Annotated in this window: 18 protein-coding genes; 2 read left to right on the top strand and 16 right to left on the bottom strand. The window is 70.6% G+C overall.

Going from position 1 to position 57,671, the window contains the following annotated elements; all coding sequences use genetic code 11:
* Positions 1–149 precede the first annotated feature (149 nt).
* The gene (locus tag VM681_03200) at positions 150–431 is read left to right on the top strand and encodes a UPF0058 family protein (GenBank protein ID HVL87004.1); all 282 of its coding nucleotides are present in this window, start codon (positions 150–152) and stop codon (positions 429–431) included.
* 9 nt (positions 432–440) lie between these two features.
* Here VM681_03200 and rimI read toward each other — a convergent pair whose 3' ends face one another.
* Entirely contained in the window at positions 441–881 is a 441-nt protein-coding gene (gene rimI, locus VM681_03195; protein ID HVL87003.1) for a ribosomal protein S18-alanine N-acetyltransferase, read from the bottom strand.
* Between the two features lie 40 nt (positions 882–921).
* Between rimI and VM681_03190 the strand changes: the two genes are divergently transcribed.
* A complete protein-coding gene (locus VM681_03190) occupies positions 922–1,323 on the top strand; it encodes a UPF0146 family protein (GenBank protein HVL87002.1) in 402 nt (133 codons plus the stop codon).
* Here VM681_03190 and serB read toward each other — a convergent pair.
* The 15 genes from serB to VM681_03115 form a co-directional block, all read right to left on the bottom strand.
* Entirely contained in the window at positions 1,299–2,549 is a 1,251-nt protein-coding gene (serB, locus tag VM681_03185; GenBank protein HVL87001.1) for a phosphoserine phosphatase SerB, read from the bottom strand. The two genes, VM681_03190 and serB, sit on opposite strands and share 25 nt — an antisense overlap.
* A 265-nt stretch (positions 2,550–2,814) precedes the next feature.
* Positions 2,815–3,819 (bottom strand): MoxR family ATPase, encoded by a 1,005-nt coding sequence (locus tag VM681_03180; GenBank protein ID HVL87000.1) that lies wholly within the window; start codon positions 3,817–3,819, stop codon positions 2,815–2,817.
* An 81-nt stretch (positions 3,820–3,900) separates the two neighbouring features.
* Positions 3,901–4,413 carry a hypothetical protein gene (locus VM681_03175; GenBank protein HVL86999.1) on the bottom strand — a complete coding sequence of 171 codons (513 nt, stop codon included), beginning with the start codon at positions 4,411–4,413 and terminating at the stop codon, positions 3,901–3,903.
* Positions 4,410–5,639, bottom strand: coding sequence for a DUF58 domain-containing protein (locus VM681_03170; protein ID HVL86998.1), 1,230 nt, complete (start codon positions 5,637–5,639; stop codon positions 4,410–4,412). The genes VM681_03175 and VM681_03170 overlap by 4 nt, the downstream gene beginning before the upstream one ends.
* Positions 5,636–6,868 (bottom strand): DUF4350 domain-containing protein, encoded by a 1,233-nt coding sequence (locus tag VM681_03165; GenBank protein ID HVL86997.1) that lies wholly within the window; start codon positions 6,866–6,868, stop codon positions 5,636–5,638. The genes VM681_03170 and VM681_03165 overlap by 4 nt, the downstream gene beginning before the upstream one ends.
* Positions 6,865–13,194 carry a DUF4129 domain-containing protein gene (locus VM681_03160; protein HVL86996.1) on the bottom strand — a complete coding sequence of 2,110 codons (6,330 nt, stop codon included), beginning with the start codon at positions 13,192–13,194 and terminating at the stop codon, positions 6,865–6,867. Before VM681_03160 ends, VM681_03165 begins: the two co-directional genes overlap by 4 nt.
* Positions 13,191–17,240, bottom strand: coding sequence for a hypothetical protein (locus tag VM681_03155; GenBank protein ID HVL86995.1), 4,050 nt, complete (start codon positions 17,238–17,240; stop codon positions 13,191–13,193). Before VM681_03155 ends, VM681_03160 begins: the two co-directional genes overlap by 4 nt.
* A gap of 39 nt (positions 17,241–17,279) precedes the next feature.
* Positions 17,280–30,824 carry a CARDB domain-containing protein gene (locus tag VM681_03150; protein HVL86994.1) on the bottom strand — a complete coding sequence of 4,515 codons (13,545 nt, stop codon included), beginning with the start codon at positions 30,822–30,824 and terminating at the stop codon, positions 17,280–17,282.
* The gene (locus VM681_03145) at positions 30,821–42,367 is read right to left on the bottom strand and encodes a fibronectin type III domain-containing protein (GenBank protein ID HVL86993.1); all 11,547 of its coding nucleotides are present in this window, start codon (positions 42,365–42,367) and stop codon (positions 30,821–30,823) included. The genes VM681_03150 and VM681_03145 overlap by 4 nt, the downstream gene beginning before the upstream one ends.
* Before the next feature lie 146 nt (positions 42,368–42,513).
* A complete protein-coding gene (locus tag VM681_03140; GenBank protein HVL86992.1) occupies positions 42,514–46,137 on the bottom strand; it encodes an Ig-like domain repeat protein in 3,624 nt (1,207 codons plus the stop codon).
* Positions 46,134–49,640 carry a cadherin repeat domain-containing protein gene (locus VM681_03135; GenBank protein ID HVL86991.1) on the bottom strand — a complete coding sequence of 1,169 codons (3,507 nt, stop codon included), beginning with the start codon at positions 49,638–49,640 and terminating at the stop codon, positions 46,134–46,136. Before VM681_03135 ends, VM681_03140 begins: the two co-directional genes overlap by 4 nt.
* 245 nt (positions 49,641–49,885) lie before the next feature.
* Entirely contained in the window at positions 49,886–52,354 is a 2,469-nt protein-coding gene (locus VM681_03130; GenBank protein ID HVL86990.1) for an Ig-like domain-containing protein, read from the bottom strand.
* A gap of 141 nt (positions 52,355–52,495) precedes the next feature.
* Entirely contained in the window at positions 52,496–53,911 is a 1,416-nt protein-coding gene (locus tag VM681_03125; protein HVL86989.1) for a hypothetical protein, read from the bottom strand.
* Positions 53,912–54,111: 200 nt separating this feature from the next.
* Positions 54,112–56,592 (bottom strand): Ig-like domain-containing protein, encoded by a 2,481-nt coding sequence (locus VM681_03120; protein HVL86988.1) that lies wholly within the window; start codon positions 56,590–56,592, stop codon positions 54,112–54,114.
* Positions 56,589–57,671, bottom strand: a 1,083-nt coding sequence (locus tag VM681_03115) for a hypothetical protein (protein HVL86987.1), incomplete at its 5' end; no start/stop codon positions are given. The genes VM681_03120 and VM681_03115, both read right to left, overlap by 4 nt.

Here is a 57,671-nt window from a genome sequence, read left to right as displayed (position 1 = left end):
AATGGAAAACCATGTGACGACTCGGGTTTCCGGTGGAGTTCGAAGACGCTTGGGATGAAAAAGCAGGACTTTCGCGGAAATCCTCCGAAACGGCGGAACCTTTATCCGCTCCACGCGCGCTTTAAAGGGCGGTGCTCTGGAGGGGATCCATGCACAAGGATGAGCTTATTCAAATGCACACGTTGCTGTGCCAAATCAAGAACTACATCGAAAGCAACGGGTCGATGAATGGGGCCTTCACGACCTACAAGGCGATGAACATCAGCCCGATTCACGTGCACCGCAGCAAGACCGAGCACAAGAAAGCCATCTTCACGCTCGGGAAGGAGATCGCCGACTGCCTGTCGGCAGGCGAGGAGAACGGCGCGGCCCGCATGTCGACCCGCATGACCGAAATGCTCATGAAGATGGAGCGGGCCAAGGCGAACTGAGCCCGTCCGTCAAGCGATCGTTTTCGACATGAGGTAGGCATCCTCCCCGTCCGCGTAGTAGGCGGGGAGGACTTTTTTCCGTTCGAATCCCAACCGCTCGTACAGCCCGATCGCCGGCGTGTTCGAGATGCGCACTTCGAGCTTCACCTTGCGCACTCCACCCTTGCGGAACCGCTCGACGAACAGCCGCACGAGCTGCGTCCCGATGCCGCGGTTGCGGAACTCCTCGTCCACGGCCAGGATGAGGATGCGCGCTTCGTACGCGCGCTCGACGACGCCCAGGATGAAGCCCACGATGCGGTTTCGCTCCTCGGCCAGGATGAAGCCGTCGGGATAGAGGTCGGCCAGGTGCAGGAAGAGGCCGCCCTCGTAGTTCTCGTTGAGCGTCTGGTTCGCCAGGCGGAGGACCGGAAACAGGTCGTCCGGCTCGAAGTTCCGCAGGCGAATCATCGTACGTTTATACCGGGCGGGCGACTATAAAGGCCTCGTCGTGGTGCCCCGCCGCCTCCTCTCCCGCTTCGGCTCCGCGCGCAAGGTGGTGGAGGTGGGCGTGGGAAACGACGCCTCCACGGCCTTGGAATGGATCGAGGCGGGCGTGGCCGAGGTCGTCGTCACGGACGTGCATCCGCGCGACGTACCTCCACGGCTTCTCTTTGCGCTCGACGACGTGACGGAGCCGCGCGCCTCCGTCTATAGCGGCGCGGCGCTCGTGTACGGCGTGCGGCTGCCGGAAGAACTGCAGGCTTCGGCCGCGCGCGCCGCGATCGCCGCTCGCGCGGCGTTTGCCGCGCGGGCGCTCAAGGACGAATGGGCCGATCTCTCGCACTTGTATGGAGGCTTCGAGACGATGGGCGGGGGCTGGCGCCTCTACCGCGACCCGCTGGGGCGCTGACGCTTCCCGGAGCCGGCGCCCTTGCGGCGCGATTTGCGCACGCCCTCCAGGTCGGAATCGGTGGCGCCCAGCGCATAGAGGAGGCCTTCGAGGTTCCGCCGCGTGAGGGACCCGTCGGCCACCTTCTTCAGCACCTCTTTCGCGTCGAAGGCGATGCCAAGGCCCGCGTTCTTGATCATGATCGTGTCGTTGGCCCCGTCGCCCACCGCCACGACCTCGTCGCGTCGCAGGCCCTCCTTGCGGAGGAGCCGCTTGAGGATGTTGCCCTTGCGCTCGCGGTCGATGATGGGCCCCTTCACGCGGCCCGTGAGCTTGCCGTTCTTGATCTCAAGCTCGTTGGCAAACGCGTAGTCGAAGCCAAGCTCCCGCTGCAGCCGATCGGTGAAGAACGTGAACCCGCCGCTGATGAGGCCCACCTTGAACCCCATGCGCTTCAAGGCGTACACGAGCTCCTCGGTCCCCGGCGTGAGCTTCATCGAGTCCGCGATGCGCTCGAGGTCGCCCACGGGAAGGCCCGCCAGCATGGACACGCGCTCCTCGAGCGCCTTTTTGAAGTCCACCTCACCGCGCATGGCGCGCTCCGTGATCGCGGCCACGCGGTCGCCCACGCCGGCCGCCTTCGCAAGCTCGTCGATGATCTCGCCCTCCACGATCGTGGAGTCGACGTCGAAGACGACGAGCCGCTTTCGTGTGCGGAACATGCTGTCGGGCTGCACGATGGCGTCGACGCCAAGCGCCTCGCAGGTCGCCCGCAAGTCGCGCTTGAGCTCGGCAAGGTCGCGCCCGGTGACGTCGACGAGGATCTCGAAGGCCATGAAGTCGCCGCTTGCCACGTGCCGCATGCGTTCGATGTTGGCGCCGTGGGCGGCGATCGTACGGGTGATGCCGTGCATGACCCCGCGCGTATCCTGGCCCATGATCGTGATGACCTTGAGGTCGCGCCGCTTCCGCGCGGAGAGCGCCCCCTCGTCGACGACCTCGAGGTTGATCTCAAGGTCGATCCCGCGCAGGGCCTCGAGCAGCCGGTCGCGCGCCTCGAAGAGGGGAAGCGCCTCGGCGACGCCGGGCACCTCGACGAGCATGAACATGCTGAACATGCCGCGAAGCGCCGACTCCTCGACGTGCACGATGTTGCCGCCGGTCTTCGTGACGGCGCCCGAGACGTCGGCGATGAGCCCCGGGCGATCGCGGCCCATGGCGGAGAGCGCAAGCAGACGGCGGGGCATGCCAGGCCGTGCTAGCCTGGGCCGGGCTTCTTCCTTTCGATTTGGGCGGGGAGTTGGAGCCCACGCAACCGGGGAAACAAGCGGGTGCTGGGGGGATGGGTTCCGTGGGCATCGCCGCAAACGCGGTGGCCCGAGAAGTACTTTGGCAAACCATATTTTGCAGGAAATAAAAATTCCCGATAGCGGCGTTTTCCAACGGACCCGTCTGCGATGAATGATCATCGCAACGTCGACGACGCGTCGCGCGCGACGTTGCGGGCCCGCCTCACGTCTTGGGCACGGGCACTTCGTCGATGATCTTCTTCAGCACGTCCTCGGTCTTCACGCCCTTGAGCTTGGGCTCGGGCTTGAGGATCATGCGGTGGGCCATGCTGGGCATGAGGATGCGCTTCACGTCGTCGGGCACGACGTAGTCGCGGCCCTGCACCGCGGCGTAGCTGCGAGACGCCTTGAACAGGGCAAGCGAACCGCGGGGCGACGAGCCGACCTCCATGCGGGGGTCCTCGCGCGTGCGCGAGACGATCTCGCCGATGTACTCCATGATGCCGTCGTCGGTGTGGATCTCCTCGACGATCTTCTGCATCTTCACGATCTCCTCGGGCGTCGTGACGGCTTTCACGTCGACGTCGTCCTTCTTGCGCACCATGCGTCGGCGGAGGATCTCGACCTCCTCCTTGCGCGACGGGTACCCCACGCTCATCTTCATCAGGAAGCGGTCCATCTGCGCCTCCGGGAGCGGGTAGGTTCCCTCCTGCTCGACGGGGTTCTGGGTGGCAAGCACGATGTAGGGCTTGGCAAGCGCGTGCGTGTTGCCTTCGACCGTCACCTGGCGCTCCTGCATGGTCTCGAGAAGGGCCGATTGGGTCTTGGGGGGCGCGCGGTTGATCTCGTCCGCGAGCAGGAAGTTCGTGAAGACCGGGCCGGGCCGGAACTCGAACTCGCCCGTGCGTTGGTTGTACATGTAGATGCCCGTGATGTCGGCGGGCAGAAGGTCCGGCGTGAACTGGATGCGCTTGAAGTCGGAGCCCGAGGCGCGCGAGAAGGTGCTCGCCATGAGCGACTTTGCAAGGCCGGGGAAGTCCTCGAAAAGGATGTTGCCGGCCGTGAGCACGTCGACCGTGACAAGCTCGAGGACGTGCGGCTTGCCGACGATGACCTTGGCGACCTCTTCGATGAGCCGCTTGCAGGTGGCGCTCACCCATTGGACGTCGTTGGCGATCGAGCGGGTGCCCTTCTGGGCGGCCTTCAAGACCTTGAAGTCGGTCTCCATCGGCGTCAGGTCGGAAGAGGGGCGTTCCGTATATAAGTCGTATGGCGGGGGAGGCTCGGATTCGCGCCCCGTCGGGCGCTCTTAGGCCGCAAGGAGCCGTTCCCGCCAGCGGGCCGCGATCAAGGCCACGCCAAGGACGAGAATGGCCCCGGCCGCGATGCCAAAGGAGCTTGCAAGCTCGAGGCTTTCGCCAAGCGCCGGGGGCAGCAGGAAGGCGAGGGCGCGATGGAAAAGCACGGCGGCAAGGGCAAGCGCAAACGCCATCGCAAGGGGGCCTACGAGCGCGCGCCGGTAGCGCGCGACGATGGCCTCGCCCCAGCGCGCCAGGCGCGCGCCGGAGGTCGAGAACTCGACGTAGAGGAAGAGCGACGCGGCCCACGCCAGGCCCGCCAGCGAGACCTGCGGCAGGAGGAAGACGCCCGTGGCGGCGGCGGCCACGATGGCCGGCAGGCGAAGGCTTGCGCGCGAGGCGGAGAGCGCGTGCAGGAGAAGGGCCGCCCCCGCCGCGGCGCCGGGCGCAAGGGGGCCCACGCGCGAGTCGAGGACCGCAAGCGCGGCCACGGCAAGAAGCGCCCCCCACGCGAGAACGGTCACAGGAGCGCCCCCTTGGCCATGGCGATCGAGAAGCTCGCCTGCGGGTCCCAGTCGAGCACGCGCGCGCCGGCGGCCCGGAGCGCCGCCACGACGGCCGCGCGCTCGGCGGCGGCAAGCTCGACCACGCTTGCGTCCGCGGTGGGGAAGTGCGCGCGCGGCGAGAGGACAAGGACGTTGAGCTCGCGCGCGCGAAGCCGCGAGACGGCCTCCACGACGCTTGCGTCCTCCTCGAGGTTGGAGACCACGATGACGGGGGTCTGCCGCGAGAGCGTGGGAAGCACGGCCTCGACCGCCTGGAGGAGGCGCGTGTCGCCCGCGGGCTCGAGCGCGGAGAGGAGGTTGAGGACCTTGTGCCGCATGCGGTCGCCGGTGTCCGGCTGGACGACGTCCACGCGGGGGCCGTAGGAGACGAACTTCATGCGGTCGCGCCGGGCGAGCAGGATCTCGAGCATCGAGGCGACGGCGCGCGCCCCAAGCACGTTGCCGTTCACGGTGGCCGTGCCGCGACCGGAGGCGGCCCGGCAGTCGTAGAAGACGGCCACGTCGGTGATGCTCTCGCGCTCGCGCTGGTTCACGATGAGCTCGCCCGCGCGGGCGGAGGCCTTCCAGTTGACCTCCTTGAGGGGATCGCTGCGGACGTACTCGCGAAGGCCGAAGAACTCCATGCCCTGGCCGGGCGACCGCACGATGTGCTCGCCAAGGTATCCCTTCGGGATGCGGCTCTTGGCCTCGACCTCCGCGTCATCGGAGCCGGGGATGGCCGTGAAGTACGCCTCCTCCGGGTGTTGGAGGTCCTCGGCGAAAAGGCCAAAGACGTCCTCGACACGGTAGGCAAGCGGCCCCACCGAGTACACGCCCTTGACGTGCGCGCGCAGACGGTAGCGCAGCGCCGCCGTCTCGCGGGGCCGAAGCGCGAGCATCTCGCGCGCCTTGCCGGAGAGCTCGAGCCGCTCGGAGAGCGTCTCGGCCACCTCGAGGAAGCCGGCGGTCGTGCCGGAGTTGGCGACCGCGAGGTCCACGTCGACCCATTCGCCCTCGCGCAGGCGCTGGGGTTGGACGGAGCGTCGCACGGAGATCGAGAGGTCGCGCCGCAGCAGGCCGGCCACGAGAAGCGCGGAGAGGAAAAGGACGCCCGCGGCGGCAAGCGCGGCCGAGCCGGCCACGACGCCGGCCAGAAGCGCAAGGACGCCCCCGGCGAGGTACGCGCGTCCCTTCGCGGTGATCATCCGCGCAGCCTCCGCAGCCGATCGACGAGGTCCGGCCAGGTCTCCCGCGCCGGCGCCTCGGGCGCCGCAAGCGCGCGCGCGAGCGCAGGATCGGGCACGGCCGCGCGCAGCGTCTCGGGATCGTCGGGGAGCCGGGGCAAGCCGAGCTTGGCCGCGGCCGCCCGGGCGAGGCGGTCACGGAAGGCCGAAGGGCTCTCCGGCGGGTTGCGCGGCGCGTCGGGCGCGAATCGGTGGTCGAACAAGGGCGCGTCCCGCGCGGCCTGCGTCCGTCGCAGGCCGGCGAAGGCGGCCAGGGCCACAAGCGCGGCGCCCACGGGCACAAGCCCAAGGACGGGCCAGCGCACGGAAGCGACCGCGCTTGCGACAAGCTCGCGAAGCCCAGCCCCGCCGTGCGAGAGGCGCGAGGCGTCGAGGAGGACGGTTCCGCCGCTTGGAAGGAGCTCCGAGAGGACGCCGGCCACAAACCGCCGGTTGCTCGACTCGAGCAGCAGGGCGTTGGCGATCACGTGGGAGTCGCCAAGGAACAGCGCGCGCCCGCCGGAGGCCTCGTGCTCGAGGACGACGGCCACGGCAAAGGGCCCCGGAAGGTCGCCCTCGGTGATCCCCTCCGCCCCGTCCTGCTCGATGTAGCTGTGGCGCGTGCTCTCCCCGATCGTGTCGAGCCGAACGCCCGCGGGCGCGCGCTCGAGCACGCGAAGGCTCGTGGGAAGGTTCGTGAGGATGTCGTGCGCGCCCTTCTCGAGCCGGATCTGGACGCGAACGTACGCCGTGTCGCGCGTGCCGTCGAAGGCGGAGTCCCAGAGGCGCACGCCGTCGAACTGCACGCCCAGGCGAAGCGAGACCTGGTTTGCGCTGCCCGTGTCCTCCAGGACGAGCAGGCGTCCGCCGCGCAGGAAGAAGTCGACCACGGCCAGGGCCTCCTCCTCCGAGTAGGAACGCTCGGCGCCGGCGACGACGTAGAGCGTCCGCGACGGGTCGGGCACGTCCTTCAGGAGAAGCGGGGAAGCGTACACCGTGCCGAAGGCGTACTGCTCGCCCTGGACGACCGAGCGGAATTCCGAGAGGTCGTCCCAGCCGTCGCCGTAGGGCGTGCGACCGGAGGTGGGCACAAGCGAGAGGGCAAGCGTGGAGACGACGGCGGCAAGCGCCACGGCGACGGCAAGCGCCGCCCAGGGGACGCGTGGAAAGCGGCCTCCGCCGGGCGCCCGGGCGAAGCGGGGGCGCTTCATGGCGTCCCCCGCGCGGAGGTGCCAAGCCGCCGGCCAAGCGCGAAGTCGAGATCGTCGAGGATGCCGCGCAGAAGCCGCAAGGCGCGCGCCTTGTCCGGGTCCTCGATGGGCCGGCCCGAGTACCGCGCGCGCTCGAAGAGCTCCGTGAAGCCGCTCATGCGGTCGGGATGGATGGCCAGGCTCTCCGTGGCGGCCTGCGCGACCTCGCGCGCCGTGGCGGCCTCCTTGGCCAGCACGCCGTGGCGGGCGAAGTGCTCGACGAGCCGCGCGTGGGCGGCGATGACGACCGCGGCGGCCTCGTCGCCGGCCCGCAGGCGGCCCTCGAGCCACTCCACGATGGCGCGGGCCTCCTCGACGCGCGCGCGCTCGCGACGGGCGACGAGGTAGGCCACGCCAAGCAGGACGGCTGCAAGCGCGCCCAGGAGCGCGACGAGGCCCGTGAGCCCCCCCGGAACGAGCGCGTGGGTGCGCTGCAGGGCGACCACGGTGGTCTCGGGCGCGCGCGCATCGTCGCCGCCGTAGCGCATCGTGAGCGTGAGACCCTCCTGGAACACGGTCGAGAACGAGGCGCGCCCTTGGGCGTCCGTGAAGACCGTGAGGTTCACCGTCGCGTTGCGATAGGCCAAGCCGACGCCGACGCGGCCCTGGACGGGCGCCCCGGAGGCCGCCTCGCGCAGGAGGATCTGCGTGCGGAACGCCTGCCCGGGCGCAAGCGACTCGGATTCGACCACGGCGGAGAGCTCCACGGGCACGAGCACTCGCACGCTGCGGGCAAGGCGCGCCTCCGTCATGAACGCGCCCTCGTAGGTGGCCTCCAGGAGGTGCGATCCGGCGGGGAAGGACGCGGGCAGGGCAAGCGCTCCAGCGAAGGTCCCCGAAGCCGCGACGGGCAGGGCGACCATGTCCGCGCCGTCCACGCGGATGCGCACTTGGCCGGCGGGGACGGGGGCCCCGTTCTCCTGCGCAAGCCGCCCGGACACGGGGTTCTCGCGGCCGGCGGCGAGGTTGCCGACGACAAAGTCGGCAAAGCTCGCGCGCCCGAGGACGGAGTACGTGGAGGCGACCTGGGTCGAAGCGTAGTCGCCAAAGCCCCCGAACCGCGCGAGCGCGGAAAGCGGTCCTGCGGCGCGCGACGAGGGGAGGTTCACCGATAGGGAGAACCCGCCGTCGAGCGCGGTGGCGACCTCGTGCGTGCGGTTCTCGAGGAACAGGCTCACGCGCGCGCCCGTCACGGGCCGGCCCAGGTCGTCGAGGAGCCGTCCGGCGAGCACGGCGTCGCCGCGGAACAATCCCCGCTCGGGCAAGGTGAGCACCGTGGCGGCAAGCACCCGCACGCTTGCCGTGGCGATCTCGCCGTCGGCGTAGGCGGGCGTGGGCGAGAGCCGGGCGGTCACGACGGCCGTGCCAAGGAGCGTCTCGCGGGGGACGAGGAAGCGGATCGAGAACCGCCCGTCGGCGTCGGTGGGCGCGGGGGGCAGGGGCGCTCCCGCGAAGGTCGCCACGACGGCCTGCCCGCGGATCGGCTGGCCCGCGTCGTCGAGGACCGTCCCGTTGAGGAAGTAGGGCCGCTGCCGCTGCGCGTCGCCCACGGAGAGCGCGACGTGCGGCAGCCCCTGGATGAACATCGTGGAGACGGCGCGGCTCTCCCGGTGGAAGGGCGTCCCCACGAACTCGGCGACCAGAGGCACCGCGCCGACCTGCCGCGCAAGCGCGCTGTGCGGGATCGTCGCGCGGAACTGGCCGCGCGCGTCGCATTCGGCCGTGGCGCGATGGAGGCCCCCGAGGACGATCGCGACGTTGCACGCAAACGGCTCGCCGTTCTCGTCGAGGAGCGTCCCGTTGACGACGGCCGCGCCGGCGCCGCGGAACACGTGGAAGTCCCGCAGGGACATCGCGGTGGCGCGGCGAACGCTCAAGCCCGGGTACGCGGCGACCTCGCGGTACAGGCGCGCGTCCTCGGCGGCAGGCTCGCCGGCGAAGCGCACCGTGAGGTTGTGCAGGCCCGCGGCCACGGTGCGGGGCAGGACGTAGGAGAGCGCGAAGGTCCCGTTGTCGTCGGTCGTCGCGTTTGCAACCTCGGCCCCCGCGAGCAGCAGGACGACCGTCCGCCCGGGAAGCGGCTCGCCGCGGTAGTCCAGAAGCGCGGCCGAGGCGGTGATCCGCTCGCCCGTGGCGGGCAGCGCGGGAACGACCTGCAGGCCCGAGAATCGCGTTGGATACTGCACGCGGATCGGCTGCGCCGTCTGGTTCGAGACGAGGAGGGCCTCGCTCGAGGCGAAGCTCAGGACAAGCGGGTACGCTCCGGGCTCGCGGTCGGGCGTGGGCAGCGTGGCGTTGAAGGCGCCCGCACCGTCGGTCGTGCGCACGACGGTCGTTCCCATCCACGCAAGGGTCACGTTGCGGTTGGCCAGCGGCGACTGCGTCGAATCGACGAGGCGCGCGGCCACGACAAGCGGACGCTCGTTCTCCACCGTCGGACTCGAGTCCAGCAGGAAGTGGGAGGTCGAATGGACCTGCACGGCAAAGGACGCCGTCGCGCCCGAAAGAGGGGGCGGGCCGCCGGGGGCGGCCGTCGTGTTGGGGACCCAGACGAGGAGATGATGCCCCGGGCCGGCGGGGATCGTCCGCGCGTACGTCCAGGCGAGCTCGCCCGTCCGCCCGGCAAGCGTGAGACCCGCGGGCACGACGACCGAGTTGCGCCCGAAGCTTGCGACGATCTGCACGCGGCCGTCGGCGTCGGTGAAGCCCGCGCCAAGCAGGTTCGTGAGCCCCCGGCCGTCGGGGGCGTAGGCGTCCGGGCCCGCGGCCAGGGCCCGATCGTCGAGGCTCACGAGCACGGGGACCCCCGCGACGGGGGCCCCGACGGCGGCGCATTCGCGGCGCGCGCGATCGTTCGTGGCCGCGCAGGTCACGCGGGCCGAGACCACAAAGGGCGAGGCCTTGCTCACGAGGTTGCCCTCGGGCGCCGTGGCGGTCACCGACATCGCGACGCGGTCCTGCCAGTCGGGGATGCCGTTTCGGTCGGCGTCGGTGTGCAAGGAGAGCCGCTTGGGGTAGCGGTCCAGGCAGTTTCCGTAGCGGATGCCCCGCGTCCAGAGGTCGCTCGGGTTCCCGCCGCGGCTCACGACGGCGTCGTTGGAGCACCAGGGCCCGCCGGAGTCCCAGGGCGCCGTGGTGTCCCAGGTCCCGTCGTTGTCCTGGTCGTCGACGGGAAACGGATCCTCCCCGTTGAAGTCGTCGAGCCCGTCGTGGTCGAGGTCGCGCTGGTCGGGATCAAACGTGCGACCGTCGGTGCGCGCATCCTGCGGGTGGAGGCCCCCCCACCACGTGCCGTCCTTGCGGTAGTCGAACGTGCCGTCGGGCTGGAGGTTCCAGTCGGCCGGCATTCCCCAGCGGTACTTCTGAAGGTAGGTGAGCCCGTCGGGTGCGCGGAGATGCGCATAGCGCTCGCCCACCGGCGTGAGCCCGTACGCGATCTTCCAGTCGTCGGGGAGGCCGTCGCCGGCGCTGTCCCACTGCGAGGGGTCCTTGATGTCAAGGTCGTTGTACGAGCCGGCCGGGCAAAGGACCGGGTCCGCCTGCGGGCAACGGCGCGTGTTCGGATTGGGGATCACGACGTCGCGGCCGTCGACGATGTCGAGGATCATCTCGTCGGTGAACCCAAACCGCCCAAAGCCGCCGTCGATGAGGCCGTTGCCCGACGAGTCCCGAGTGAAGGGATCAAGCCCAAGCGCGATCTTGGCCCGCGTGGTGAGGCCCGAGTTCGTGGGATCGCCCGTGGGATCGTCGTCCCCCGGGTCCAGCGGGTTCAAGCCAAGCGAGAGCTCGAGCGCGTCGGGGATGCCCCCTCCGTCGGTGTCCGATTCGAGGGGATGGGCGCCGCAGCCTGGCGGGCCCAGCCCCAGCTGCGAGACCTGCCACTTCTGCAGGAGCGTGAGGCCGTGCGCGTCGCCGTCGAGCCGCGCGCGCACGAGGTCGGCGTCCAGCGGATCGAGGGCGTAGGCGATCTTGTAGGCGTCGGGCACGCCGTCGGCAAGCGTCTGCGGATGGAACGGACTCACCCGCGCGGCGTGGCGTTGGGTCACGTTGAGCGACACGAGGTCGCACACGACGTTGCCGGCCGTCGTGGCGGTCCGGTTGTGGATCCGCACGGGTTCGATCCCCTCGAGGAAGTCGCGGTCGCCGTCGCGGCAGGGATCCGCGGTCGGGCAGTACAGGGGATCGCCCACAAACGTGTCCGCCTTCGTGGGATCGAGCCGCCATCCGTCGGGCGCGCCCTCGGGCTTGCGCTCCGTCCAGAGCGCCTCGTACCCGTCCGAGAGGCCATCGCCCGAGGAGTCCAGAAGGTGCGGGTTCGTTCCGTACTGCTGGTTGCGCAGGTTGTGGAAGGGAACGTACTGGAGCGCGCCGCGGTTGGGATCGTAGAAGTGGATCCCGTCGTTCATGAAGTTCTTCTCCCCGTCGGAGACGCCGCTTCCGTCGCTGTCGTACTTCGAGGCGTCGAGGTCCCAGCCTCCAAGCGACGGGACCCAGCAGGCGTTGGCGACCTTCCATCCGTCGCGAAGGCCGTCGCCCGAGGTGTCGGAGAGCATGGGATCGATGGGGGACCGCGGACCCGTGCGCCCCTGCGCGTCCGGGCAGGTGGTCGGGGGAATCGGGATGAGGCCCGTGTCGGGCTTGACCTCCTGCCCGTTCACGAGCCCGTCGCCGTCCCAGTCGGGCTCGAGCATGTTCTTGCGGTCCGTGGCGGAGGGCCGCAGCGTGGCGTTGGGTCCCAGCAGGTCCAGCAAGCCGCGGTCGTCGAGGCTTGCGTACGCGTCGTCCAAGGCGCGCAGGCGATCGACGAACGTCCGGTTGCCGCCCTCGAGGCGGGCGATCTCCTGCGCGTGCCGCACGCGAAGGTACTCGTACCGCTCGCCGTCGAGCAGGCCATCGCCGGCGGAATCCTCCTTGAGCGCGTCGGTCCCAAGGTCGATCTCGAGGCGGTCGGGCAGCCCGTCGCCGTCCGTGTCCGAAGTGATCGGCGAGAGGCCAAGCTCGCGCTTTCGCTTGTCGCCAAGGCCGTCGCCGGCCGTGTCGAAAACGTTGGGATTCGAGAAGACGCGCGCGCTGCGCCCGTTGACCACGATGTCGTACCCTTGGACCTCCTCGATCGTGAGGATCTCGTCGCCATCGGCGTCGGATCGGAAGGGGTCCACGCTCTGCCGGAACGGCCCGAGCTTCTGCTCGTAGGCGATCTTCAGCGTAAGGCCCGTGCCCGTCGGGTCGGCGCCCGGGTGGTGCTGCGTCGGATCGTAGCGGGAGTTCGGGCAGCGGGCCTGCGGCGCCGCCGGCGGCGGGCAGGCGAGCTGGCGGGGCTGAACGCCGAAGCGGGCGGCAAAATCGTCCCCCAAGCCGTCGCCGCCCGTGTCGGCGAGCATGGGATTCGTGCCGTTCCACCAGACGCCGTCGCGCTCCGTCCAGCCTTGGGGCAGGTTGAAGCGATACTCCTCGAGGATCGTGGCGCCCGTGCCGGAGGGGTCCGCCCACGCGAGGAGCGGATCGAGCGGGTCGAGCCCGTAGCGGACCTTCCACCCGTCGGGAATGCCGTCGTTCACGGTCGAGAACTTCGTGGGGTCGGTGCGGTAGACGTGGATGGCCTCGTAGTCCGACAGCCCGTTGTTGGAGGTGTCGAGCCGGAAGGGGTCCAGGCCGTGGCGGGCCTGCTCGCGGATCGTCATGCCCTTGCCGACGGGGTCCTTCTCCGCAAGCTCCGGGTCCAGCGGATCCAGGCCGTACCGGATCTTGTAGGTGTCCGGGATGCCGTCGTCGACCGTGGAGAGCTTCCAGGGATCAAGCCCGCGGCGGAACAGGTCCATGAGAGCCTCGCCGCGCAGCTTGCACTGGCAGGCCGCCTCCGCGGGCTCGACGAGGTTTTGCCGCGTCCACTCGTACTTCTCGAGGCTTGTCATGCCCTCGGGTCCCGACAGGCGGTCGCCCGCGTCGGCGCGGAGGGGATCGGGGCGGCAGAAGCCCGCGGCGTCGCATCCCTGCCAGGCGACCTTCCAGCCGTCGGGGATGCCGTCGCCGGCCGTGTCGATGCGCTGCGGATTCGTTCCGTAGCGGAAGATCTCGTCCACGTCGGCCAGACCGTCGCCGATCGTGTCCTCGAGCGGGATCACGGTCTCGCCGCGCACGCCCGGATCGTGGCCGGCCACCGGCCGCGCGTCCATGGCCGACAGCGCGGCAAGGCCGAGGGCCCCCAGCGTGAGGACGAGGGAGAGCGCCAGCGCAAGCGCGAGGCTCCTCGCATGGCGGGCAAGGGCCAAGCCCTTGGCCCGCCTCATCCACGCGACCTCCGCACGCGGATCGCCACCGCGGCCGCAAGCGCAAGCCCCGCGGCGGCCGCTTCGGGTCCCGGCAAGGACGCGCGAACGTCCACCTGCAGGGTCGCCACGTTGCTCGCCAGTTCGTGCGCCGATCCCTGCGCCTGCGCCGCGATCGCAAGCTCGTGGAGGCCCGCTTGCGCGATCCAGCGGAACTGAACGGGGACCTCGCGCCCGCCGGGCAGGACGTCGATCGTCACGTTGGCCAGCGGGACCCCGTCCACGATGAGCCGCGCGACGACGCCTTCGACGAGAAGGGGGGTTGGGTTGGACACGACCGCCCGCAGCAGGACGTCCTGGCCCGGGGTTGGGATGCGCGAGATCGAAAGGTTGCCCACGCGCAGGTCCAGGCGGGCCACGGCCACCCGCACGGTGCCGGTGATCTCCGCCTCCCCGCCCTCCGTGACGCCGCGGAGGAGCACCTCCTCCGTACCCTGCTGGCCTTCCAGGGGCGACAGCGTGAGGGCAAGCGTCGCCTCGCCGAAGGCGGGCACGCGTGCGTCCGAGGCGTTCAGCCGCGCCTGCAGCCAACCGACCGCGTTCGTCTCGAGCGCCAGCAAGAGCGGAACGTTGCCGGTGTTGACGATGCGCACGGGGACCGAGCGTTGCGTGCCGGCCTCAAGCGCAAGGCTGTCGACCTGGACGCTTCCCTCGCGGATGGGGGCGATGCCCACGGCAAGCGGCAGGGGCCAGGGCGGGCCGCTGGAGGCCAGGAATCCCACGGTGACGTTGTAGACGCCCGCGAGCGCGTCGGCGCGGGGCTGCACGCGAAGCGCCTGGGATTCCCGCTCGCCGGGCGCAAGCGGCACGGGCTCTGGCAGCGTGACGTTCCACCCGTCGGGAGCTTCCACGACCACCATGCGGGCCACGTCGTCGAGGTTGCCCGCGTTGCGAACGGTGAGGTCGAAGCGGGCCAGGCGGTCCTCCGCTGTCACGTTCACCTGCGTCTGGCGGGCGGTGGCCCGGATGGCGTGCACCGGGTTCACGAACACCGTAGCCTCCGCGGTGGCGCGCTGCGTGGGGTCGTTGACGGAGATGCCGTGCACGGTCACCTGGAAGATGGTGAGCGCGGGGGCCCCCTCGGGGACGCCCACGCTTAGGCTCACCGTCTCCGGAAGGCCGGGCTTGACGGAGAGCCGTCCGGCAAAGAGGGACTCGCCGCTCAGGTTCACCGTCCAGTTCGCGTAGCGGCCGGCGAGCGGGACGTGCTGCACCTGGAGGTCGATCTGGTCCTCGATCTCGCCCGCGTTCACGGCGACGAGCGGAAACTCCACGGTCGATCCCGGATCGACGTACTGGGTCGCGTTCTCGAGGAAGAAGGCGATTCGGAACTCCGGATTGATCGTGGTGATGGCGGTGACGGCGGAGAAGGCCAGGGCGTTCCCGGTGCTCGTCGCGATGACGTTTGTGAAGTCCGTGAGGGTGACCGTCTCGGTCGGCGCTTCCACGCGAAGCCGCAGGATCCGGCTCTCGCGCGGCTGCAGCGCCACGGTGGAGACGGGGTTGCCGTCGGCGTCGGCCAACGTGGCGTTCCAGTCGGAGCTGCGCACGACCTCCAGGCGCGCCGTGTCGGCCACGTCGCCGAGGTTGACAAGCGCGAGGTCGTATGTGGTGGCGTTGCCCGGCCGCACGCCGGCCTGGCGGATGGGGTCGGGCCGCAGCCCGTGCGTGTCGAACGTGAGCAGGATCTCGTAGTGGATCGAGACGGCGACGATGAACTGGATGCTGTCGGACATGCGGGGGTTCGACAACGAGGTGGCGCGCACGATGACCTGCGCCGGCGGCACGTCGCTCGCGTTGCCCGGGGGCGCCTTCACGCGAAGCACGCCCGACTGCGGGTTCTGCACGCGGTTCTCGATCACCGCGTCCGAGGGCAGGATCTCGGCCGTCCAGCCCGCCGGCACGCCTTCGACCGCAAGGTGGATGCGGTCGGGCAGGAAACGCCCGGAGGTGCGCTGGCCGATGGCCGACACGCCCAGATCGAAGGTCGTCTCGCCGCCCGGGGCGACGAAGGCCGAGCGCTTGGCGGCCGAGAGGCGGACGAGGTAGCTTCCCCACTCGACCGCGCCGATCTCCGCCTCGGCCGGCACGAGGCGACCTCCCAGGGCGCCGCCGAAGGCGCCGCCGCGGTCCATGCGCCACAGCACGGTCACGGGCTTGTTGGACGTGACCGTGTAGCCCCCGTGCAGCGGCTCGAACACCCGGTAGCCTCCGGCGTCCAGGAGGACCGACGAAAAGGCGTTCTCGTCGGCGTGGCGCAGTTGGACGCGCGTCTCGTTGTGGTGGGCAAAGATGGTGATGCGCCCGTGCCCCCCCGTCTGCTCCGTGAGCTTGGCCACCAGGACGTGCTCCTGCCGGGCCTTCCCGGCCACGGTCTGGTAGACGAACTGCTCGCGCGCGTCCATCTTCGTGGTCGTCGACGTGGCGAGAATCCGCTGGCTCGGGGAGCGCGAGCCCGTCTTGAAGTAGACGGGCACCGGCAACGCCATGGTGTCGTGGCTGTAGATGCAGCCGCCCACCGAGGAGTCCCATGCGCGGGCCAGGGTCTCCCCCAGCGTGGCCGCAAGGCCGGGGCTCACCGGCTGGTCTCCGCACAGCACGCCGCCGGCAAGATCGAGGTTTCCGACCTCCACGCGCGCTTCGTTCACGGGCGACACGAGGCGGAAGGTCCCCTCCCGCTTGGCCACGCTGAACACAGACGTGCCTGCCACGCCGCCGGCGGGCGTGATCGCGGGGAAGACGCCCGGACCAACGGAGACGAGAAACACCGGGGCCGATCCGGCGTCCGCGGCGTACCGCAGCACGCCGTGCACGGCCCCGGCGTGGCCTGCGAGGTTCACGCGGAGGAACTGCGTCCGGAACGTCGAGCCGGGCGTGAGCGGCTCGTACCGGAACCGGGCGACCTCCTCCTCGGCGCCGCCCGGATGGACGTGGTAAAGCGTGCCGCGAGCCTCCTCGCCGGCGTTGGGCGCCACGATCATGAACTGCGCCGAGGTGGCGTACAGAAGGAAGCTGCGGCCGACGAGCGTGCCGTCCTCGCTGGGATGGAAGGTGCCCACGTCGACGGGGCGGCCGCGCGAGTCCGCGCCGCGGGCCGCCGCGTAGGCGACCACGGGCTTGTCGGCGACCACCTTGAACCGGCCGTCGGAGGCGCGCGTCGCGCCGACCTCGTAGGAGGCCGCTTCGCCGCGCCCAAGCACGACTTCGCGGCTGGGCTGCAGGAGGGGACGCGCGGGCGACGTGCTGTACTCGTAGAACCGGACGCGCGTGTTGGCGTCGAGCGCGACGACGGTCACGACCCGGTTCCGGTCGAAGTTGTTCGCGTTGTACGTCTCCCCGTAGAACACGTTTGCGCGCGTGGCGCCCGATAGGGCGTCCAGACGCTCCATCTCCTCCCCGGCATACGAGGGCGCAGGCTTCCTGCCGTTCTCGAGGATGTCGAAGTACACGTAGAAGAACCGCGGCGCGTGCACGTCCTTGGCAAGCCACGTGAGCGTGACGATGGGGTTCGTGCCCGCGTCGAACGGGCGCGGGGTGCGCTGGGCAAAGAGCGCCGTGTTGAGGACGTAGGGGACCTCCTCCCGCACGTGCTCGGGTCCCTCGCGCTGGGGGTTGTTCACGATCGGGTGGTGATCGCGGCCGAAGAATCCCGTGTACTCGACGACCCGGAAGCTGTCGAGGTCGAGCGTGAAGCTGCGCAGGAACGGCTGCCCGCCCATCGAGTCGTTGAGCCATCCCGCCGTGAGGAGAAGCTTGCTGAGGTCAAGCTCCGCCTCGACCGGGTGGTTGACGAGGCGCGGCAGGTACGGCGCCATCTCGAGGCCCTCGTGCGTGAGGTTGATGCGCGGGTGGACGGCCACGGGGACCCGGAAGTGCCAGCCCGCGTCGTCCTCGGGGCCCCACCATCTCGCCGTCGCAAGGCCGCCGGGGTCGAAGACCTCCTCGCCCGCCGCCGCGGCGGGCGAAAGCGCAAGCTGGGGTAGGAGCAGGGCGAGCAACGCTGCCACTGCGGCACGCCGACCGCGACCTCCCCCGCGTCGCATCGCCTAGGGCTTCCTCCTCCGGCCAAGCGCCGCCGCGATCGCGCACAGCGCCACGAGGATCGGCTCGAAGCCCGGCAACCCGGCCAATCCTCCGTCGGCGGCCTCCAACGACAGCTCCAGCGCGTTGTTCTCCTTGGAAATCTCCACGAGGTCGCCGGCCTCGTCCAGGAGCACGGTCACGACGTGCCGGCCCGGCTGGGCCTTCCAGGTGAACTCGACGTCCCGGCTTCCCCGCGGGGCGAGGTCGATGACCTTGTACCCGACCAGGATCCCGTTCACGTAGGCGGACACGGTGGCGCTCTCCACGGAGACGTCCGTCGGGTTCTGCGCCTTGAGGGTGATGCGCACGTCCGATCCCGGCGCGGGGTTGCGCGGACGAAGCTCACCGGCCGCAAAGGCAAGATCGGGCGCTTCGACGAGAAGGCTCGTCGGGTGGGCGACGGTCCGGCCCTGGGCCTGGACGAGCCAGCGCACAACGTGCGCGCCCGGCGGCGTTCCCAGCGGGACCGTGAGGCTCGCGGGCACCTCCAGGGATTGTCCGGGGACCATCTCGAACGCGGAGCCGCCAAGCGAGACCAAGGCGACCTCGCTCTCGGCGGCCAGGCGCACCGTTCCGGGGACGTTGCCCTCGTGGACGAGCACGAGCCGCGCGTCCACGGACTGGCCGGGGCGGTACGTGGACGGCAGGTCGCGTGTCGAGACTCCGACGCGCACGACGCCTTGGACCACGACCGGGATCGTAACCGTTTGGGAAAGTTCCCCGAGCCGCCCCACGACGACGATCTCGTAGCGGCCCGGCGGCGTCTGCGGGCCCGGCGGCGTGGTGACGTTCAAGGTCACGTTCCGGACCGAGAAGCCGTCCAAGGCCAGGCTCGTGCGGTCCAAGGCGACCGACCAGCCGGCCGGGGCGCCAAGCACGGAGACGGTGGCGATGTCGCCAAGCCCGTTGCCAAGGTTCGCCACGCGCACGTTCACGGCGGTCGAGCCCGGCGCGAGGACGACCTCCGAGGGCGCGTGCAGGGCAAAGCCCTCCTCGCGCTCGACCTCGACCGTGAACGCGAGCCGGTCGGCGCGATGCGGCGCAAAGGCGGAGGAGGCGACGAGCGTGAGCGGATAGGGTCCGGCGTGCGTCTGCTCGGGCAGGCGAAGGAGGATCTGGGCCTCCATGTCGGCGCCCACCTTGACCGGCATGCGCCGCTCGGGGAGCGGGATGGCGGCCCAGCCGGCGGGCAGGTTGGGAACGTCGAGCAGGATACGGTCGTCGGAGTTGCCGCGGGCGCCGACCACGACGTCGAAGGTCACGACGCTGCCCCGACGCACGACGAACGTCTCCAGACCCTCGCTCGAGACGCGCGGGTCGTACGTCCGCACCGGCACCGGCACGAGAACGCGGTTGTTCTCGAGGTCCGGCTCGTAGAGGCCCCCGCCCGTGAGGAAGGCGAACACGGAGAGCGACTTGCGGGCCTGGCCGTCGGGCCCCACGACCACGCGCCAGGGCGCCCGGAGGTCGACGCTGCCGCCCGGCGGAATCTCGGCCACGCGCTCGATCCAGAAGCGGTCCTTGTCCGACGAGAAGTCGATCTGGACGCCGCGCGCGGGGGCTCGGCCCGCGTTTTGCACGCGGACGAGGACGTCGACCACGCTTCCCTCGACGGGACCCTCGGGGCCCTCGCAGGCGGGCATGAGCGCGCGGATGCACACCGGCTGGTTGCCACGCTCCAGCACTTGGAGCGACGAAACGACGAGGTCGGGAAGCGGCAGGCTCACGACGTCGATCGAGAACCGGATCTCGTTGTTGCGCGTGCTCATCTCCCGGGTCGCCGCGTTGGCGAGGAACGCCTCCACGACGATCGTGTGCGGACCCGTTTCGCGCGGGGTCCACGTGAAGGGCAGCGACACCGTGCGACCGCCCGCGTCGAGGAACGCCAGGCGGGTGACGGGCGCAAGCGTGGGGCCGAGCACGACCGTCTCCTCGCCGGAGGGCGAGCGGGCCAGCAGGCGCACCATCACGTCGCGCGCCTCGGCCGTGCCGCGGTTGGAGATCTGCACCGTGACGAGGGTCGGCACGCCCGCGTACACGGAGCGCGTGGGGCCGCCCAAGAGGGAGGACTCGGTGCCCGTCTGCACGTCCTCGACGACGACGTCCGGGTGAAGCGCCGTCGAGTGCTCGAGCAGGATGCGCAGCGAGTGCTGGGCCATGGGATCGAACTGCGAGACGGCCCGGACGACCGCCTCGAACTCGTACTTGAACTCGGGCTCGAGGAGCCCGACGGCGGCCGTCACGACGACGACGATCGAGCGCGACGAGCGCGGCGGGAGGAGGACCTGCATCCGGTCGACGACCCCCCCGGGCGTGGCAAAGCCGGTGCCCGCCTCGATCCACTCGGGCGGCGCCACGCCCACGAAGTCGAACGCGAGGTCCACGAGGTCCGGAAGACCGCCCGGGTTGCGGACCACGATCTCGAACTCGTGCCGCTCGCCTTCGGCGATCGAGTCGATCACGCGCTCGATGGGCCGCGGGCAGGGGTCGCCCTCCTGGTCGGCGGAGACGCCGCAATGCAACGTGGTAAGGTTGGCCGGACGCGGGCAACCGGACTCGCGCGAGGCGTTGGCAAACGGCACGCGCTCCACGCCGCAGACCACGCGGGCGGCGCCGGGCACGTCGAGGAACGAAAGCCTCGGAGCGTAGCCGGAGACGGAGATCTTGTCGATCACCCACTCGAAGTGGCCCTGGGCCGGGCCGAAGCTTCCGGCCCGGAAGCGCAGCCGCGCCGGCACGGGCGGGCGCCAGTCGAACTCGTTGTTGGCGCGGGCCTCGTCGCAGACGGCGTACACCTGGGCCGGGCCGTCCGCGATGCGGCATTCGTCGCCCGCCGCGGCCGAACCGAGGAGGACGTTGCGCTGCGTGTGCCCGAGGAGTGGGTAGTTCGAGACGCTGCTGTTCGAGAGGTTGAAGACGACGGTCTCCCAGCCGTCGGTGGCCGCTCCCAGCCCGAAGCTGCGGTTGCCGTCCAACGGGTTCGTGGGGATGCGGTTGGCGCGCATCGTCGGCAGCCCCAGCGAGCCTCCGTCGCCCTGCGCCGAGTCCGAGTCGGGGCACCACAGCTCGTAGGCGTCGGAGGAGTGGCCGGTGTCGGGGTTGTCGACTCCCGCGGCTCCCATCCCGCACCCGTTGGCGCTGGCGCCGCCAGCGGCGCGCTCGTCGTAGGCGTCGCGCACGAGCGTGGCCGTGCTGTCCTTGCCGTAGCCCAGGGAGCCACCGAAGACGGGCGCAAGTGGGATCCAGTCGGTCTCCATGCTGTGGAAGGTCCAGTAGCCGCCGGGCGGCGGGCCAAAGGGCATGGGCACCCACCGGGCAAGCTGCAGCTCCACGAGGCCGGCGGCGTCCGGCGGCATCGAGTACGTGTGCTGCAGGTGGAGGAACGTGGAGTTGAAGTCGGCTCCGCGGAGGTAGAATACAGGCGACAGAAGCGCGTCGTCGGTGTCGCGCGTCGAGGAAATCCGCTCCTCCGGCCGGATCCACATCCAGGCGCCGTCCCCGGCGCCGCCGGGGCCTGCGTCGGGGTCCCACTGGAAGCGCGCGCCCCCGTCCCGGTCAGGATGGCTGTTCGTGGGCCTGCGGTACTCGACGTCGCGCGTGAAGGGCTGCGGCCCGTTGTTCGTCGTGATGTGTTGGACGCGGGCGCTGTCGACCCACGTCCAGTTGCCGTTGTCGCGCATCCAGAACGGTCCGGCGCCGGACGTGAAGTTGCCCGTGCAACGGAGGCGCCCGGTGGCGTCGGGGAGCGGGTTGCAGTAGCTTGAGTTGTCGAAGGTGCGGTTGTCGCCGACGGCCGTCCGGTTGCCGAAGTCGAAGTCGGCGTGGAGGTACAGGCCCGTGTGTCCCAGCAGCACGCTCACGTTGCGCGAGGTCATGTTGCGCTTGGGAACTCCGGTCTCGTTTAGGATCGAGGCCGTCACGTTCACCGAATAGACGCCCGGCGGCAGGCCTCGGGTCTGCACGTTCCAGACGACCGACCGCTCCTCGAGGTGGTCGAGCGTGAGGTGGCGGGCGTCCAGGCCCAGGGGCACAAGCGTGCCGTTCACGACGACCGATGCGCCCGTGTACGTCGTGCGGTTGCCCCAGCCAAGCGTGCCGTTGTGGTCCCATCCCTGCGGGCCGGGATCCAGGCGGACGAGCGTGGCCTCCGCCCGGACGCGCTCTCGCTGGGTGCCCCAGTTCGACAACAGCGTGGACACGGCAAAGGCGCCGTCGGCGGGGACCGTCCGAGGAGCCACGTCCTCGGGCAGCAGCTTTGGCTCGACATGCTGGACGGTGGCGGCGTGCAGGCGCAGGACGTGCGTGTTGTCGTACGTCCGCTCGTCGCCCTCAAGCGGGATCACGTGCAGGATGATCTGGTAGTCCTGGTTCTCGATCTCCGGGATGCGACGGTCCACCACGTCGTCGGCAAAGGGCGACCGGAACACGGTCGTGCGCTGTCCGGGCCCAAGGCAGCCGGGCACGACAAAACTCTGCTGCGTGGCGTTGGGCGGAAGCGAGTTGTCCGGCAAGCGGTTGGCCCGGATCCAGCCGACGAGGTCGCAGGCCGGCTCGAGCCCGTCGTTGCGGACCTCGATGCCCACGCGCACCGGCGAGCCCGGAGCCATCCAATGGACGCCATCGGGCGCGTGGAAGGCGGACAACGGCTTGCCGTTGATCGTCGCGATGCGAGCCGACACACTGTGCTCGCGGGTCCGGCCCAGCAGCATGAGGTCGTCCACGGCAAACGATCCCTCGTTGAACATCTCGTCGGTGGTCGCGCGGAAGCGCAGGAGCGTGGGCGAGGACTCGAAGACCCCTCCTGTCACGCGGATGTCGTCGATCCACCAGCCGGTTGCGTCGCCCGTGGCGTTCGTGGTGCCGACAAAGGCGATCCGGATGCGCTCGTTCAGGAAGCAGCCGCCCTCCGGCACGCAGTCCTTGCCCGTGAGCACGTCGAGCCGAAGGCCAACCCTCTGCCAGCCGGGGATCGAGGCGACAAACGCCGGCGTCCCGACCGGGATGAAGGTGCCGCCCGAGTTGGACGCCCACGTGCCCGTGTACGGGGAAGGCTGGTTGCGCTCGGGCTCCCGGAGGGGCATCCAGGCGTCCTTGCCCTCCGTGTCCTTCCGGCATTCGTCCGTGTCCTCGACGACGCAGACCATCACGGTGCCGCCGCCGGCCCAACCGTTGCCGGCGGTGAGGAAGCTGTAGAAGTGCCAGAAGCTCAGCGTCGCCGGCTCGGTCACGCCGCGAAGGTCGACGACGGGCGAGACCAAGCGAGCCTGGGAGTTGCGTGCAAGGGCGGGCGTCGTGTTGAGGGGCTCGTCGACGTAGCGGCCAAAGAGGAAGGCGTGCGTCCCGCCGGGGCGCGAGAAGAGCCCCACCGAGCTGTTCGACCAGGCCCACGAGGCAAGCGGGCCGGACCCCGCGACGCGCGAAGCGGCCGCGGTCCACGGCGCGACCCCGGCAAAGGGCGTGGTCACGCCAAACCACCGCTTGGGCTCGAGATCCCCCGGGTCGGGGAACTGCGCGGGCGGCAGCAGGTTCACGTCCGTCGTGACGCGGCCGCCGAAGTTGCGCAGCGTGACGGGGATCCATTTGGGCAGCTTTCCGCCGCGCGAGGCCGCCGTGAGGACGTTGTCCCGCGTCCGGCCGGCGGTCCCGCACTCGGTGAGGGGCCGCCAGGTGCGGCCGTCGTCCGTCGAGCACTCGATCGCGACGGAGTCGCCGCGGTGCAGGTTGTTGAGGTAGGAGAACACGAGGTCGGCGTCGCGCGCCACGTGCGGCAGGAGCTCGAAGGTGACAAGCGAGGACGACAGGTTGGGCGCGTAGACGCTTCCGTTGCCAAGCCGCCACAGCCAGGGGGGAGAAACTGCAAGGTCCGGAACTTCAGCAATCTCCCACGAGGGACCCGCCTCCCAGGTCGCCGCCGAGTCGGGCGACAGTCCGTCCAGCTGGATGATGTTCTTGGCGTGGAACGTCGTCGAGCGGGCCAGGCGTGGCTGGTTGAGGCCCTCAAGCTCGATCTCGTAGAGCGTCCCGTCGTAGAGGACGCGCTGGAGCACCTTGACCTCGACGCCGTAGCGGCCCAGCTGCGAGAGCTCGTCGCCGGGCAGGAAGATTCCCTGGGGGAGGCTCGCCGAGGACCCGGGCTGGATGGGCGCGAGCGCCTGCTCTTCGGATTGCCATATGCTGCCGTCGGGACGCGTCACGACGGCGTAGGCGAGAACGCTGTCCAAGCGAACGTTGCCGTGGTTCTGCAGCGTGAAGTCCAGCCGGCGGCTGGCGCCGGGCGGCGCCGTGCCCGGCACGACCTCGAATTCCTCGATGAACCGCGCGCGCGGGTTGCAGCGCGCGGTGAGCTTCACGATCTCCTTGTTGTTGGCGGGATTCTCGTCGACAAAGGGCGGGATCGAGACCTCGATCTCCAGCTCGAGGTTCAGCTGGCGCGTGCACCAAGGCTCGTTGTCGACAAGCGGGATGCTGACGTTGAACAGCCGGGCCGTCTCCTGGCTTCGCCCGGCGGCCGTGATCGAGGGCAGGCCCGCAAGGCTCGTGACGGGCCCCCACACCTCCGTGGCGTTCGTCGGCGCGTAGGTCTCGTTGCCGCCGAATCGGACGCCGATCGTGTGGATGCCGCCGACGAAGCTTGGCGCGGGGATGGCGAACTCCCCGAACACGTCGGTCGTGGCGGCCTCCGTCGGGTGAAGGTCGACGACGAGGGAGACCTCCGCGCCCGGCAGGGGCTCCGGCTCCTGCGCGACGGTCTCGAGGCGGCCCGTGACGAACCCTCGGGGATCGAGGCTGCCGTCGTCGAGCAGCGGAAGCAAGAGGCTCAGCTGCGTCTGCTGGCGTCCGTCCGAGACCGGGTTTGGCTCCTGGGAGCGGCCGGAGATCCTCCACGTGAGGACCGGCGACTGCGTCTCCGTGCCGAGGTTGCGGACGGTGACCTCGATGCCCGCGCGGCGTCCCGGCGGGACGAGCATGGCCTCGCCCTCCTGGACGGGCCCGCCGTCGGCCTCGACGCGCGCCCGCGCGATCGCCACGTCGTTCACGAAGTTGCGCTCGCTGATCGTGATGGCGTCGATCCACCAGCCGCCGTCCATGGTCGAATTCGTGCTTCGGTCAAGGCCCGTGCCGTTGCCAAAGGCGATGCCCAGGTGCCCGCTCGGATTGATGGCCTTGAAGGCGAGCTGAATCTTCGTCGTGAGGAGGTCCCGCCGCTGGAGGGGCTTGCCCGACTCGTCCGTGAACAGGGCGTAGACGTTCTCGAGCGGAATGGGGCCCTGCTGGACCCAACCGCCGCTGTCGTGCACGAACGCGAACCGCAGGTTCGACACGCCGGGGTTGGGGCCAAGCAGCTGCCAGTCGGTCCACACGCCCGTCGCGCGCAGCGCCCGCACCTCGACGAGGCCGGCAAGCGTGCAGGGTCGAGGGTTGCTCACGCCCGTGGCCCCGCAAAACGGATCGTTCTGCCCGCTGCCCAAGGGCGTGAAGCTCAGCGAGTGGCGGTGCTGGAAGGTGAGCGAGGGCTCCAGAAGCCCGGCAAGATCCAGGATCGGCGACACCAGCCGCTGCATCGGCTGGTTGGGGCGAGCGCCGCTTGGGCAACGGCCGACGTCAAGCGGCGTCAGGTTCGCGTGGGTGCAGTGAACGAGCTGGCCCGCGGGCACGTAGGTTCCCATCGGGGTCTCGACGCCGAAATGCCAGGCGGCCGTTCCGCGCGCGTGACGGGCCTGCGTCCGGTGCCAGAGCGTGCCCTGGTGCTCGGGCGCGACCTCGGTCGGGTGGGATTTGAGGACGTGGCGAGGCAGGGTTTCCCACTCCTCGTCCCAGACCGGATCCGAACGAATCCAATCGCCCGCGCCCTCGGGATCGGCGAGAAGCGTGGTGCCGTCGCCCGCCGCGATGACGACGTTGTCGAGCAGCCACTCGAAGTGGTGGTCCGCGGCGGTGAACACCTTGCTGCCGCGCACGGTGTCGTCGGTGGCGTTGATCGTGTCGCGCAGCTGCCCGGGCATGAGCGGGTGCTGCGGCACGCCAAGCGTGGCGGGGTCGCGCATGGCAAACGGCGACCGCTGCGCCACGAACCGAAGCTCGATCTGGCGTCCGGCGAAGGCGTCGAGGTTGAGGGCAAAGGGCCGCCACTCGGGCGAGGCCGAGGCGTGCAGCTGGTCGAACGTCGTCAGGGTCACCCACGGCGACTCGTTGGCGGCGCCGACCTCGCGGACCTGCACGATGGCCTTGTCGAAGAAGCGGCAGGAGCGCTTGCAATCCCAGCGCTCGCCGTCGATGCGCAGCTGCTGTTCGAAGGTGAGACGGGCCCCCGGCTCCCAGCGAAGGTCGATCGTGCGGTTGAGCTGGAGGACGTTTGCGTGGACGCTGTGGACGACCGCCCGCGGGCTTGCCTCGCCCAGCACCGGGATGCCGGTGAAGTTCCCGCTGTAGATCGACTTGGCGCGCGGCTCGACCTGCAGGGAGCACGCGCCGTAGAGCGCATTGTGGGCGTCCGTGACGGTCTGGTTGTGGGACGGGTCCTCGAACTCGACGCGCGGGTCCCGGACGAGGGGACAGCTCTCGTGGACCGCGCGCTCGAAGGCCTGCTGCAGGCCCGTCGTGCGGAACATGGCACCGCCGGCGGCCGGGATGATGACGGTCCCGTTGGCTTGCGTCCAAGCCGCGTCGTCCACGCGCAGCGAGCCGAGGTAGTAGCTGGCGGCTGGTAGGCCCAGCGGCTGGAGGACAAGCGTCCGGGAGAAGTCGTCCTGGAACAGGACCCGCCGCCCGTCCTCGACGCGCGCTTCGTAGATCGTCCACCCGTCACCCTCGGGCGGGCCGTCCCCGGATCGCGCCAGGAGACGGAACCGGACGAGCTGCCCTTTGAACTGCGAGAGATCGAACGTGTGGTTCACGATGCCCTCCGATTGTCCCGTGAACCCGAGGTCGCCCAGCGCGCGAACGGCGGAATGGTCGTCGACCGTCCCGTTGAGGGCGCCCAGGGGATGGACGGTGCGCCAGGTGCCCACGCCAAGGCCCACCGACGGCGCCACTTGCACGAGCCCGCCGTCGAGCTCGTAGGCAAAGCCGTACGCGTGGCGGAGCACGAGCTTGGGGTCGGTTGTCCCCGTAAGATCGATGGCAAGGGGGGACGAGACGGCGCCCCAGGCGTCGGGGCGGTACCCGCCGAACGGAAGCCCCCAGCGCAGGACCGTCCCGCCTCCGCGCGTGTCGTTGCGCCAGTCGTCCACGGTGGGAACCGTGAAGGTGAGGTTGTTGGGCGCAAACGGATGGCTGCTCGTGACGAACTCGTTTCCAAACAGCCGGCTGCCCACGAGCTGCCAGGATTGGTTGTTGGGAAGCACGACGCCCGAGCGGCGTGCGTCGAAGGTCGTTCCCGTCACGGCGCGGTGCGGCTGCAGCCAGGTCGCGGCGGCGCTGTGCGGCCCCAGAGCGTTGTAGTCGACGGTGTCGATGAGGATCGTGCCGCCCGTCGCGTTTGTCACCCGGAAGTCGTCGAGGAACACCGGCATCGAGTAGCCGGGAGCCGGAACCTGGTGGCGGAAGAAGATGCGGCTCGTGTCGGAGAGGCGCACCGGCATCGAAACGGTCCGCCAGCCCAGCGGCTTTACGCCAAGCTCCTCGTCGTTGAAGCCGTCGAGCCGGTAGGCGTCGGGGCCCCACATGAGGGACTCGCCCCACTCGACGCGCGTCATGTTCCATTGCGCGCCAAAGGGCAGCATCCAGACGCGGTTGGCCTGGCCCGTGTTCGAGTACAGCGAAACCTCCATCTCGAGGCGGCTGCCCGCGGCCAGGACCGTTCCCGTGGCGTTCTCCCACGTGACGCTCTTTCCGAACGAAACCGACTCTCCCGCCAGGACCTGCCAGCGCTCCTGGCTCGTGAACGTCCGGTTGACGAGCGCAAGCTCCCGCAGGCTGCCGTCGGCCAATCGCTCCAGGAAGCGGACGCGCAGCGCAAGGCCGATCGTGCTCTCGCTCTCGGAGGATCCCGGGCCGCGCGTGAGGTTGAGGTGCACGCTGACGGGCGTGGCGATCCGCATGTCCGACGCAAGGGAGGGCGTGAGGGCAAAGCGCAGGGGGCTTGCGACCGCAAAGGGCGTCGTGGTCGCGGTGAGGGGAAGGCTCGTGAAGGTCGAGCTGGGGCCTCGCTGCTCCGTGAGCGTGCACGTCGTCGCCGCCGTGCAGACGCCCCCGGTGAGGGCCGTGCGGTTTAGGAACACCGTCCACCCGCGCAGGACCTCGAAGGCGTCCGCGGGCATGTGCATGCGCTCGCGGGCGGGGAACGCGACGTAGGAGATGGCGCTCTCGGTCGAGCCGTCGTAGCGCAGGCTCAGGCGGGTGGTGTTGACCGCGCTCAGGTCGATGGCGATGCGGTGGCCGGCGGGAATCGTCACGCCCGTCGCGTTCCACAAGAGGTGGCGAACGACGTCGCGTCCCTCCGTCGTGTAGGCGCCCCGATCGCGCGTGGGATGCGGCGTGAAGGTGTACGACAGCTGGGCGAGAAGCTGCGAGGTGCCGTCGGGCGCGATGCGCGTGACGTTCGCGCGCACGATGGGGATGCCAGTGGTCTGCGTGAGCGTGTTCACGTCGCCCCACTGGAGCGCGAGGGAAACCTGGACCGGGCCGGTGAACCGGATCGACGCGTTGAGATCGTGGTGCAGGAGGAAGCGCACCGGATCCTGTCGCAGCAGCAGCGACTTGCTGATGAACCCGGCGGCGTCCCGGAGGGTGCGGTTGCGCGCCGGATCGTGGGGATCGTTCGGGTTGTTGCGCAGGTCGGTGAAGTTGAGGCGCCAGGCGCGCTCGAACTCCCAGAAGCCGCCGCCGGGCTGCAGCCAATGCCACAGCGAGAACGACAGCGTGGCCGCCCCGCCGCCGGCGATCGTCAGGTTGTTCGGACGGGCCGGCACGGTGAGCGTGTGACGCGCGTATTGCGCGATCTCGAGCACCTCGTTCGTGCGGACGGCGTACCCGTCCGCGTCGACGGAACTCCTCCAGGCGCCGCTTTGCGGAATGCCCCCGAGGACGGTCGGGAAGAGGGTCTTGGATTGGAGGTCCTGCCGGCGCGCTGCCGAGCTTGCCGCCGGGAAGGTCGGGCCCAGCGTCGCCGGCAATCCCGCCTGCGGTCGCAGGCCCTCGTAGTCGTGGCGCCAGGCCGACATGAGGTCGTCGTAGAAGTTCGCCAGGTTGACCGCGCGGATGTTGACGTTGCGCGCGATCTGGTCGGAGGCGCCAAGCGACGGGTCGTCGAGGATCAGGCGAAGCTCGTAGGGGGCGGCCACGGGCGGCGGCGTGAAGGTGAACGAGAGGCGGCCGCGGGCCTGCTCGCTGGAGGCGGCGATGGCGTGCCCGGCGTACCGGGGCCCGAAGGGGATCGCCAGGTCCTCCGTCTCGTGCGGATAGAGCGTGGCCACGAGCTGCGGGCGGGACGCATCGTACAGCGATCGGACCTCGAGTCGGACGCGCTCCGGCGACACGACCACTGGGGTGTTGCCCTGGTTGGCCACGTCCACGAGCACCCGCCACGGAACATCCAGGGGCGAGACGGCCTCCTCGGGAACGTTGCAACCGTTGCCGCGGACGTGCGGCACGGGGCACAGGCGCACGTCCTCCAGCCGGACGTCGACGATGCGGCGGCTGCGGACCACCGAGACGTCCGCGTCGTTGTCCGGGTTCTCGTCGGAAAGGCCTCCCTGCAAGCGCGTCTCAAGCTGGATCTTGTAGGTGGCAACGGCGTTGCGCGCCGTCCACTCGGGGAACGTGACCAGGGTCTCGCGCCCGGGTGCAAGCGCGACGGTCCGCGTGCCGCACGACTGGTTCACGAGGGTCCCGCCGGCGAGCCGCGTCTGGATGCGGCAATCGACCGCCGCCGTGACCGGCGAGCGGCCGTAGTTCTTGACCACGCCAACGACGGCCGTCCGCGCGCCCTCGTCCACCACGGCCGCGTTGGCCGGGGCGAGGATCCGGGCGACGCCCACGTCCACGCTTGCGCTTACGGCCTCCACGGAGACGCGGTCGATCGTCCAGCCGGCGTGCGGGTCGTCGGGAACGCCCGCCTGCCGTTGCGCGATCGCCTGGAAGAAGCGGAGCCGGATGACCTTGCCCGCAAACTGCGACAGGTCGAAGACGCTCTCGACCCAGCCTTCGGAGTTGCCGGTCCAACCCAGGCCCCGGGGGTTCACGGGGCGGCCCAGCGCGTCCACCGCCACGTCGCGTAGCGCCGGAACGGCGGGACGGTCCTGGCTGGCGGGCCCGAGGTTGCCCTGCTCGTCGGGGGCAAGCGTCCTGTACCGGTGGCCGTCGGCGGGCGACAGCAGCATCCAGCGCGTCCACGTGCCCGAGATGGGCTCGTACCACGAGATCTGGACGGCGCCGCCGTCGGCCCCCGGCAGGAAGTCGTGGCGGTGCACGACCCGGAGGAGGGCGTCGCCCACGTCCGTCAGGGAGGCCGACAGGAACTCGCGCTCCAGCGCCTGGGCGACCACCGGCGTGGTCGTGCGGTTGAGCCAGGCGGAGACCTCGTTCTGGTACGGGTGGATGGAGGCGATCGTCTCGTCCTGGATCGGCACGCCCGAAGGAGGGATCGAGCCGAGGATCTGCGCGAGCAGGCCATCGAGCACGCGGTCGGCGGCCACGATCTGCGTCTGGAGGCCCGACGTCACGTGGCGAAGCTGGTCCCCCACGATTCCGGCGATCTCGACCGGATCGAGCACGTTTGCGACGCGCTCGCGGACGGGGCGGTTGTCGACGGCGACGGCTCCCCGCAGGTCGATGGCCGGGGTCACAAGCTCGGATTCGTGCGGACGCACCCAGCCGTAGTAGCGTGGATCGCCGCCCCGGTCGGTTCCAGACCACCACGCGTACGCGCCGGTGGCGCCCTCGACGGGGCGAAGGTGCCACAGGTCGGTGGGGTAGCTCGTGACGTCCTCGCGCAGCGGATCCCCCGGCTCGGCGTAGACAAATCCGCTCGAAACGAGCGCGTAGCGGTCGTCGCCCACGGAGGCGTGAAGCCATCCGTCGGCCGCGCGGAACGTCTCGTCGATCGTGTCGCCGCGAAGGCCGGCCGAGGCGGCAAAGACCGTGGACAAGCGGCTTCGGTTGGCGTAGTAGTCCTGGAGCCGCAGCGTGGCCGCGGGCGGGTTGAGCGTGAGATTCGCCGGGTTCATGTCGTCGTGGAAGACGGTCGTGCGGGCCGTGCCGTTCAGAAGGCCGCGGATCTCGGACGTGCGGTTGGCGACCTCGGCCGCGCGCGCGGCCAGGGCGCGCTGGACCGTGTCGAGGGCCGCCTGGGCCTCCGGCGGCAGCTGCGAGACGATCGTTTCGGGGGACAGGTCGTTCGGATCGACGAGGATGGTTCCGACGCCCGGGACGTCCTGACGGACGGTGGGAAGGGTCGGAGGATCCGGCGCGGGCGGAAGGTCCTGCGCCTCGGCCGGCGGCAAGGCCCCGGCGACCATGACAAGGACGAGAAACACCGCGCGAAGCCTTCGGGCGGCGCTCCGGCTCATCGCGTCCACCTCCGCCGGGCGACGAGCGTGGCCACGCCCGCCATGGCGAGCAGGGCAAGCGCGGCCTCAAAGGCGGGAAGCCCCGCGACGGCGCCGGCGAGCCCCTGCTGCGACTCGGCGTCGGCCGCCGTGACGGCGGGGCCGATTCGCTCGCCACCGTCGGGGAACCGGGCTTCGCCCTGGGCGTCGCGCGCCGCGAAAGCGAAGGTGTGCCGGACGTCGAGCGTCGTCGGAGCAAGCTTGGCCTGGGCCACGTACAGACAGCCGTCCTCGCAGCCTACGACGAAGGGATCGGCGGGCTGCATGGGAACGGGCTCGCCGTCGATCAGGACGTGGATCTCCGACGGGCGCTCGCCGCCCACGTCCGTCCACACGACCGTGTAGCGGAAGAGCGTGGAGGGTCCGCCCACCGGCGGATCGACCGTTCCGGCCGAGAGCACGCCCGCGTCGCCGAACCGGAGGTCCCGCGGGATCTCGCGCAAAGCGAGGCTCGCGGGCGCGCGGTTGCCGGCCTGATCGATCGCGACCACGCGCCACTGGTAGGAGCGGCCCTCGACCGCGCCATGGTCCTTCGCGCGCGACTCGCTCGTCTCGGCCGCCAAGACCCACCGGACGCCGTCCACCGAGCGCTCGACGCGGTAGCCGGCCACGCCGCCTGCGTCGCGCGCGGGCTCCCAGGCCAAGCCAAGGACGCCGCTGCCGTCGTAGACGGGCCGCAGGAGGCGGACCTGCGAGGGCGGGGTCATATCGAGGACGACCTCCGCGCGCGCGGTCTCGCCGACGCTGCCGGCGGCGTTCCGCGTCTGGACGAGGACGACCTTCCGGCCCTCGCCGGGCGAGAGCGTCCAGGGCACGAAGGAGGAGGCGGGCGTCCAGGCGCTCCAGATTCCGTCCTCGTTGGCCAACCGCACGAAGGCGATCGATCCGTCGTCGGCGCCCACGTGCACGCGCACCTCGCGCGACCGCACGAAGCCGGACCCGTCGCCGACGGCCACGCGCGAGGCAAGCGGCGCCCGGGGATCGACTTCGATCGAGGCCCTCGTGAGGACGCCGCGGTAGCTCGACTCGAGGCCCGCGGCGTCGCGGAACTCGGCCCAGACGGTCGCGCGCCCGTCCCGGGTCGCGTCGAGGAGCCAATGCCGCACGGGCGCGAAGGGCTCCCACGGGCTCCACGTCAGGCCGTCGTTGGAGAACCGCATGGAGGCCACGCCGCTTGTGGCGTCCGTGGCCAAGAGGTCCAGGCGCACGACCGCATTCTTCGTGACGGAGGCGCCGCGCTCGATACGGAGGCTCCCGGAGGGCTCCACCCGATCGATGCGGACGTCCAGCGTGCGCTCGGCCTCCACGTTGCCGGCGCGGTCGGCGGCCCGGAAGCCGATCTCGTGGCGCCCCTGCTCGCGGAGCAGGAAGGGTCGCGTGTAGTTGGTCCAGTTGCCGCCGCCCAAGCGGTACTGGAGGCGGGTCACGCCAGCGAGGTTGTCGTCGGCGGCCAGGCTCACGCCGACCTCCGAAATGAACCAGCACTCGCTGTGGCCGATCTCGGGGCACTCGCGCGTGACGCCGGCCAGGCTCGGGAGCTGACTTTGCGGGGGCGCGTTGTCGACGACGAAACGCCCGCTTGCATCCGTGGCCCAGAGGTCCTGCGCGTCGCGAAGCGTCAGCCGCAACAGGTAGGCGTCGCCGTCGGGGAGGCCGACCGTGCTCCAGGTCCAGGCGTGCTCCTCGAAGTCGGCCGAGAGCGAAAGGGCAAGCTCGGCCAGGGGAGCGCACATCGGCGAGCACAGCGCGATCTCCACGAGGCCTCCGATCTGCGGGACGCCGCGAGCCAGGAAGCGAACCACCGCGACGCCGCCCACGGCGTCGCCGGCGGCGGGCGAGAGCAGCTGGATCTCGGGCGCGCGCGAGGTCTCGCGGGTCGTGAACTCGAGGAACTCGGGGAGCACGTCCGCCCCGTTGTCCTTCGCGTCGATCGCCTGGAAGTGCAGAAGGTACGTGGTGGACGGGTCAAGGCCCGGCACGGTGATCTCGTGGATGCACCCGCAGGCGCCCGACCCTGGGCGGGTCACCGTCTGGAACGTCCCGTTGAAGCCGGCCTTGCGCGCGTAGTGGACGACGCCGGTCGCGCGCTCGTCGGTGCGCGCGGTCACCACGGCGGATCCCGCGGTGATGCGAAGCGGGTCGATGGCGAGGTCCGTCACGACGGGAGCGTGCACGTCAAAGCTCACGGACACGACGCGAGGCACCTCGAATCCGGCCACGTCCTCGACGAGCACGGGCAGGTTAAACGTGCCGCTTTCGGGCGGGTCCACCGCCACGCGAAGGGTCCAGATCCGGTCGTCGGCCACAAGATCCCCCGCCAGACCGTCGTCGCGGAACTGCAGGCGCCCGTCCTCACCCGTGAACGGCCGGGCCTCGACGCTTACTTGGTGGATGAGGCTTGGCGTCACGGCCTCGGCCAGGAGCAGGATCGTCACGTGCTCCCCGCGCGTGGCCGCGGCCCCCCGCTCGTAGGTCAGAAGGGCGATCCCCGCCCGCGGCGGGACGTTGGCGACGAGGAATCCGCTCGCGGGGTTGAGGTCGCGATCCTCGACCAGGCGGTTGCCCATGGCGTCGACCGCCTCGATCCAGGCGCGGTAGTTCGTGCCAAGCGCAAGGTCGCCCGGCGCGGCCCACCGTCCCGTCCACGTCCCGTTGGAGGGATCGCCTTGGGAGAGCGCAAGCGGAACCGTCGCGAGGAGCTCTCCGGCGGCGTCGCGCAAGAAGCCCCATGCCGCGGCAACGCCCGAGACGTCGTCCCGAAGCTGGGACTCGAACAGCACGCTCCCGCCCGGGTGGACGCCGCGGCGAGGCGGCCCCTGCGGGACGACGACCGTGCCAAGGTCCGTTTCGACCGTGGGCAGCACGGGCGGGCGCAGGTCGTAGTCCACCTGGAACTCGTAGGTGACTCGGTGGCGCCCGAGGTAAGGCTCCAATCCGGGATCCGCGGCGACCGCCGCTTGGAGCAGGTCGAAGGCGCGGTCGACGACCGTGACGTTCACGAACCAGCGACCCTCGAATCCGCTGGACAGGTCGTAGTCGACGACCTCAAACGCGCCGTCCTGGTCGGGAATCCTCACGACGGGCGCGCCCACGAACCGGCGCTCGGGGGTCTCCTCGAAGGTCACAATCACGCGGTCGACGCCCGAACCCGCGTCGCCCACCGTGCCCCGGACGGGGTGGCCGTTGGGCACGACGCAACGCCAGCAGGGGGAGAAGCCCTGCACCGCGGGGGACGTGTCGTCGTACCAGAACGACGAGGGCGCGGACCATTCGCCGGTCTGGCCCAGCGCGTCGACGCCGCGCACGCGCCACCACCAGCGTCCCTCCGCAAGCGATCCGGGATCCAAGTCGAACTCGGTTTGCGAGAACGTCGTCGTCTCGTCGGGCGCAAACGCGTCGGAGGTGGAAAGCTCGATCTCGAACTCGATGCCATCCTCGATCCGGTCGCCGTTCTTGTCAAGCGGCGCGGTCGTCCAAGCAAGCGACAGCGGGGCCGTCGTGCCGCCCGGAAGCAGGACGCGCGACTCGGCGCCCAAGCCGACGACGATGGCTCCCTCGAGCGGGAAGACGGCGACCACGCTTGGCGCGTAGTCGACCCGCACCTCCTCGTCGTCCGTCGCGTCGTAGCCCAGCACGCGGCCGAAGGCGTCCTGCACGAGCGCCGCCAGGACGCTGGAGACCTCAAGCGGGTCCTGCCACTCCTCCGGGGGACGGAACGAGAGCTCGCAGTCGAAGGCGCGGGGAACGCGGTCCGATTCGTGGAAGGCCGTGACGGCGCAGTCCCGCAGCAGCGTCTGGGCCACCGGCCGGCCGTCGAGCGTGAGGACCACGCGCGCTGCCGGTCCCACCCCCGAGAGCACGCCCGTCTCGTCGGCGACGGCGGCAAGCACGCTCACCTCGCCTGCGACGGGAACCGGCGGGGGCTCGGTCGCCAGGCGGTCCTCGCCGTCCACCACGATCGCCAGGATGTCGATCGAGATTCCGGAGAGTTGGGCCAGCTGCTCGGCCGTGAACTGGAACGCGGCCCCGGCAAGCGACGAATAGACGCCACGGCCTCCGTGGCCGGCGCGCCAAGTCCACAGCGTCTCGTCGGTGCGGTCGTGGGGGCGGGGGCGGGCGTGCGCAAAGCTCGCGGACGCGTCGCCGTAGTCGTTCTCGCCGCCCAAGCTCACGAAGTAGCCGCCTCCCACGTACAGGCCGCCGGGGTTCGAGGCTTCCTCGTTCGCTTCGCGCGCCAGGTCGTCCGGCAGCGATTCCACGGCGTGGACGGGGTCGTCCTCGGCGCCCTGCGATGCCGAGCCGGGCGGCACGAGCGATCGGAGCGGCTCCAAGGGCCGAAGGTCGAGGCTTGGAAGCCCAAGGTCCAAGGCCGGAAGGACGCCGCCGAAGAGCTCGGCCCACAGCGGCTCCCGCGCGGACGCCGCGCCGCTTGGCGGCGGCGGACAGGCTTGCGGCGTGCAGGGCAGGGCCTTGACGCCGTGCTCGGAGTAGCCGCCCGAGTGGTCGCGGTTGGAGAAACGATCGTCGCCGTCCAGATCCAAGAGCACGCCAACGCCCACGGCGACCTCGTCGCGAAGGTACCGCGACACGTTGGCGGTCGTGTTGAGGCCTCGATCGCGGCAGGGCACGTCGAGGTTGTTGGGCGTCGGGATCAGGTTCGTGCACTGGTGCAGCGGCTGCAGCAGAGGCAGGCGCGAGAGCACGGGGTTGCCCCCGTCGGTGAGGGTCTTGACGAACGCAAGCGTCGCGTTGAATCGCGTCTGGTTGACGGCCGTGCCGTAGCCCTGCGAGCGGTTGAGCGCCTCGTACCGGTCGTGGCCGGCGGCGTCGAACAGGATCGCGACGCCGCCTTCGCCGGAGCCCTGCGAAGCGTCCCGGCCGCGGTACGTGTCGCGCCCCTGCCAGTCGGCAAGCATCGCCATGCCGAACATGGAGGCGTGGGCTTGCGACATCGACGGCGCGCCTCCGAGGCAGCCCTCCGCAAGGTAGCGATCGTTGCCGGCTCCGTTGAACAGGACCGCAAGGCCGCCGAAGCTCGCGGAGGCCTGCGAGCGCGAGCAGGAGAGGAAGGAATCGTCGCCGCCCGGGGACGCGAGGATCGCGATCCCGCCCTCCGCGCGCGCCTGCACGTCGACGCCCCTCACGCGCGACCCGTCGCCGCCCGGTTGGAAACAGTCGATCGTCGATGCGTCAAAGCACGCCTGGCGCAGCGGGTTGTAGCGATCGTTGCCGCCGGCGTCGTAGAGCAGGGCCAACCCGCCCACGCCGGCGTAGGCCTGGGCGCGCGAAGGCGCGCGGTAGACGTCGTTTCCGCCGCCCAGCGACAGCAGCATGCCCACCCCGCCGATCTGGGGCGTCTGGGTGAGATCGGCCGGGCGCAGGCCCATGTCGTTGACGACAATCGCGTTGAGCCCGGTCTCCTGCGGATCGATCGGGCAGGTGGAGTTGCGCAGGCAGCGGCGGCGGTCGACGTCGAGGAAGGTCGCCGCGGCCTGCGCCGAGGGGGCGGCCGCGTCAAACAGGTTGTTCCCCTCGAGGTCGACGAGGAGCGCGATGGGCACGTAGGTCCAGTTGGGCAGCGCCACGCCCGCGATCTCCCGAACCGTGAACGATCCGCCCGCGTTGTTGCGGTATCGGTCGTCGCCCCGCGTGTCCAGGACGAGGCTGTAGTTGTGCCAGTAGGTGGTCGCGTGCGCGATCCCCTCAAGTTCGGGGCGCAAGCACTGCTCGTACCAGCGCTCGTCCTCCTCCTGCAAGGCCTGCGCGCAGGCCTGGGCGTGGAGCAGGGCCACCTCGTGCGAGAGCACCGGCGCGCGCGGCCGTCCGACGCCCACGCCGCCGGGGATCGTGTCGTAAGCCAGATCGACGAGGTTGTTGAGCAGCGTCGAGGGCACCTCGGAGGAGACCGTCGTGCGCGCGTGCCGGGCGCCGGGGGCCAAAGCGGTCACGTCGAGGGCGATCGCGTTGGGAATCGCAAAGGCCACGGGAGGATAGCTTCGGTCGCTCAACGGATCCGAAGCGAAGCGGAACTCCGAGAGGATCGTGTAGCCGTCCTGGTCCGGATCGCGCAGGCCCACGCCGGGATCGTAGACTGGATCGTATCCCTCGGCCGTCCAGTAGGCGATCTCCTCGGCCGGGACACCCCGGCAACCGGCGCAGCCCTGGCGCATGAGGTCCTGGAGATCCCGCAGGTATTCGTTTGGAAGCTCGCCGTTGATCCGGGGGTCGTGGACGTCGCAAACGTCGTTCCCGTTCGCGTTGGCGTTGAGCCACCAGGTCGCCAGCGACTTCTTGGGCTCGTTGAGGTCAAGCGGGCATGCGTCAAGCGGCGGCCAGAGGTCGCCCGTGTAGTTTGCGGGCCGTGCCGGCCCCAGCCAACCTTGCGGCGGCCACCGGGCCGGCGGCCAGGGCACGTTGGGCGGCAGGTCCTCCGGGCCACGCCCGTAGAGAAGCCAGGGCGGATCGGGGAAGCCGTCGTCGTTGTAGTCGGGGATGTGCTTGGTCTTTCCGGGATCGAGCACAAGCGTGGCGTTCCGGAAGCGGATGCCCTGTGGATCGCGAAGTCCCGCGAGGATGAGGTGGAGATCCGAGTAGGCGTTGCTCGAGTTGTCCCACGCACGGTCGCTCGATTCGGTGAACGTCGTGTTGAGCCAGTGCAGGGTCCCAAAGACGTTCACCCAGCGCCCCTCGTCCACCCACGTGCCGTTGGCGGCCAGCCGGGAGAACTGGCGCGAGCCGGGCGCCAGGTGCGTCTGGTTGCGGATCGTGTCGACGCGCTGCTCCTCCCACCAGAACAATCCGTCGCCGTCGGCGTCGGCGTCGACGAGGTCGCCCACGCAGTCGCCGTCCAGGTCCTTTCCGGCGGCCCAGGGGTGCGCGGCCGGGTCGTTCACGTCCGTGCGGTGCGTCCACTCGTCGGCGTTCGCGTAACAGTCGTTGTCCCAATCTTGGTCGAGCCACGCCGGGCTGAAGCCGGCCGCGTGCGCGCCGGCGTCCAGCCAGAGGCAGAACTCGTCGGCGGCAGGATCGCGCGGTCGGGCCGAGTGGTCCTGGCCGCACCAGTCCGATCCGCTGTGGAGGTCGAGGTGCGTGGGAACGGTGAAATTGCCGTTGCCGTCGTTGGGAAGAGGCGAGGCGACGCCTGGGAAAACGACGCGCTCGCCGGCAACGTACTGCTCCCCCCGGACCTGCGTCTCGCCGCAGGGTCGGACGGAGACCGCGGACAAGACGGTGACCGGCGGCAGCACGCCGCACCCGGCGCGCGTGCGGTTCATGCTGCTGTAGCGGTCGCGACCGCCGTCGTCGATCACCGTCGGGGCCAGGTTCGCGTCGTAGGTTCCGCTGGTCACCACCAGGGGAACCCGCAGCGGCTGCCGCCACTCGACGATGTCGTAGGTGTCGTTGCCCCGGCCCACGTCCACGATGAGGGGCTTGAAGGAGCTGCGGTTGCCGTAGAAGTCGTCGCCGCCGAGGTCAAAGACGAGGGCGGAGGCGTTGTGGACGTCGTTGCCCTGCGCGTCCACGACGAGGGAGAGCCACCCAATCATCCCGGTCGGGACGCCGTTGAACAGGACGCTTTGGCTTGCCCCGAGGTGCTCGTACGTGTCGTCGCCGGCCATGTCGACGATGACGTTCACCATGACGGGCAGCGAGCCGTTCACGCGGTTCCAGGCGTTCTCGGGCGTCCACTCGTCGGTGAACTGGCCGCCGCTGACGTTCACGGACCGGTACCACGTCGTGTTGCGCCCCTCGCCGCGGATGGAGTCGACGACGAGGACAAAGCCGGGGCCCTCGATGGGAACGCGGCCGGGCGACTCGCGCCCCGGCTCGAAGAGGCCCAAGCGCGAAAGGTCCTTGCCCGGGCTTGCGACGACCGTGAGGATTCCCAGAACCGCCCGTGCGGCGCCGAAGGTGAAGCTCCACCGTTGGCGCACGGGTCCGTCGTAGAACTCCCGCACCTCCTGCGGAAAGCCGCCGGGCATGGAGGGTAGGACGGGCGTCTGCAGCTGCCGGCGAAGTTCCTCGAAGGCGCCTTCGAGGAAGGGATCCTTCGTGTCGTCCACGACGTGGACGATCGTCGAGAGAGCCGTGAGGCGGCCCTTGAGCCAGTCGGGGAAGAGGTCGTTGTCGCTGCTGTGGGTGAGCGGGTTGGCGACGAAGGGGTCCATGCCAAGCGCGCTGTAGAGCAGGTTGGGCACGCCGTCGCCGTTTGCGTCGTCGAATCCGATCGAGACGCCAACGCCCGTGATGTTCGTGTACCACACGAGGCTGTTGTTCTTCTCCGCCGCGCGATGCCGAGGCACGTCGTACGCGTTGCGGCCTCCGGCGTCGAGGAACAGCGCGTTGCCGTCGATCGAAAGCGAGATGGGCGGCGTCGCGTTGAAGGCGCCGCAAGCCTGGGGCGCCCCGAGGAAGCCGCAGGCGAACGAGCGGCTGTCGGCGCCCAGGAGGAACGGGATGAAGAACCCGAACGGGATGAAGAAGTAGGAGACGCAGCCTTCCTTGCGAACGGTCGTCGGCGGCTGGATGCAAGGGTCCTGCGCGGGCATGCACCGGGCGTCCGGGGGAACGAGACGGTAGGCGACGCCGCCGGCGCACGCGTTGGCGGCCCGCGAGACGTTCTGCTCTCCCACGGCGGGCACCGCGCCCACCCATCCCAGGACCTCGTGGCCGCGAGCGCGGAAGACGTCGTCGGCCTGCCCGCTTCCCTCGTCCCTTCCCAGGTCGGCGAGAACGCCGATCGAGCCAAGGCCCATGGCGGTTCCCTGGCCAAACGAGCGGATCTCGTAGCGGTCCTGCTGCGAGAGGTCCGTGAGGAGACCCATGCCGCCCACGAGCCCAAAGCCCTGCGAGGCCTCGCCCGCCGCGTAGCGATCCTTGCCGTTGACGTCGACCAGGATTCCGATGCCGCCCGTGACGCCGACGCCCTGCGAGAGGTTGTTCGCGACGTAGTGGTCGTTGCCTTCGCGGTCGAGGAGAACGCCGACGTTGAAGAATCCCGCGGCGCCCTGCGTGAAGGGCTCGGAGGAGAGGTAGCGGTCGTTGCCCCCCACGTCGAGCGCCACGGCGACCGTGAAGTGGACCTGCGGCGTGACGTTGGCCGGGTGGAGCTCGAGGAGGCCCCGGTTGACCCGCTGAGGATCGGCCATCACGGCGGCCGCCACCGCGAAGGCGCCAAAGGGATTGGCGGCAAGAGGATTGCCCGCGGACGGCGAGAGGCGAGTGCCGTCCTGCGACGAGACCCGCGTGCCGGGAACGAGCGCGCCCACCACGCCGCTGAAGAAGGCGTTGAACCGCGCAAGCGAGGCGCTCGCGTTCATGAAGGCGTCCTGCGGGTCCAGGGTCGTGACGACCTCGCCGCTTGTCACCGTGGGCGCCGCGGCGCTGCCCCCGGCGTTGTTGAGCCACAGGTCGTCGCCGCCCAAGGAGAGCACGAGCGCCTGGCGGGGGTTGCCGTTGAAGAACGGCGCCGCCATGATCGAGCGTCCCGTGCCGGTCACGACGATCGAGCCCGTGGGGTCCATGAAGACGACGTCGTTTGCCGTGGGCTGGAAGAGGTAGTTCGGGTTGGCCACAAGGCGCGTGTCGAGAAGGACCTCGCCCTCGTCGGGGTGGCCGTTGCCGTTCCGGTCGTCGTAGACGATCCAGCGTCCGTCGGCCGTCTGCGCGGTCTTGGGCACCCGCGGCGTCGTGACCTCGTTGTCGCGCCGGCAGTCCATGCGCGTGTCCGCCCAGAAGGTCCAGGATCCGTCCGGATTCTGCCGGAGGTCCACGCGCTGCGAGAACGGCCCGCACGGCTGCGAGCCTTGCGAGCCGGCCTGCTGGGGCGACAGGCTCTTGCCGGCGAGCGCGTCGCCGGCGCGCCGGACTTCGTCCAGGACCATGCGCGCGACCGAGTGCAGGAGGCCCCAGTCGACCTTGTCGAGGATCTGCGCGATCTCGCGCGCCGCGTCCACGTCGTCCTCGGTCCGCAACGGCACCGGCGTTCCAGACGGCGGCGTCGAGGAGGAGGACGAGGAGGAGGAGGAGGACGTCGACGGCGGCACCTTCTCGGTCGGGGCGCCTGCCAGTAGGGCCACGTAGGTCCCCCGCGTCTCCGCGCTCAGCCGCACGAGGTCCATCGGCGAGATCGACGAGGTGGCCTTCGCACGCAGCTGCTCGGCCTCGACGAGGGCGAGCACGAGGCGCGCCGAGGGAAGCTCGACGTCTCGCGGCATCGCCGACGTGTACGCCCGCATGGATTCGATCTCCGCCGGCGACGGGCAGGCGCGCGTCGCGCACAGCCACTGCGACACGGCGTCGACCAGGGGCTCCTGTCCGAAGACGGGCTCGAAGGCGATGGGCGAGGCCGTTCGCATCTGCTCGGCCTGCCGGAACTGGAACTCCTCGACGATGTTGCGGAAGCGCAGGGTCGAGCTGACCTGGCTTGCGGCCGACGCGAGCGAGAAGGCGGCCTTCCACAACTCGGAGGGCGGGCACAGGCGCGTGGCGCAGCGGACGACGTCCGCGTGCGCGTGGACGACGAAGGCGACCGAGGCAGCGACCTCGCGGTGGATCTCGCGGGCCTGGGGCGGCATCGAGGGGGCGGGGACGTTGAGCGCCGAGGCGAGGTCCGCCGCGGCCGCGCGGAGGGGATCGCTCGGGTGCAGCTCGCGCGCGAAGGGAGGCGGGATCGAAAGCCCGGCGACCCGGAGGAGCTCGGCCAGGAGGCCCGTGGCGCTGCGACCCGCGGCCAACGCTTCGGCGTCCGGAAGGGGGAGTCCCGCCGCGTCGTAGCGGGTCAAGACGGGGATCGCCGCCTGCGCGGCCCCGGCCACCGTTTGCGCCGCCTGCAGCAGGGATTGCAAGTCCACGCAGCCGGCGGCGGCCAGGAGGCGCTGCTGGATGGGCGTCGGGGCGTCGGCGCTGGCGAAGGAAAGCTCGCTCCAGTGGTCGCGAAGGAAGGCCTGCTCGTGCGGGGGAATGCACGCGACGGCCCGCGCGTGCAGGCGCGCCGCCTCGGCCATGGCTGCGAGCACCTGAGCGACCGAGCACTGCAGCTCCAACGGGAGCTGATCGGCGCGCGCCAGTTCCGCCTCGGTCTCGGGCGGAAGCGGCAGGCCCACCGTGTCGGCGTAGGCGTAGAGCGCGATGCGCAGCGGAAGGGAGGTGCAGGGCGTCGGCACGGGCTCCACCGGCGCCGCGGGAACGCCCAGGGTGCGGACCGTCGCGTCCAGGATCTCGTCGATCGTGGGCGCCTTGCGGTTGGGAAGCCCGCGCAGGCGCGTCTCAAGCTCGGCAAGATCGCCCAGCCGAAGCTGTTGCCCCGTCAGAAGCTCGAGAAGGTCCGGTCCGGCAAGTCCCGGCGCGCCGACCTCGAAGGGCAGGGCGCCTTGCCCGACCGGGCTTGTCGCCAAGGCGCTCTCCGCAGGCGACGTTCCGGCGACCGCTTGCGATGCGGATGGGGGAACGGGAACGCCCTGGGCACCCGAGAGAAGGGTGGGGACGACGAGCAGAAGCACCAAGGCCAGGCTCCTGCGGGCGGCACCGTTGGAACCGCGAGTCTTCCGCCTGGGCCGGGCTACGGACGACGGGGCGTGCAACGGCCTTTTTCCCGCCCTGTTCTTTATAATACGGTTATGGAACGCTCCTTCCCCGGGCGGACGCGCGCTCATGCGGACCACCTCCGGCGCACCGCGATCGCCAAGGCGCCTGCCGCCGCCAAGGCCTCAAGGCCCGGAAGGGAAAAGCCGCCGATTGCGAACTCCTGGCGCGCCTCGTTGCCGGCCGCGTCCAGGACCACGATCGTCCCCGAGAAGGAAGCCGGCAACGCGGAAGCGTCCGCCACGTAGACGCCGCGCGCGGGTCGGAACGCGAACTCGACCTCGCGGCCTTCGACGAGCGCGACGCCGCGCGCGGCCACGACGCCGGAGAGCGCGTCGGAGAGGTCGGCGACGATCTCGGCACCTTCGCGGCGGACCGACAGGACGCGCGGGGGCGAGCGGTCCACGTGGATCTCGACCGTGGTCGCGTTCTCGTTGCCCCATCCGTCGGTCGCGACCGCCACGAGGCGGTGGCGTCCCTCGGATTCGAGCAGGACGGACTCCTCGTACGGCCGGAAGGGTCCCTCCCCGACGCGCACCTCGACGGAGACGGGCGCCGAAACGTCGTGGGCCTCCACGTCGATGGCCACGGCGGAGCGCCACCACGGCGCGCGGCCGGCCTCGCCGCGCAGGGACACGGAAAGATCCGGCCCCTGGCCGTCCGCAAAGAAGCTCCAGTTGCGATACGCCACGTTCCCGGCCACGTCGGCGACCTGCGCACGTACTTGGATGCGCTCGGCCTGCGCGATGGGCTCGCTGCGGAACGTCACGTTTGGTCCGTCCACCCGAACGGCGAAGCTCTCCCCGGCCTCCTCGCCGTCGAGGCGCACGGAGAAGCTCGCGACGTCGATGCCCGCCGGGGAGGAGGCGGCAAGCTCGATCACGAAGGGGCTGCCGGCGGTCCCAAAGGGCCCCAGGGCGACGAGCGAGGGCGGCGTCGTCGCCACGACGACGCGCACGCGGACCGTGCGCTCGTTGCCCATGCCGTCGGTTACGCGGACGGGAAGGAGGTACGCCCCGTCGGGCACGTGGCCGGCCACGACGCGCGCCGAATAGACCCCGTCGCCGGCCTGGACGTCGTCCGCGCCGTCGTCCCGCAGCGCCAGGGCGACGGCCGAGCGGTCCAACGCGGAGGCGTTGGCGACGACCGAGGCGATTCCGTTGCGGTCGAAGGCCTCGACGCGAAGGAGCACCGCGCGGCCGGGGGCAAGCGCGCGCAGGCCCCCCGCGTACAGCGGATCGAGCGCCACGGCGGTCGTGACCGACGCGTCGACGTCGACGCGGGAGGGAACGACCGTGGCGTTCCGGTTTCCGGCGAGGTCGTGGGCGACAAGCTCGAACGCATACTCGCCTTCCGGCACGCCCGTCGTGTTCCACGCGTGGCTTGCCGAGCCGTCGGCGGCCACGGCAACGGGCGTTTGGAGCATCACGCGATCCAGGGCCCCCACGCGGACGATGCGAAGCGCGAGGCTGGCAAGACCCGCGCCGGAATCGCCGGCGGCAAGCGAGAGGCGGACCGTGGCGCCGGGACGGACCGAGAGCGGCGAGAGGGTGACGCGCTCGATCGTGGGGGCGGCCTGGTCGACGCGCAGGCGGAGGTCTCCCTTGGCCGGGTCGAAGGGTCCGCTCTTGATCTCCTCGTTGCCGGCCGCGTCCGTGGCGATCACGCGGAAGCGGCGGTCGTCCCCGTGGCGAAGGTCGATCAGGCGAAGCGACGTCTGCGAGGTCGCGTGGGGCTCGAGGGCCTGCACACGCCCGCCCTGGGAACCTGCGTCGCGCACGACGAGGATGCGCGGGCGGCCGTGCCCATCGATCGCAAGCGTGAGGTTGGCAAACGCGCCGTCTTCCACGTCGCCGACCGAGAACGTTCCGTCCGCGCGGGTCGTCGCGTAGCGCAGAAGACCCGTGTGTGCCGCGTCCGGGTCGCCCGAGACGACCTCGCGGAACGCGACGTGGGGGCGGTTTTGAGCGTCGATCGCGATGGCGGCGCGAAGGCTCGCCGACGTGTCGCGCTCGACCGTCAGGAGCGTCCAGGCCGTGCCGTTGTGGCGCGCGAGGCGCAAGATCCCGTCGGGCGTGCGGTAGACAAGGTGCGGGCGCCCGTGCGAGTCCACGGCGAGGCTCGCGTTGCCGGAGGTGGCGTCGACGGGCGCGGTCGCCCACCCGCCGGAGGCGTTCCCGACGGCGTGGCGAAGGTCGCCCTTGCGGTAGGCCACGTGCGCCGTGCCGTCGGGCGCCACGGCAAGCGCGCCCGTGAGGTCGCAGCAATCAAGGGTCGAAAGCGTCCACCCGGCGGTTCCCCGGACGGCCACGGTCAGGTTGCCGCTGCTGGTGTTGGTGAAGAGGATCGTGACCGCGCCGTCGACGGAAAGCCGGATGTCGCAACGGGCGCCCTCGTCGGCCACGCGCTCCGTGCGCCAGGCCGTCCCGTTCCATTGGGTGTACTCAAGCCGAGGATCGCCGCCTGCCGCCTCCTCCGTGCGGTGGCACAGGTGGGGGCGCCCCGCCGCGTCCACGGCCAGGCGGGGCGCGCGTGCCAGGCCCTCCACGGGAACGGGCGACGCGACCCACCCGGCGCCGTCGTCGCGCGCGTAGCGGAGACCCTCGGGCCGGGACCAAGCGGCATGCGGGCGTCCGAAGGCGTCGATCGCAAGCGTCGGGAAGCGGCTCGTGTTGCCGGCGTCGAGGGTTTCGTTGCGCCAAAGGGCCCAGGCGAGGCCGGCAAGCGGCGCAGGGTCCTCGCCTTGGAACTCGAAGAGGCGGAAGGTGGCCGACGGCCCGGCTCCGGAGGCGCTCCACGCCAGCACGGCCTCGCTCCCCGTGATCCATTCGGGCGTCGTGAACCGCGAGGAGGGACGCGCGCGGTCGAGCGTCCAGGCCTGCGTGCGCAGCGCCGCGTTGCCGACGGCGTCGGTCGCGTTCACGCGAAGCCGATACTCGCCCTGCGCGAAGGTGGCGTTGATGGAAACGTTCCACGACCCGTCGGCCGCAAGCGTGAGGTTGCGCTCCGCGACCACGGCCCCGCTGGAGACGCTCTCAAGGCGCAGCCGCGCGTCGACCACGCCCGAACCTTGCACGCCCACGCCCGGACTGTCGTGCACGACGCCGGAAACGTTGAGCACGTCGACGTTGACGCTGGCGCCCGGCGGCGGTTGCAGGATGGTGACCGCCGGCGCCGAAACGTCGAGCCCGGAGACGAGCGTTCCCGGCAGGCGCACGGCGGCGGCGTTCTCCTCCGGGTCGAGTGCGTCGTCGCGCGTGAAGACCGACCAGGCGAAGCCGCCTTCGCGCTGCGTGGTTGCCCCGACGGTGAAGTTCTTGTGGCCTCCCGGCGCGATGCGCAGCCCAAAGGGTGCCGTGAACTGGACCGTATCGTTGCGGCCGTCGAACTCCTGCGACCAGACGGTCACCGCCCAGTCGCTTTCCGCGCCCGTGATCTCCAAGGGCGGCAATCCCTGGATGCGAGGGACGGAGATCGTCACGCGGACGATGCCGTGCGTTGAGGAGGCGTTGTTGTGCACGACGAAGGTGTGCGAAAGCGCCGCAGGGTTTCCGGCGAACCAACCGGCGGGCGTGCTCCTTGCGCCCTCGACGTTCGAGAGGCGCGCGTCGGAGGCGTGCGACGCAAGCGCGCAGCCGGCCGCCAGCAGAACAAGCGCGAGGGCGAGGGGGGCGAGGACCACGAGGTTCATCGGGAAAGCTCCTCCTCTTCCTCCTCGCGCAGCCGGCGCCGGCGCGCCCAGACGGCAAGCGCCACGATGGCGACCGCTCCCGCAAGCGCTCCCACGGCAAGCAGCGTCCACAGCGGGTTGCCCACGGACACCTCGAAGGTCTGCGTCCCCACGTTGCCGGCTTCGTCGGTCGCCTCGAGCCGGATTTGGTGGAGGCCTTCGCGCGTGGGCGCGTAGGAGGCGGAGTGCACGCCCGTTCGGCCCTCGGGTTGGAGGACCAGTCGCGCGACCTCGCGGCCGTCCACCGTCACGCGGGCGGTCACCTCGCGCAGCGAGAGGTCCGTGGCGCGGACGGCGATCGCAAACGGCTCGCCGACGGCCGCGCGCGAAGGCCGGCCTCCGGCGGGCGGCTCGAGACGGGGAGCGTCGAAGTCGACGACCACCGTGAAGTTGCGAGGCGCCTCGGCGTTGCCGGCGCCGTCCTCCGCGTAGTAGGAAACCTCGTAGCGGCCGCTTTGGTTGAGATGCAGGAGCTCCAGGGGCGCAAACGCGCTACCGTTCACGGAGACCCACACGGCGCGCACGCCGCTGCGGTCGTCAGAGGCCGTCAGCGGAATCGAAAGCGGGGAGGCGACCGCGCGCGGCGGCGTGGCCAGGCTCGTGCGAGGCGGCTGGTTGTCGATCTGGAACTCGGCGACCTGTCGCGCCGCGTTGCCGGCCTCGTCGACCGCGTCGATCTCGATCGTGCGCCGGCCCGAGGTCCAGGTCAGGGTGTCGACCGTGACAAGCGGCTCCTGGCCGCTGTACAGGACGACGCCGCCGCTTGTCACGGTGAGCCGGGAGAGCGTGAGGTCCTGCGCCTCGACCACGACCGAGCCGCCCGTCCGCACGAAGCCCCCGGAGGCCGGCCGGGTGCGAAGGACCGGCGCGCTCGAGTCGATCGTGAAGGAGCGCACGCCCGTCGCGTTCTCGTTGCCCGCGAGGTCGAAGGCGACGACCCGCCAGTGCCAGATCCCGTCGGGAAGGTCCACCGCGACCTCGGTTGCGCCTCGCACCTCCATCCGGCGGGCGTTTGGCGAGCCCCCCTCGGGGGTCGTGTCGAGCATCACGTGGTAGCCGTCCGTTGCCTCCCGATCGAGGCCGCCCACGTGCGTCCAGGACAGGGTCGGCCGCGCCGTGAGAATGGCGCCGTCGGCGGGCGCGATGAGCTCCGGGCGGCGCGGCGGCGTGTTGTCGACGAACAGTTGCCAGTCGCCCGCGGGGGGGGAGCTTCGGGCGTTGAGGTTCCAGTCGAAAGCGGTCGCCTGGATCTCGTAGCTTCCTTCGGGAAGCGGAAGCGGGCCGCGCCGCTCGAAGACGCTGCCCTCGCCGCGGGAGAGCCGCGTCACGTAGGTGCCGTCGGCGCGCAGCGTCGCGTTTGCGTCGACGGCCACGGAGCGCCGCGTGTGGAGGTCGCGAACGACGATGTCCACGTGATGCACGGCGTCGTCGTCGGAGGCCTCGACCGTGAGGTGGATCGTGCGGGTGGAGCTTGCGGCCAGGCGCTCGACGCCGTCGAGGCGGACGCGCCCGATCGAAGGCGGGTTCGTGTCGACGATCGAGAAAGAGAAGGGCGCGCTCAGGTTGGACGTGCCCGACCCGTCCACGGCGGTCACGCGAAGGGTGAGCTCGCCCGGCGGGAACGGGGCCACGAGCGTGTAGGTGCCGCCCTGGTTTGCGTCGACCGCAAGGGGGCGCATGGGCGCGTCGTCGAGGACGACGATGGGCTCGGGCTCGGAGGGGACGCTTCGCGTGACGGTGGCGCGAACGGCGGCGACGCGGATGTTGTCGAAGACCTCCGCCGAGAGGTTGACGGTCGTGCCGGGCACGTGCGGCTGCGTCCGCGGCGTGACGTTGACGTTGGCGATCTGCGGCGGGACTCCGTCCTGGATGTGGAAGCTTGCCATCTCCGAGAAGGCGCGGAAGCCCGCTCCGTCGACGCCCTCCACGCGGGCGTTCCAGGCGCCCACGAACTCCGTGTGGTTCGGGAACGAGGCGTCAAAGCGCGAGGGCAGGAACGTCGCGTTGAGGAAGGTGAGGTTCGTGGAGAAGTTGAACCAGAAGAGGTCCCCCGTCCGGTTCATGGGGCCCGTTTCCCAGACCGTCCCGTTGTGGAAGGTCCTCGAGACGTTGGCGTAGGCGACAAAGCCGCGGTCGCGCGACACGTCGTCGAACGTGGCGTAGATCGTCACGTTGTTGCCGTCGACGGTCCACGCCTGGCCTGACGGCAGGACCGAGAGGCTCGTGACGCGCGGAGGCGAGAGGTCCGCGAGGAACACGCCGCGCAGCGGCGCGGGCGCAAGCGTGTTGGGCGTGAGGTCCAGGTTTGCGTCGCCCCAGGGCACCCGCAGCTCGGCGTCGATCTCGCCCTCGAAGGCAAGCGTCCGCAGCGCGGTCACGTTCCAGAGCAGCGTGACGTTGCTCCGGCCCGCAACGCGGTCGGTGGTGTCGATCCGCTGGATCGTGAAGCGGTCGCTTAGATCCTCGCTGCCGCCGGCGCCGGCGCGCAGGAGCCGAAGCCGCGGCGCCCCGAGCACGACGTCGGCGTCGCCGGGGTTCTCCAGCCGGACCCAAAGGTCCGTGGCCCGTTGCACGTCCGGAAGCGTGCCGTTGCTGATGGCCTGCCAGGTCGTGTTGGAGGCGTTGTTGGCGGGAAGGCGAAGGACGGCCGGCGAGACGACGTGCAGCGCAAGCGTGCCGTTGAAGGGTCCGGTCGTGGCGTTGCCCTGGAAGGCCGATCCCACGAGGGCGCGCGTGCCGTTGCGGGGGTCGAGCCTGAGGTTGAAGGAGAAGAAGACCGTGTCGTTGGGCGCAATCGCCGCCGCGACGGGGACGGGCGACGTCGTGTTGTCGATGAAGCGGTCGCTCATGCGCACCGTGAGGTTCGCCTGCACCGAGGACAGGGCCACGGACGCGTGGCTCTTCACGGCCAGACGCAGGGTCACCGTCGTGCCGTTGGAGGCCACGAGGTCGCGCGCACCGGCCGGCTCGACGACCAAGAGGGTGGCGGAAAGGACGCGCAGCGAGAGCGGGAGGTCCGACCGGATGCGGTCGAGGGCGGGGCTTTGCGTCTCGATCGTGAGATTGGCCGTTCCGTCCTGGGGGCGCGCGTCGATGTGGGCGACACGAAGCGCAAGCGTGGTCGATTGGCCGCCTGCAAGCCCCGAGCTTCCGACGGGGGCGGAAAACCGCACCCGGTCCGAGCGCGCCGAAACGCTCCAGCCGGAGGGTCCTTGGTGCTCCTGGCCCACCGTGCTGAAGTGGATGCCCGGCGGAGCGAACACCGTCGTCTCGTTGAGGCCAAGCGGCGGCGCACCGCCGTCGTTTTGGACGTTCGTGACGACGACGTGCATCGTCGCGGCCTGGTTCACGAGGAATTCCATGGCGGTCACGTTCGAAACGGCGGGGGCGTGCCCGGCCTGCGCCGAGCCGACGATCAGAAGGACGAGCAGCGCGAGGGCTGCCAACGCAACGAGAAGGAACACGCCAACGTGTCCTCGGAAGGGTTCTGTGCCTTCGACCGCTTCCCCCACGGGGAACTCAACTCCCACCCTGTCAGCCCGCTTCGACCGAGTTCCTCCCAACTCCGTCGGAGCCGCCCCAGGCTCCGTCTGTTCGCTATTAAAAGTTTTGACCATCCGAGGCACAGGGCGCAGGCAATGGAAAGTATATAAAGGCGACCGAGCGCCGCTCTCACGAGAAAACCTTAAATACCACATTCAAAAGCGAGTTATCGGTGGAAGCGACGGCGAGAAAGGGCGCCGACGAGCGCCAGCAGGGCCGCGGCCACGGTCGCCTCCATGGCCGGCAGAGGGTTGCCGGCGGGCGGGGGGACGTCGCGGGCGCGGCCGCCCGTCGTGACGATGCGCAGCGTTGCGGTCGCCACGTTTCCGGCTCCGTCCACCGCTTCGGACTGGATCACGTGCTCGCCAGGCGGGACCTCGCGGGGATCGAGAGACGCCACGTACGGGGCGGCCGTGGCGTTGCCAAGCGACAGGCCGTCGACGCGGAAGCGCACGACCACGACGCCCGAGAGTGCGTCTTCGACCTCGGCAACGACGTTGGCCGTGCTCGCAAGCGTGCTCCCTTCGGCGGGTTGCGAGATTCGCAGCAAGGGAGGCGAGCGGTCGATCGTGACGGACGCGGTCGCCGATTGCGGCGCCGCCTCGGCGTTGCCTGCGCGGTCGAAGGCGGTCGAGCGGAACTCCCACAGACGTCCGTCCTCGGCCGCCAGGCGGTGCACGCCCTCGGCGCGCCGGAAGCTCTCGAGCAGCCGCCACTCCCCCGGGAGCTGCTCGCGCGCGTCCATGTCCCGGCCCCACAGCTCGATGCGGTCCACGCCTGAACCGGGGTCCGAGGCGGCGACCTCCACCGCAAGCTCGCTTGCGTTCACGTGGGCGGGAAGCGGCAGGACACGGGACACCGGCGGGACCGAATCGACCCGGAAGGAGACGTTGCGCTCGGCCTCTTGGTTCCCGGCCGCGTCGACGCCGGCGTAGACAAGCACGAACTGGCCTTCGAGCGGGAAGGCGTGTCGCAGGGCAAGCTCGGAAAGCGTGTGCGTGCGCGGCGCAAGCTGCGTGGCAAAGGTGCGGATGCCGTTGCGATAGAGCGACACGGCCACGCCGGCGTAGCCGCTTGCCGCCTCGCCGGGATCGTCGCCGGTCCAGGTGAGCTGAAGGGCGCCGCGGTGCCATTCCTGCGGCGCAAGCGACGGCTCGAGCGAGAAGGCGGTCGCCGGCGGCGTGACGTCAACGTGGAACGTCCACGATGCGCGGGCGACGTTGCCTGCCGCGTCGGCGAAGGTGACCTCGATCTCGTGCGGGCCCTCGGAAAGATCGGCGGCGCGCGCAAGGATGCGGTTGCCCACGACCGTGGCCGGCTGCGGCACGCGCACCCCGTCGACGCGCACGTCCACGGACGACGCCGGGACGCCTCCCACCTCGACGAACGTGACCTCGATCGCAGGATCGGTGACGTTGACAAAGGTGCCGGGCGCCGGGAGCGTGTCCACCACGGCGGGGGGCGTGGTGTCGACGACGGGCTGGTCCCGCGCCCGGTCGAGGAAATACGCGTCGATCCCGCCGGCGGGCCGCCGGAACGTCCACGCGAGGTGCGAGCGCCCGCCTTCGTCGACGGCCTGGTCGAGGAAGCCCACGCCCGTCGGATGGTCGCTGTAGGCAAGCTGCTGCGCGACCCAGCCGTTGCCGCGTGGCTCCGCGAGCATGGCGGCCGAGCCGTTCGTGCGGAGGACAAACGCCAGCCGAGGCACCGTGCCCGAGACGCCAAGGCTCGGATACGAGGTCGCTCCGAAAGCGCCTTCCACCACCCGAGGCTCGGTCCACTCGCCGTTCTCGTGCGTGAGATAAAAGATGGAACCGAGGGAGACGGACTGCGTGAACGCCATGTGCACCTTTCCGTCGGAACCGGTGGCCAGGGACGACCACGTCGCCGGTCCGCGGTGCGGATTCGAGATCTCGGCCGGCGGCTGCCAGCCTGTTGCCGTGCGGATCGAGGCTTCGACCCGAGCGGCCGACTCGGGCCCTCGGATCGGCGCAGGCTCGTTCGACCGCAGGACGGGTTGGTGCGTCCACGCCGCCACGGGCCGTCCCTGCGCGTCCAGCGTGAGCGCCGGTTCGATCAAGGCCTGGCCCCGCGGGCCTGCGACGCGCTCGGCGGGAAGCCAGCGGCTTCCGTCGTAGCGCGCGTACGAGACGTTGTTGCGATGCGTCCAGAGCACGTGCGCCTGGGGCCCGTCCACCCGAAACGCCGGGCGGTCCTGGTTCGAAAGACCCAACGCGTGGTGCGCCGACCAGTTGCGGCCGTCGGCGGAGATCGCGTGCCAAAGCTCGTACGTTCGCGGCGCGGTCTCCTCGAGCCAGACGGCGTGGATCGTGGCGCCCGAAAGGGCAAGGACGGGAAGCGACGAGTTCGTGGGCGAGCGCGTGAGGTTTCGCAGCGCGCTCCATCCCGAGCCGTCGTTCACGCGGTAGAGGACGTCGCGCGCGGGGAACGTGAGGAGGTCGGACCAGGCGACCACGCTGCGGTGCTCGTTTCCGGCCACGGCGACGCCGCCGGTCACCGAGCCGCGGTTGACGAGGTTGAAGGCGGAAGGGTCCAACGAATCGGAGGCGGCCGGGGGAAGCGTCGCCATGGCGAGGAAGATCGCGGCGAGGAAAACCGTCCGGACGCGCGTCATGCCAGGGCGTCCAAGGCAAGCGACCTACTTGGGGGTTGCGGTCGATCGTGCAAACGCTGGGCGTGACGGAGCGGGAATAAAAAAAAAAGGAAGGGGCAAGGCCCGCGCGGGGCCTTGCCTCCGGACGGTTTCGGTCGTTTCCTAGGCGCCGCAGCGTCCGTCGACGCCGTTCAGCTCCTCGGTGGCCGCATCGTAGGCGAGCGGGTTTGCGAGCTCGGCCGCGTGCGACAGCGAGGCGTCCTGGAACCACAGCCAGGTGTAGTCGCTGATGAGCCGCACGCCGGCGCCGGCGGGCACCGTGTCGCCCTCGACGATGTTGGCGCACACGAGGTACAGACCGGGCGAGGCGTTGGCGTCCTCGAGCACGGTGGCGCGAAGACCGCTCCAGCTGGTCCACGAGGAGCCGGGGAAGTGGCGGAAGTTCTGGTTGCCGCCGCAGCCCTTGGCGAAGTCCTCGTCCCAGCAGAACGCGCTCGTGATGTCGACCGTCTCGGTGGTCTGGACCACGTTGTCGAGCTCGCAGGAGCCCGTGCCGTCGTACGAGGCGCCGTTGCAGAGCACGAAGTCGTATCCGCTCAGGCGGATCAGCGTGATGCTGCTCTCGTACGTCTCGAAGACGGCTTCCATCACGGCCAGGCACTCGGGGTCGGGGTGCGTGCCGGGCGTTCCGACGGGGCGGCCCTCGGAGCCGGACACGACGCCGGGGTCCGTGACGTCGCACTCGTAGTCAGGGTCGTTCGCCAGGGCGTCCTCGCTGGGCACGAACAGGTCGTACAGGGCGCAGACGTCCGGGTCGTTGGGGTCGGCCGCCGGGACGCAGACTTCGACCTGCGTGGGCTTGGATCCGACCGCAACCGTGACCGAGAGCTCGGCGACGCCGTTTACGGTCCAGGCGCCCGTGCGGTTCTCGGCCGGGTACGCCGTGTACTGGTAGTCGAAGGGCCGCTCACCGATGTTGCCCCACTCGAAGCCGCCGGTGGCCATGCTGTAGCGGTCCACCCACTGGTCTTCGACGTAGATGCTGTACTTGTCGCAGCAGCCGCCCTCTTCCATGGGGCGCTCGTCGGCCTCACGGACGCGGCCGTTGCGGGGCTGGCCAAGGTTGCCGTTGCCCGTGCGGCGGTCGGGGGTCGGGCAGTCGGGACCCATGTCGATGTCGGCGTTGCCGCCGAAGTTGTCCGAGCCCTCGTCGTGGACCTGCAGCCAGCCCGTGCGGAAGAAGAACGCCGTCGGGCGCACTGCGCCAAGGACGATCAGGCAGTTCCAGGCGGCGCGGCAGTCGGCCTCGCCGGGCTGGGCGGGCTTGTTGCAGTCCTCCTGGACGCGGTTGCGACAGTCGGGCGGAGCGTTCTCGCCACACTGGGGCTTGTAGTTGGCGTCCCCGTGCATGTCGGTCCAGGTGCGGTCGTAGTAGCCCGTGCCAAAGTCGCCCTGGCGGTGCTCTACCTGCGAGGCGGGGTTGAAGTAGAACAACCCCACCGTCAGTCGGTCGTCGTTGAACTCGCCGTCGTAGATGTCGGCGGTGGCCGGGGGAACGGCCATAATCAGAGCGGTCAAAAAGACCGCGCCCATCGTCAATTGTGCCTTCATTCAAACAAACCTCCCGATAACCTCCCGTTACGGGCACGCCCGCACCTTCGTTCGGATTCTTAAAGCCTTTCGCGGCAGCGTATTCGCCAAACGGTCGGATCGTCGGCGGAGGAGCTTCTCGACAGACGATCTCCTGAGGAAGCCATATGAGTGAGCATGCTGGCGGATCAGGGCTGCCCGATTTTCCGCCGGAGGACCGTGGCGACAAGGACCAGGCCGCCCACGGCGACGAGGACGTCGAAGCCTGGAAGGAAACTCCCGCCCGGAGGCGTCGTCGCGTTGTCCCGTGGGCGCCCTCCCACCGTCGTCAGCCGGAACGCCACGGAGCCCACGTTTCCAGCCGCGTCCAGCGCTTCCACCGTCACGACGTGGTCACCCGCGGGAACCTCGCGCGGGTCGATGGCCGCCACGTAGGGGGGCGAGGTCGCGTTGGCAAACGCGTTCCCGTCGAGGAGGAAGCGCACGCGCGTCACGCCGGAAACGGCGTCGCTTGCGTCGACGATCACGCTCGTCGTGGTCGAGATGGTGCTTCCGTCCCCCGGCTGCATCACGCGCACGGAGGGTGCCGTCCGATCGACGACGAGGGAGGCCCTGGCCGCAGGCGGCGCGGATTCCGCGTTGCCGGCGCGGTCCCGCGCGACCGTGTAGAACTCCCACAGCCGTCCGTCGGGGGACGCGAGCCGGTGCGCGCCTTCGGCCGACGCAAAGGCCTGCAGGAGCCGCCAGTCGCTGGGAAGTTGCGCCCGCGCGTCCATGTCGCGCCCCCAAAGCTCGAGGCGCTCGATGCCCGCGCCCTGGTCGGTGGCCGACACCTCGACGGCGAGCTCGGCGGCGTTCGAGACGGCGGGGAGCGGCAGCACGCGCGAGGTGGGCGCGATGGAGTCGACCTGGAAGGTGACGTTGCGGGGCGCCTCGGCGTTGCCGGCCGCGTCGGTGCCCGCGTAGAGGAGCACGAAATGGCCCTCGAGCGGGAAGGCGAAACGCGAGGCCAGCTGCGAGAGCGCGTGCGTCCCGGGCGCAAGCTGGGAGGCAAACGCGCGTTGCCCGTTGCGGTAGAGCGTGGTGGCCACGCCCGCGTATCCGCTTGCGCCTTCGCCCGGATCGAGGCCCTGCCAGGTGAGCTGCACGCCGCCCCGGTGCCACTGGCCGGCGGACAGCGGGGGTTCGAGGACAAGGTTGGTGGAAGGCGGCGTCACGTCCACGTGGAACGTCCACGTCCGCTCGATGCGGTTGCCGGAGAAGTCGGCGAACGAGAAGTCCACCGTGTGGGGCCCCTCCGCAAGGCCGCGGACCTCGGCGGCGACGCGACCATCCTGGACGGTTGCGTTCGTAACCGGCACGTCGTCGACAAGCAGCCGGAGGGAGGAGGCGTCCATGGTGCCGATCTTGAGGTAGAGGACCTCGATGCGCACCGTCGAGGAATTCAAGAACGAGCCGGGCGAAGGGCGCACGTCGGCGATCGTAGGCGGTGAGGTGTCGACCACAAGAGCATCGTGGGCGCGTTCGTAGTAGAAGACGTCGACGGAGCGGTTGGGCGGCTGGTAGGTCCAGACGACGCGCGAGTGGCCCTGCGCGTCGCGGATGTGGTCGATGAAACCCACGCCCAGCGGGTTGTCGCTGTAGGCGAGCGTCTCGGACACCCACGAGTTCCCCCGCTCCTCGGCGAGCACGGCGGCCGATCCGTTCGTGCGGTGGACAAAGGCGATGCGGACGGTTCCTCCCCCCACGGCGATGCGCGGGTACGTGCCGCTCCCGTGCGTGCCTTCGATGACGTGGGGAACCGTCCACTGGTCGGTCTCGCGAACCGCCCACAGGACGACGCCCCGGGTGAGCACCTGGTGGAAGGCCACGTACAGGGTGCCGTTGTTGGCGCGCCACAGCGACGGGTCCGTGGCGGAGCCGCGCTGCGGGTTCGACAGCAGGAAAGGCGTTTCCCAACCGGTGGCCAATCGCACGGCCGTCTCCACGCGCGCGGCCTCCTCCGGGGTTTCGACGGGCTCCGAGGAGCGCACGACGGGCTTCCACGTCCAAGCGACCAAGGGTCGCTGCTCCCGATCGAGCGCGAGGGCCACCGACAAGAACGCTCCTTCCCGCGGCGAGCCCGAGGCCGGCTCCGGAGGGAACCAGCGCGCTCCGTTCCACCGCGCGTACCACACGCGGTCGCCGGCGGCCCACACCGCGTGGAGGCTCTCCTCGGGCCCGGCCACGAGGGCCGGCCGCAGGATCACGCCCTCGCCAAGCACGGTCGGGGCCGTCCAGTTCTCGCCGTCTCGCGTGTGCGCGGTGCGAACCTCGGGCAGGCGCGCGCTCGACACGTCCTCGATCCAGAGGGCGTGCAAGGCGCCCGCCGAGAATGCAAGCGCTGGCAGCCACGAGTTTGTCGCCGTCGCCGTGAGGTTGCGCGCGCGGCCCCAGGGACCGTCGTCGACGCGGATCCGGTAGTGCACGTCCCACGCGCGGAAGGAGGCGTTCTCGTTCCAGGCGACGACCGTCCAGCTCGCGTTGGCCGCGACGGCCGGACCGCCCACGGTGAGCACGCGGTTGGAGGCGTTCACGACGCCCGACGCAAGGAAATCCGAATCCGCGGGCGGGACCCAAGGCGTGACGAGGACGAGGAGGACCGTCGCCGCAAGTGCCGCGCGCCTCACGCCGCCCGCCTCCTCCACGCGGCCACGACGGCGACGGCGCCCAGCGCCGCGGCCACGACAACAAGCGGCAAGAGGTTTGGCGGCTCGGGGGGCGCGGTCCTTGTCTCCATCGTGGAGAAAATGTCGTTCAGGTCGCGCGCCACGACGTAGCGACCCCAGCGCGAGAAGAGGTCGCCCGCGCTCTGCGAGAGCGTCGACGGCGGCGCGCCCTGGAGGAATTCGAGTGCAAAGCGCATGTGGTTGTACGCCTCGAGGGCAACGAGGCCGGCCGCCCCCAAGCCGCGTGCCGCGTCGACGTGGTCGTCGGTGAGGTTGGCGGCCAGGCGGCGGGCGTAGCCGGCGAGCGTCTCGCCGGAGCTCTCGTAGCGCGACTCGACGAGCTCGCGGATGTACTGCTGGTGAAGATCCAGGGTGTGGGAAAGCGACAGCGCGCCGGAGCCGTTGCCAAGCGCGAGGCTCTGACGTGTCCAATTGCCCGACGTGTCCCAGCCCGGCGGTCGCACGGCGGCGGCAAGGAGCGCGCCGGGCGCGACGCGGACGACGGCGGACGACTCCACGGCCTCGGTGAGATTGAGGACGCCGTCGGCAAACGTCGCGCGCCCGAAGGCAAGATGCGCCAGGCGAAGCGCTTCGCGCGCCCTCGCGTCCGTCGGAGCGTCCGACAGGTAACCTTCCCGCGCCCACGCGACCACGGCGTAGTTCGCGTGCATGCCGTAATGCGAGGCGTAGAGGACGTACTCGAGGGCGGCCAGGCCCGTGAGACGGGATTCGAGTGCAAGCAAGCGTGCGTGGAGGGCGTCCAGGCGGTCGTGCGTCGCCTCGGCCACCGCGCGCGCCCGCTCGAGCATCGCCCGCGGCGCAAGCGCGCCCTCGGACGCCCGCAATCGCACGGTCTCGGCGTACGCAATCCCGTTCCACGCGTGCTCGGCGGCAAGCGCGGCGTAGCCGGCGGAAAGGATCTCCTGCGATTCGTTCGCGTGGGCGCGCACCTGCGAGGCCTGGGGAAGCGCGCGGCGCTCGGCGTCGTCGGCAGCGCGGACGAGCTCCCCGACCGAGGAGGACGCCAGGACGGAAAGGGC

Source organism: Candidatus Thermoplasmatota archaeon, assembly GCA_035541015.1.
GTDB lineage: Archaea > Thermoplasmatota > SW-10-69-26 > JACQPN01 > JAIVGT01 > DATLFM01.
This window is presented reverse-complemented; position numbering and strand designations above follow the sequence as displayed.

Bases quoted from the DNA above. Each gene is read 5' to 3' on its own strand.
- VM681_03165 (HVL86997.1), bottom strand. From the start codon at position 6,868: ATGAAGCGCCCCCGCTTCGCCCGGGCGCCCGGCGGAGGCCGCTTTCCA.
- VM681_03140 (HVL86992.1), bottom strand. From the start codon at position 46,137: ATGAACCTCGTGGTCCTCGCCCCCCTCGCCCTCGCGCTTGTTCTGCTG.
- VM681_03170 (HVL86998.1), bottom strand. From the start codon at position 5,639: ATGATCACCGCGAAGGGACGCGCGTACCTCGCCGGGGGCGTCCTTGCG.
- VM681_03180 (HVL87000.1), bottom strand. From the start codon at position 3,819: ATGGAGACCGACTTCAAGGTCTTGAAGGCCGCCCAGAAGGGCACCCGC.
- VM681_03200 (HVL87004.1), top strand. From the start codon at position 150: ATGCACAAGGATGAGCTTATTCAAATGCACACGTTGCTGTGCCAAATC.
- rimI (HVL87003.1), bottom strand. From the start codon at position 881: ATGATTCGCCTGCGGAACTTCGAGCCGGACGACCTGTTTCCGGTCCTC.
- serB (HVL87001.1), bottom strand. From the start codon at position 2,549: ATGCCCCGCCGTCTGCTTGCGCTCTCCGCCATGGGCCGCGATCGCCCG.
- VM681_03160 (HVL86996.1), bottom strand. From the start codon at position 13,194: ATGAGGCGGGCCAAGGGCTTGGCCCTTGCCCGCCATGCGAGGAGCCTC.
- VM681_03150 (HVL86994.1), bottom strand. From the start codon at position 30,824: ATGAGCCGGAGCGCCGCCCGAAGGCTTCGCGCGGTGTTTCTCGTCCTT.
- VM681_03130 (HVL86990.1), bottom strand. From the start codon at position 52,354: ATGACGCGCGTCCGGACGGTTTTCCTCGCCGCGATCTTCCTCGCCATG.